Annotated in this window: 50 protein-coding genes and 1 other RNA gene (2 of these 51 cut by a window edge); 31 read left to right on the forward strand and 20 right to left on the reverse strand. The window is 65.9% G+C overall.

The genetic code is table 11. The annotated features are described in order from the left end of the window. From AXYL_RS08380 to AXYL_RS08430, 11 genes are all read right to left on the reverse strand, one after another. Positions 1-608, reverse strand: the beginning of a protein-coding gene (locus AXYL_RS08380; RefSeq protein ID WP_013392364.1) for an NfrA family protein. 1,720 nt of this gene lie to the left of the window's left edge; only the first 608 of its 2,328 coding nucleotides appear in the window; the start codon lies at positions 606-608; its stop codon lies off the left edge, out of view. Continuing rightward, positions 605-2,308 carry a glycosyl transferase family protein gene (locus AXYL_RS08385; protein WP_013392365.1) on the reverse strand — a complete coding sequence of 568 codons (1,704 nt, stop codon included), beginning with the start codon at positions 2,306-2,308 and terminating at the stop codon, positions 605-607. Before AXYL_RS08385 ends, AXYL_RS08380 begins: the two co-directional genes overlap by 4 nt. Before the next feature lie 12 nt (positions 2,309-2,320). After that, positions 2,321-4,534: a cellulose biosynthesis cyclic di-GMP-binding regulatory protein BcsB gene (locus AXYL_RS08390; protein ID WP_013392366.1), complete on the reverse strand. Its 2,214-nt coding sequence runs from the start codon at positions 4,532-4,534 to the stop codon at positions 2,321-2,323. Positions 4,535-4,563: 29 nt separating this feature from the next. Beyond that, positions 4,564-5,718 carry a non-hydrolyzing UDP-N-acetylglucosamine 2-epimerase gene (gene wecB / locus AXYL_RS08395; RefSeq protein ID WP_013392367.1) on the reverse strand — a complete coding sequence of 385 codons (1,155 nt, stop codon included), beginning with the start codon at positions 5,716-5,718 and terminating at the stop codon, positions 4,564-4,566. Between the two features lie 147 nt (positions 5,719-5,865). Next, on the reverse strand, positions 5,866-6,693 hold the full coding sequence (locus tag AXYL_RS08400) for an enoyl-CoA hydratase/isomerase family protein (protein ID WP_013392368.1): 828 nt from the start codon (positions 6,691-6,693) through the stop codon (positions 5,866-5,868). A gap of 62 nt (positions 6,694-6,755) precedes the next feature. Continuing rightward, positions 6,756-7,886: a CaiB/BaiF CoA transferase family protein gene (locus AXYL_RS08405; RefSeq protein ID WP_013392369.1), complete on the reverse strand. Its 1,131-nt coding sequence runs from the start codon at positions 7,884-7,886 to the stop codon at positions 6,756-6,758. 31 nt (positions 7,887-7,917) lie between these two features. Next, on the reverse strand, positions 7,918-8,655 hold the full coding sequence (locus AXYL_RS08410) for an IclR family transcriptional regulator (protein WP_013392370.1): 738 nt from the start codon (positions 8,653-8,655) through the stop codon (positions 7,918-7,920). 49 nt (positions 8,656-8,704) lie between these two features. Further along, a complete protein-coding gene (locus AXYL_RS08415; RefSeq protein ID WP_013392371.1) occupies positions 8,705-9,859 on the reverse strand; it encodes an acyl-CoA dehydrogenase family protein in 1,155 nt (384 codons plus the stop codon). Positions 9,860-9,904: 45 nt separating this feature from the next. Further along, positions 9,905-12,034 (reverse strand): acetate--CoA ligase family protein, encoded by a 2,130-nt coding sequence (locus tag AXYL_RS08420; RefSeq protein ID WP_013392372.1) that lies wholly within the window; start codon positions 12,032-12,034, stop codon positions 9,905-9,907. Next, the gene (locus AXYL_RS08425; protein ID WP_013392373.1) at positions 12,031-12,519 is read right to left on the reverse strand and encodes a MaoC/PaaZ C-terminal domain-containing protein; all 489 of its coding nucleotides are present in this window, start codon (positions 12,517-12,519) and stop codon (positions 12,031-12,033) included. The genes AXYL_RS08420 and AXYL_RS08425 overlap by 4 nt, the downstream gene beginning before the upstream one ends. A 31-nt stretch (positions 12,520-12,550) precedes the next feature. Beyond that, positions 12,551-13,303, reverse strand: a complete 753-nt coding sequence (locus AXYL_RS08430) for a beta-ketoacyl-ACP reductase (RefSeq protein WP_013392374.1) — start codon at positions 13,301-13,303, stop codon at positions 12,551-12,553. A gap of 227 nt (positions 13,304-13,530) precedes the next feature. Between AXYL_RS08430 and AXYL_RS08435 the strand changes: the two genes are divergently transcribed. The 7 genes from AXYL_RS08435 (at position 13,531) to AXYL_RS08465 (ending at position 20,800) form a co-directional block, all read left to right on the forward strand. After that, the gene (locus tag AXYL_RS08435) at positions 13,531-14,496 is read left to right on the forward strand and encodes a Bug family tripartite tricarboxylate transporter substrate binding protein (RefSeq protein WP_013392375.1); all 966 of its coding nucleotides are present in this window, start codon (positions 13,531-13,533) and stop codon (positions 14,494-14,496) included. Positions 14,497-14,578: 82 nt separating this feature from the next. Next, the gene (locus AXYL_RS08440; protein ID WP_013392376.1) at positions 14,579-15,562 is read left to right on the forward strand and encodes a Bug family tripartite tricarboxylate transporter substrate binding protein; all 984 of its coding nucleotides are present in this window, start codon (positions 14,579-14,581) and stop codon (positions 15,560-15,562) included. Positions 15,563-15,613: 51 nt separating this feature from the next. After that, entirely contained in the window at positions 15,614-16,474 is an 861-nt protein-coding gene (locus AXYL_RS08445) for a MaoC family dehydratase (RefSeq protein ID WP_013392377.1), read from the forward strand. Positions 16,475-16,492: 18 nt separating this feature from the next. After that, positions 16,493-18,022: an AMP-binding protein gene (locus tag AXYL_RS08450; RefSeq protein WP_013392378.1), complete on the forward strand. Its 1,530-nt coding sequence runs from the start codon at positions 16,493-16,495 to the stop codon at positions 18,020-18,022. A 30-nt stretch (positions 18,023-18,052) separates the two neighbouring features. Then, complete coding sequence (locus AXYL_RS08455) at positions 18,053-19,192, forward strand: acyl-CoA dehydrogenase family protein (protein ID WP_013392379.1); 1,140 nt, start codon at positions 18,053-18,055, stop codon at positions 19,190-19,192. 37 nt (positions 19,193-19,229) lie between these two features. Beyond that, positions 19,230-20,387, forward strand: coding sequence for an acetyl-CoA acetyltransferase (locus AXYL_RS08460; protein ID WP_013392380.1), 1,158 nt, complete (start codon positions 19,230-19,232; stop codon positions 20,385-20,387). Between the two features lie 2 nt (positions 20,388-20,389). After that, positions 20,390-20,800 (forward strand): Zn-ribbon domain-containing OB-fold protein, encoded by a 411-nt coding sequence (locus AXYL_RS08465; RefSeq protein WP_013392381.1) that lies wholly within the window; start codon positions 20,390-20,392, stop codon positions 20,798-20,800. A gap of 98 nt (positions 20,801-20,898) precedes the next feature. On the opposite strand, the gene ssrA is transcribed toward AXYL_RS08465, so the two are convergent. The 5 genes from ssrA to ompA form a co-directional block, all read right to left on the reverse strand. Continuing rightward, positions 20,899-21,288, reverse strand: a transfer-messenger RNA (tmRNA) gene (gene ssrA / locus AXYL_RS34150). 91 nt (positions 21,289-21,379) lie between these two features. After that, positions 21,380-22,558: an MFS transporter gene (locus AXYL_RS08470; protein WP_013392382.1), complete on the reverse strand. Its 1,179-nt coding sequence runs from the start codon at positions 22,556-22,558 to the stop codon at positions 21,380-21,382. A gap of 349 nt (positions 22,559-22,907) precedes the next feature. Beyond that, a complete protein-coding gene (locus AXYL_RS08475) occupies positions 22,908-23,582 on the reverse strand; it encodes an HAD-IA family hydrolase (protein ID WP_013392383.1) in 675 nt (224 codons plus the stop codon). Next, positions 23,579-24,307, reverse strand: a complete 729-nt coding sequence (gene ubiG / locus AXYL_RS08480) for a bifunctional 2-polyprenyl-6-hydroxyphenol methylase/3-demethylubiquinol 3-O-methyltransferase UbiG (protein ID WP_013392384.1) — start codon at positions 24,305-24,307, stop codon at positions 23,579-23,581. Before ubiG ends, AXYL_RS08475 begins: the two co-directional genes overlap by 4 nt. A 152-nt stretch (positions 24,308-24,459) precedes the next feature. Then, the gene (gene ompA, locus AXYL_RS08485) at positions 24,460-25,041 is read right to left on the reverse strand and encodes an outer membrane protein OmpA (protein WP_013392385.1); all 582 of its coding nucleotides are present in this window, start codon (positions 25,039-25,041) and stop codon (positions 24,460-24,462) included. A 414-nt stretch (positions 25,042-25,455) separates the two neighbouring features. Here ompA and gyrA point away from each other — a divergent pair, with 414 nt between their 5' ends. From gyrA to cysM, 15 genes are all read left to right on the forward strand, one after another. Next, positions 25,456-28,125, forward strand: coding sequence for a DNA gyrase subunit A (gene gyrA / locus AXYL_RS08490; RefSeq protein ID WP_013392386.1), 2,670 nt, complete (start codon positions 25,456-25,458; stop codon positions 28,123-28,125). Continuing rightward, complete coding sequence (serC, locus tag AXYL_RS08495; RefSeq protein WP_013392387.1) at positions 28,125-29,255, forward strand: 3-phosphoserine/phosphohydroxythreonine transaminase; 1,131 nt, start codon at positions 28,125-28,127, stop codon at positions 29,253-29,255. The genes gyrA and serC overlap by 1 nt, the downstream gene beginning before the upstream one ends. Next, the gene (pheA, locus tag AXYL_RS08500) at positions 29,248-30,333 is read left to right on the forward strand and encodes a prephenate dehydratase (protein ID WP_013392388.1); all 1,086 of its coding nucleotides are present in this window, start codon (positions 29,248-29,250) and stop codon (positions 30,331-30,333) included. Before serC ends, pheA begins: the two co-directional genes overlap by 8 nt. Positions 30,334-30,344: 11 nt before the next feature. After that, entirely contained in the window at positions 30,345-31,466 is a 1,122-nt protein-coding gene (gene hisC / locus AXYL_RS08505; protein WP_013392389.1) for a histidinol-phosphate transaminase, read from the forward strand. Then, a complete protein-coding gene (locus AXYL_RS08510) occupies positions 31,463-32,365 on the forward strand; it encodes a prephenate dehydrogenase (protein WP_013392390.1) in 903 nt (300 codons plus the stop codon). The genes hisC and AXYL_RS08510 overlap by 4 nt, the downstream gene beginning before the upstream one ends. A 5-nt stretch (positions 32,366-32,370) precedes the next feature. After that, positions 32,371-33,693, forward strand: a complete 1,323-nt coding sequence (aroA, locus tag AXYL_RS08515) for a 3-phosphoshikimate 1-carboxyvinyltransferase (protein ID WP_013392391.1) — start codon at positions 32,371-32,373, stop codon at positions 33,691-33,693. A 13-nt stretch (positions 33,694-33,706) separates the two neighbouring features. Next, positions 33,707-34,393: a (d)CMP kinase gene (gene cmk / locus AXYL_RS08520; RefSeq protein WP_013392392.1), complete on the forward strand. Its 687-nt coding sequence runs from the start codon at positions 33,707-33,709 to the stop codon at positions 34,391-34,393. 195 nt (positions 34,394-34,588) lie between these two features. Beyond that, complete coding sequence (gene rpsA / locus AXYL_RS08525; RefSeq protein ID WP_041655272.1) at positions 34,589-36,304, forward strand: 30S ribosomal protein S1; 1,716 nt, start codon at positions 34,589-34,591, stop codon at positions 36,302-36,304. 3 nt (positions 36,305-36,307) lie between these two features. Beyond that, complete coding sequence (locus AXYL_RS08530) at positions 36,308-36,667, forward strand: integration host factor subunit beta (protein WP_013392394.1); 360 nt, start codon at positions 36,308-36,310, stop codon at positions 36,665-36,667. A 139-nt stretch (positions 36,668-36,806) separates the two neighbouring features. Further along, a complete protein-coding gene (locus AXYL_RS08535; protein ID WP_013392395.1) occupies positions 36,807-37,121 on the forward strand; it encodes a lipopolysaccharide assembly LapA domain-containing protein in 315 nt (104 codons plus the stop codon). 54 nt (positions 37,122-37,175) lie between these two features. Beyond that, positions 37,176-38,390 carry a lipopolysaccharide assembly protein LapB gene (gene lapB / locus AXYL_RS08540; protein ID WP_013392396.1) on the forward strand — a complete coding sequence of 405 codons (1,215 nt, stop codon included), beginning with the start codon at positions 37,176-37,178 and terminating at the stop codon, positions 38,388-38,390. After that, positions 38,387-39,328: a D-glycero-beta-D-manno-heptose-7-phosphate kinase gene (rfaE1, locus tag AXYL_RS08545; RefSeq protein ID WP_013392397.1), complete on the forward strand. Its 942-nt coding sequence runs from the start codon at positions 38,387-38,389 to the stop codon at positions 39,326-39,328. The genes lapB and rfaE1 overlap by 4 nt, the downstream gene beginning before the upstream one ends. Continuing rightward, positions 39,325-40,314 carry an ADP-glyceromanno-heptose 6-epimerase gene (gene rfaD / locus AXYL_RS08550; RefSeq protein WP_013392398.1) on the forward strand — a complete coding sequence of 330 codons (990 nt, stop codon included), beginning with the start codon at positions 39,325-39,327 and terminating at the stop codon, positions 40,312-40,314. The genes rfaE1 and rfaD overlap by 4 nt, the downstream gene beginning before the upstream one ends. Positions 40,315-40,498: 184 nt before the next feature. Then, complete coding sequence (locus AXYL_RS08555) at positions 40,499-40,993, forward strand: ComEA family DNA-binding protein (RefSeq protein ID WP_013392399.1); 495 nt, start codon at positions 40,499-40,501, stop codon at positions 40,991-40,993. A gap of 82 nt (positions 40,994-41,075) precedes the next feature. Then, on the forward strand, positions 41,076-41,984 hold the full coding sequence (gene cysM / locus AXYL_RS08560; RefSeq protein WP_041655288.1) for a cysteine synthase CysM: 909 nt from the start codon (positions 41,076-41,078) through the stop codon (positions 41,982-41,984). 104 nt (positions 41,985-42,088) lie between these two features. Here cysM and AXYL_RS08565 read toward each other — a convergent pair whose 3' ends face one another. Both AXYL_RS08565 and AXYL_RS08570 read right to left on the reverse strand, forming a co-directional pair. Continuing rightward, the gene (locus AXYL_RS08565; protein WP_013392401.1) at positions 42,089-43,069 is read right to left on the reverse strand and encodes a Bug family tripartite tricarboxylate transporter substrate binding protein; all 981 of its coding nucleotides are present in this window, start codon (positions 43,067-43,069) and stop codon (positions 42,089-42,091) included. Next, positions 43,066-43,842, reverse strand: coding sequence for an IclR family transcriptional regulator (locus AXYL_RS08570; protein ID WP_013392402.1), 777 nt, complete (start codon positions 43,840-43,842; stop codon positions 43,066-43,068). Before AXYL_RS08570 ends, AXYL_RS08565 begins: the two co-directional genes overlap by 4 nt. A gap of 67 nt (positions 43,843-43,909) precedes the next feature. On the opposite strand from AXYL_RS08570, the gene AXYL_RS08575 reads away from it, so the two are divergent. After that, entirely contained in the window at positions 43,910-44,959 is a 1,050-nt protein-coding gene (locus AXYL_RS08575) for a cyclase family protein (RefSeq protein ID WP_013392403.1), read from the forward strand. 39 nt (positions 44,960-44,998) lie between these two features. Here AXYL_RS08575 and mltB read toward each other — a convergent pair whose 3' ends face one another. After that, on the reverse strand, positions 44,999-46,156 hold the full coding sequence (gene mltB, locus AXYL_RS08580) for a lytic murein transglycosylase B (protein WP_013392404.1): 1,158 nt from the start codon (positions 46,154-46,156) through the stop codon (positions 44,999-45,001). Between the two features lie 10 nt (positions 46,157-46,166). Between mltB and AXYL_RS08585 the strand changes: the two genes are divergently transcribed. The 6 genes from AXYL_RS08585 to aspT (AXYL_RS08610) all read left to right on the forward strand — a co-directional run bounded on the left by AXYL_RS08585 (position 46,167) and on the right by aspT (AXYL_RS08610) (position 54,393). Beyond that, positions 46,167-47,090 carry a histone deacetylase family protein gene (locus AXYL_RS08585; protein WP_080551048.1) on the forward strand — a complete coding sequence of 308 codons (924 nt, stop codon included), beginning with the start codon at positions 46,167-46,169 and terminating at the stop codon, positions 47,088-47,090. A gap of 71 nt (positions 47,091-47,161) precedes the next feature. Next, positions 47,162-47,911, forward strand: coding sequence for an electron transfer flavoprotein subunit beta/FixA family protein (locus AXYL_RS08590; RefSeq protein WP_013392406.1), 750 nt, complete (start codon positions 47,162-47,164; stop codon positions 47,909-47,911). Positions 47,912-47,913: 2 nt separating this feature from the next. Then, entirely contained in the window at positions 47,914-48,843 is a 930-nt protein-coding gene (locus tag AXYL_RS08595; protein WP_013392407.1) for an electron transfer flavoprotein subunit alpha/FixB family protein, read from the forward strand. Positions 48,844-49,038: 195 nt separating this feature from the next. After that, the gene (gene aspT, locus AXYL_RS08600; RefSeq protein ID WP_013392408.1) at positions 49,039-50,730 is read left to right on the forward strand and encodes an aspartate-alanine antiporter; all 1,692 of its coding nucleotides are present in this window, start codon (positions 49,039-49,041) and stop codon (positions 50,728-50,730) included. 104 nt (positions 50,731-50,834) lie between these two features. Next, positions 50,835-52,655 carry a bifunctional aspartate transaminase/aspartate 4-decarboxylase gene (locus AXYL_RS08605; RefSeq protein WP_013392409.1) on the forward strand — a complete coding sequence of 607 codons (1,821 nt, stop codon included), beginning with the start codon at positions 50,835-50,837 and terminating at the stop codon, positions 52,653-52,655. Positions 52,656-52,692: 37 nt separating this feature from the next. Next, positions 52,693-54,393, forward strand: a complete 1,701-nt coding sequence (gene aspT / locus AXYL_RS08610; protein ID WP_013392410.1) for an aspartate-alanine antiporter — start codon at positions 52,693-52,695, stop codon at positions 54,391-54,393. On the opposite strand, the gene AXYL_RS08615 is transcribed toward aspT (AXYL_RS08610), so the two are convergent. Further along, the gene (locus AXYL_RS08615) at positions 54,390-55,325 is read right to left on the reverse strand and encodes a LysR substrate-binding domain-containing protein (protein WP_013392411.1); all 936 of its coding nucleotides are present in this window, start codon (positions 55,323-55,325) and stop codon (positions 54,390-54,392) included. The genes aspT (AXYL_RS08610) and AXYL_RS08615 overlap by 4 nt on opposite strands. Positions 55,326-55,420: 95 nt before the next feature. Here AXYL_RS08615 and AXYL_RS08620 point away from each other — a divergent pair, with 95 nt between their 5' ends. Beyond that, the gene (locus AXYL_RS08620) at positions 55,421-56,626 is read left to right on the forward strand and encodes a CaiB/BaiF CoA transferase family protein (protein WP_013392412.1); all 1,206 of its coding nucleotides are present in this window, start codon (positions 55,421-55,423) and stop codon (positions 56,624-56,626) included. Beyond that, a protein-coding gene (locus AXYL_RS08625; protein WP_013392413.1) for an enoyl-CoA hydratase/isomerase family protein crosses the window boundary here: on the forward strand, positions 56,623-57,185 show its 5' portion. It continues 205 nt past the right edge of the window; the window shows 563 of its 768 coding nt (coding positions 1-563); it begins with the start codon at positions 56,623-56,625; the stop codon falls past the right edge of the window. Before AXYL_RS08620 ends, AXYL_RS08625 begins: the two co-directional genes overlap by 4 nt.

Raw genomic sequence — 57,185 nt, forward strand, 5'->3', positions numbered from 1 at the left:
AGCGATTCCACCCACAGCAAGGCCCATTCGCCCTGCCTGGGCACGGCGCGGAAGGCGCGCTCGGCGCCCGCGGCGGCGGCTGCGTAGTCCTGGCGTCCATAGTCCGCATAGGCGCGTGCCGCCACGGGGTAAGCGCGCTGGTACGGCGTCTGCGGCGCGGGCTTGCGGACGGGGGGCGACGCTTGCGCCTGAACCTGTGCCTGTGCCGGCGTTTGCGCCGCGGGTTGCGCGGGCGTTGCTGCCACGGCCGGCGGACGCTGCAGGTTGGCCTTGGCCAGGCGCAGCTCAGGCGTGCCCAAACCGTCGGCGATGGCCGCGTCGGCCGCGCGCGCGGCCTCCTGGCGCTTGCCCTGTTTTTCCAGGGCGTACACCAGCAGCAGACGCAGGCGGGCCACATCCGGCCGCAGGCGGATCGCGTTTTCCGCCATGACCTGGGCGGTTTCGTAATGGCCGGCGTCGTACTGCTTGTAGGCCTGGTCGGCCAGTTGGTAGGCGTCGCCTTCCAGCGGACGTTCGGCTGCGGCGCCAGGTTGCGCGGCGGCTTCGGGAGCCGCCGCCGTGCACAGCAGCATGGCGGTGAAAGCCAGCGAACGGGAAATAACGGTCATGGAGGAGAGGGCCTGTGCGATAGCGGGTCCGCGGGGTGCTCGGTTTGCGTCGGGGCGCCTTGCTGGAACGACAGCGCTTCATGCAAGGTCTTTTCGTCGAGCCAGCCCCGCTCCATCAGGATTTCGCCCAGCGGCCGCTTCTCGCGCGCCTGGATCTCCAGCGCCTGTTCCAGCATCTGGTGGTCGATCGCCTGCCAGGACAGCAGCAGGTCGCCCAGGCGCTGGCGTTGCTGCGCCAACTGGTCGGTGGACGGGAAGTCATGCATGGTCTTGTCCCAGGCCAGCCGCTTGCCTGTGATCAGGTGGCCGATGAACAGGCGCCAGGCCCGCGCCGCCGCCATGGCGTTGATGAAGTTGCCGACGATCATGCGCGGCATGGACAGCAGCGCATGTTCCCAGCCGTACATGCGGCCGACGAAGTATGCGCGCTGCACCACGCGCAGCAGCAGCGCCCCCGCGTTCAGCCACATCAGCGTCACCAGCCAGCCGCCAGGGCGGAAGTACGAGGGGTAGTAGACCTTCCACCAGCCGAAACGGTCGGCCAGGTAGAAGAGGAAGAAGTTGGCCAGCAGCAGATAGGCCAGGATCGCGATGAACGAGGTGAACAGGCCCTTGCGGTCGCGGAACAGCAGATACTTGGTCGCCAGCGATCCCGTCCATCCCACCTGCTGCCAGCCTTGCAGGCCGATGCCCAGCGTCCAGCGGGCCTTTTGCCGGTAAGCGGTGCGGAAGGTATTGGGGAAGTACTCGCGCACCCCCAGCGGCATCTTGATGGCCGAGACTTTCTCCCGCCCCAGGCCGAACCAGGCGCGGCGGCGGGTCACGTACTCGACCTCGAACTTGCCGAAGATCTGGCGCATGCCGCGCTGGGCCAGCCGCGCGCCGATGTCGTAATCCTCGGTCAGCGTGTCGGTATTGAAGGGCTGGTTGTTCGTCTCCGCCGCCAGCACCTCCAAGGCATGGCGCGAGAAGCAGGTGCCCACGCCTGCGGACGGCACCATCCTGGACAGGCTTTCGCGCACCACCAGGTCCTTGGTGTGCCACTCGGCGAATTCGTCCATGTAGGTGCCGGCGACCAGCTCGTGCCATTCCCGTTCCAGCGAGGTCACCGGCAACTGGATGAAGTCGATGCGCGGCAGCAGGTAGTTGTAGTACTTCAGTTCCAGCGGGTGCAGCACGTCTTCGCTGTCGTGCAGGATCACGCCGGCAAAGGGCTCGGGCTGCAGCGCGTTCTGCGCGAAGATGGCCTGCACGATCCAGTTCAGGCAGTCGGCCTTGCAGGTCGGTCCGTCGTGCGGCACTTCCACGCGTATCAGCTGGCGGTAGCGGCGCCGCATGCGCTCTACTTCCTTGATGGTGCGTTCGTCGTTCTGGTAGGTGCCGGCGAAGATCGTGTAGTTCTTGTATTCCAGCGTCGACACCATGTTTTCCAGCATGGGGGCGATCACGTCGTACTCCAGCCAGGCAGGCACCATGATCGCCAGCGGCTGTTCCTGCTTGGCGCGCAGCTGTTCCGCGGTCAGCGCCGCATACTGGCGCTTGACCGTCAGTCCGCGGCGCAGTTCGCGCAGCCAGAACCAGCCGTCGATGAACAGGTCATCCAGGCTGGACAGCAGGATGATGACGCCGACCACCGCCGTCACGATCTCCAGGCCGCGGTAGTAGTCGGCGATGAGGTAGGGCCAGTAAAGCGAGGACATGGCGTCTCCGGATTACTTGCTGTCCTTGTTCTTCCTGCGGCTGACGCGCAAGGCGGCGATCAGGATCAGGAGCAGGATCAACAGGCCCACGCTCAGGGCCGGCACGCTCCACGACAGGTAGTTGCGCCACTCGAAGAAGGCGCTCGCGCCCGCGCCCGGCGGCTGGCCGGCGGCGGGGTTGGCGCTGTCGATCCAGGCCAGCGGCCCCGCCGCGCCGATGATGGCGATGTTGCCGCGGTTCAGCACGAAGGGCGTCTGCGGCATGGCCGGGCGCTGGCCCAGCGTGTGCCACAGCAGGCCGTCCTGGCCCCCGGCGCGCACCACTTCGGCCGTGCTCAGGTTGTCCAGCCCGGAAATGTCCAGCCAGGGCGCGCTCTTGCCGTCCACCGTCAGCTGCTTGCGGTCCGTGACCTTGACCATGGGCTTGGCGCCGTCCACGGCGACTTCCATCGCGACGAATGGGCCGCCGGGCTTGGCCGTCTGGCCCGCCGGCGTGAGCGACAGCGCCGCGCGCGTGGCCGACAGGCCGCTGGCCGTGGCGATGCCGATGACGCGTTGCAGGCTGGCGGGCGCGTCGGCCAGATAGGTGTCGGGGACCAGCAGCTGAGGACTGCCGGCCAGCAGCGGCAGCAGCCCCACGAAGGTGCCATCGGGCTGCGCGCGGCCCGGCTTCACGTAGCTGGTGGGCAGCACGTTCACCGGATAGCCTTGCGGGATTTCGTTGCAATCCACCGATACCGGCTGGCGCTGGAAGGTGACGCGCACCGCGTTGTTCAGGCCCAGGGCGTAGCCGGGCACGCGCGCCGTGAGGCGCTCGGGATGGCCGTCGGCGTCCATCTGTTTGGCGGCCAGCAGAATGCCGTTCCAGAACACCGAGGCGACCGGGCGCGTGGCGGAGGCGCCGGGCGCGGCGGCCAGGTCCATGACCAGTTCGTCCGGCATGCTGCCGTCCGCGGAAACGGCGGCCAGCGCGAACGTGGCGTTCCAGTCGCCGCGCGCGACCACGTCGAAGCTGGCGGACGATCCGCCCAGCGCCGTCAGGCGCATGCCTTCCGTGGCCGAGGCTTGCGGCGGCTCGGCCGCCTTGACTTGCGCCTGGCGCGTAACCAGGATGCGGCGCCAGGCCGTGTCGAAGGCGCCCGCGCCCTGCGCGCCGGCATTGGCGGCCACCGCGATCACCGCCTGCCGGCCCAGCGGCGCCAGGCGGATCTCCTTGGATGGCAGGTCCTGGCCGGCCAGCGGCATGCGCCGCTGGCGCCATGCCTTGAAGGCCTCCGCGGCGTCGGCGTCCTGCGCCAATTGCGCCTGCAAGGCGTCCAGCGCCTCGCTGTAGCGGGCGCGCAGCGCGGCGTCCGCGATCACCACGTCGCCGCTGACCGCGGGGGCGCCCATGACCAGCAGCGCGCCGATCTCGGCGGGGCTGGCCAGCTTGTGCTTGTCATTGCCCGCCAGGGCCGCGAACGCAGGCACCTGCCCAAGTCCGTTCGGCGCCTGCAGGCCGTGGGTGTCGATCTCGTCGCCCACAGTTGGGAAGGCGTGCACCGCGACCCGCTTGCCGCTGCGCTCCATCGCCACGCCCATGCGCCAGGCGCTGTCGAACGCCTGCTGGTCGAGCTTGGCGCCCGCCACCATCAGCACGGGCTTGCCGGGCAGGGTGCTCCAGGCCTCGTCCAGGCTGCCGATGGCCGAGGCGTCGTAGCGGTAGCTCAGGCGTGTGCGCGGCGAAATCATCAGGGCGTTGGCGGTGGCGCGGTTGCTCTCGCACTGGCGCTGCGCGATCTCCGATTGCCAGTCCACCGCCAGGCGCACGAAGCCCGTGTCGCGCACGCGCTGCTCCACGTTCAGCTTGCGCGTGGCCGATCCCTCGCCGTCGGCGATGCGCTGCGCGGTCTGCGGCACGCCGTCCACCCACAGCACCATGCTGGCGCGGCCTGGTTCGCCCTTGATGTAGCGCGCGTCGAAGTCCAGCGTGGCATCGGCTATCGGCACGCCGCGGGGGACCGGCAGGTAGAACTCCTGGCGCGCGTCGCTATTGCTCAGCACCACGGGCTCGCGGATGCCCAGATCCTCCAGGCTGGTGTCGCGCGTGACCCAGTCGTCGCCCAGCAAGCGCCGCAAGGCGTCGCCCGCGGGACTGGCCATCGCTCCCAAGGGGAGCAGCAACCCGGCGGCGATCAGGGCGCGGCAAAGGGTGCGGGCGGCATGGGAATGCGGGGCATGGGGCATGGAGGCTCCGGTGGTGGGGACTGGGGCGGCTAGCGGGCCGCGGCAGGCGCCTGAGGCGAAAACTCGGTGACGGCGCGGCCGCAGAGCGCGTCGACGATGCGCTGGCTGGCGAGGCCGTCGCCATAGGGATTGATGCGGCGCGAGAAAGCGGCGTGCAGTTCCGGGTGGTCGAGCAGGCGGTTCACTTCGGCCAGGATGCGCTGCGTGTCGGTGCCGACCAGCGTCACGGTGCCGGCCTGCACGGCCTCCGGGCGCTCGGTGACGTCGCGCATCACCAGCACCGGCTTGCCCAGGTAGGGCGCTTCTTCCTGCACGCCGCCCGAGTCGGTCAGGATCAGGTAGGCGCGCTGCATGAACCAGACGAAGTCCAGGTAATCCAGCGGGGCGATCAGGTGCACGCGCGACAGGCCGTCCAGCTGCGCCATTACTACGTTGCGCACTTGCGGATTCAGGTGCACGGGATAGACGATCTGCAGATCCTCGCGCCGCGCCAGTTCGGCCAGGGCGGCGCAGATATGCCGGAAGCCGTCGCCGAAGCTTTCGCGCCGGTGCCCGGTGACCAGCAACAGGCGGCGCTGCGGATCCAGCCAGCCGTAGCGTGTCGCCAGTTGCTGCGCCAGCGCGCCCTCGGGGGCGAGCTTGCCGCAGGTCAGGGCCAGCGCGTCGATCACGGTATTGCCGGTGACGGTGATGCGCCCCGACAGGTTTTCGCGCAGCAGGTTGGCGCGCGATTGCGCCGTGGGCGCAAACAGCCAGTCGCCCACCGCATCGACCACGCGGCGGTTCATTTCCTCGGGGAAGGGCTTGGCCAGATCGCCGGTGCGCAGGCCGGCTTCGACGTGGCCGATGCGCGCACGGCGGTGGAAAGAGGCCAGCGCGCAGGCCGACGCGGTGCTGGTGTCGCCATGGACGAGCACGCAATCGGGCTGCTCCGCCTCCAGCACGCTGTCCACCCGGCTGATCAGCCGCGCGTACAGGCCGTTGAGCGTCTGGTTGGGCACCATGATGTCCAGGTCGTGCTGCGCCCGCAGATCGAACAAGGCCATCACCTGATCCAGCATCTCGCGATGCTGGCCCGTCACGCAGACGACGCTCTGGATCCGGGGTTCGCCTTGCAACGCGGCCACCAGGGGCGCCATCTTGATCGCTTCGGGACGGGTCCCGAATATGGAAAGGACTTTCATCGCAAGAACGGGCCCCCTACGCCGGTGGCATTTTCTTGCGTAGATTATGGATTGAAAGTAATCGTAATATGTGACGGTTTATTTCATAAGAGGGCGGTTGTCGGCGAATGTGGGGGCAATCTGTTGCTTTCGCGCGATGGCGATGGCCTATCCGGCCTCATTCGCCGGCCATTGGAAGCGCTGCGCCACCTTGTCCATGAAACGCCCTGCCGCCTCGCGGTGGTACTCGGTGGAACGGGCCACGCCCTGGCCGGCAGCCTCCAGGTCCAGCATCGCGTTCAGGTCGCTGTTGAGCGACGCGTTGAAGCCGCGCTTGGTGATCGCCAGCGCCGCCATGGGCAGTTCGGCCATGGACAGCGCGATCTGCCGCGCGCGCGCGTGGATCCGTTCCTGCGGCTGGATCTCGAACACGATGCCCATCTCCTTCGCTTCCTCGGCCTGGAATTCGCGGGTGGAGAAGGCCAGTTCCTTGGCGCGTTGCAGGCCCACCATGCGCGGCAGGGTGTACATGATCGCGCAGTCGGGGATAGCGCCCAGCCGCAGGAAGGACAGGCAAAAGCGCGCCCGCGGCGAGGCCAGGATCAGGTCGGCGGTCAGGGCCAGGCCCAGTCCGGCGCCATAGGCGGGGCCATCGACCGCCGCGATCACCGGCCGGTCCAGCGTGATCAGGCCTTCTATCGTCTGCAGCAGGCCGGCCATGCGTTGGTGCGCTTCTTCGGCGGAGCCGCCCGAGCCCATGGTGGAAATGTCGCCGCCCGAGCAGAAAGCGCCGCCGGCGCCGGCCAGGATCACGACGCGCACGCCGCGGTCACGCCGGATCTGGCCCACCAGATGGGCCAGCTCTTCGCGCATGACCATGTCCAGCGCGTTGCGCTGAGAAGGACGGTTCAGGGTGATGGTGGCGACGCCGCCTTCGACGGTATAGAGCAGGGTCTTGAATTCGCTAGAGATGACTTGCATCGTATCGGTCTCCATGTCTGCCTTCCAGGATGGCCAGGCCGCGCCATGCGGGCCTGGCCGCAAGTTGCCGCGGGCCGTCAGGCGATGGCGCCGCGCTCGCGCAATGCCTGGATCTCGGCTTGCGCCAGGCCCAGTTCCGCCAGCAATTCTTCCGTGTGCGCGCCGGGCGCGGGCACGGCGCCGGCCTGTCCCGGCGTGCGCGAAAGGCGCGGCGCGGGGGCGGGATGCACGATGCCGCCGGTTTCGATGAAGCTGCCGCGCGCCCGATGGTGGGGATGTTGTGGCGCTTCCTCGAAGTCGAGCACCGGCGCGAAGCAGGCGTCGGTGCCTTCGAGCAGCGCGCACCATTGCTCGCGGGTCTTGCCGGCAATGATGCCGGCCAGCTTGGCGCGCAGCGGCGGCCATTGCGCGCGCTCCCATTGCTGCTGGAAGTCCGGGTCGTCGATGCCGCAGCGCTCCAGCAGCAGGCGGTAGAACTGCGGCTCGATCGCGCCGATGGAAACGTACTTGCCATCCGCGCAGGCATAGCAGCCGTAGAAGTGGGCGCCGCCGTCCAGCATGTTGGCCTGGCGCTGGTTGACCCAGTCGCCGCTTTGCAATTTGCCGTGGTAGGCGCTGGCCAGCAGGGAGGCGCCGTCGCAGATGGCCGCGTCCACCACCTGGCCCCGGCCCGTGCGGCCAGCCTCGAGCAGGCCGCAAAGCACGCCGAAGGCCAGCATCATGGCGCCGCCGCCCATGTCGCCGACCAGATGCAGCGGCGGCGTTGGCGGCAGCCCGGCATGTCCCATGGCGTGCAGCGCGCCGGTGATGGCGATGTAGTTCAAATCATGGCCGGCCGCTTGCGCCAGCGGGCCGTCCTGGCCCCAGCCCGTCATGCGCCCGTACACCAGCCGCGGGTTGCGCGCGAGGCATTGCTCGGGTCCCAGGCCCAGCCTTTCCATGACGCCAGGCCGGAAGCCTTCCAGCAAGGCGTCCGCGCGGTCCAGCAGCCGCAGCACGATGTCGGTCGCGCCGGGTTGCTTGAGGTCCAGCGCGATCGTGCGGCGGCCCCGGTCGATGATGGTGCCGCCGCCGCCCAGGAACCCGGGCGTCAGCCGGTCGATGCGGATCACGTCCGCGCCCATGTCCGCCAACATCATGGCGCAGAAGGGGCCGGGCCCTATGCCCGCCATTTCCACCACCGTAAATCCGCTCAGGGGACCAGCCATGTCTATCGTCACTCCATGATGTATCGGGTGCTCAGGATTCGAAGAATTCGGCGCGCGCGTCCAGGATGATCTGGATGTACTGCTCCATGTTGGCGTCCATGCGGTGGGTCGGGCCGACGATGGAAAGGGCGGTCAGCTGCCCGCCCACGCGTCCCGCGATGCCGACCGCCGATACGCCTTCATTGCCTTCGTCGCGGCTGTTGAAGTAGTGCTTGGATAGCTGCGATTCGATCTGCGCGCGCAAGGTAGCGGGGTTGGTGATGGTGCTCGCCGTGACGTGTTCGAACGGCAGCGTATCGATGAGCGCATTGCGTTCCGCCGCATCCATCTCGCCCAGCAAGGCCTTGCCCAATGCCGCGGCCTGCAGGTCGAAGGTGGTGCCGGCCTTCACCACGTAGCGCAAGGCGCGCGGGCTCTCCTGGCTGGCGTAGATCTTCACCTTGTTGCCGTCGAGCAAGCCGCACATCGACGATTCACCGGACTGGCGCGTCAGGATCTCCAGCGCTTCGGAAGCGAAGGACTGCAGCGGGTCGGCCGCCGAGATGCCCTGGGCCACGTCGAGCAGCCTGCCCGTGGGGTGGAAGTAGCGCGATTTCGGCGTGCGCAGCAGGTAGCCCGCCTGGCGTAGCGTGTAGAGCAGGTCCGAGCAGCTGCTGTCGGCCAGATCGAGAAAGCGCGCCATTTCCGAGTTCGTCAGGGGACGGCGTTCCCGCGCATAGACTTCGAAGACTTGCAGTACACGCTGTGCGGTAGGAAGGATTTGCGGCATAGGATGTCGGAGTTGAGTGGGGAGCCGGCCCGGGCGGTTGCGTAGTCGGTCATTTCAACGCGGAAATGCCCAGTACGCTCTGCGCCATGAGCAGGGCCTGGATCTGGTTGGTGCCTTCGGCAATGCTCAGGTGGCGGGCGTCGCGGTAATGACGCTCGACGGGGAACAGCGTGGTGTAGCCCGCGCCGCCATGCACCTGCATGGACAGTTCGGCCACGCGCAGCACGGCGTCGGTGGCGTGGCGCTTGGCCATCGAACATAGCATCTGGCTGTCGGCGGCGTTGCGGTCCAGCGCGTCGGCGGCGCGCCAGCACAGCAGGCGCGAGGTTTCGACCAGCGTCATCATGTCGGCGATCATATGCTGCACCAGCTGGAAGCCGCCGATGGGCCGGCCGAACTGGACCCGGTCGCCGGCGTATTTTACCGCTGCCTCATAGGCCGCCTCGGCAATGCCCAGCGCCGAGAACGCCACCACGCAGCGGCCGATATTGAGGTATTTCTTGGCCAGCGCGAAGCCCTTGCCCTCGGTGCCGATCAGGTTGGCCGCGGGGATCTCCACGTCTTCGAACAGCAACTCGCCCAGCGGGCAGCTCAGCATGCCCATCTTGTGGATGGGGCTGGATGAGAAGCCCGGCATGGCGCGCTCGAACAGCAGGCAGGACACGCCGCGTTCGCCGCTTTGACGCTGGGTCTGCACGAACACCACGCCCAGTTCGCACACCGTGCCCAGGCTGATGTAGAGCTTGCGGCCATTGACGCGCCAGCCAGTGGCGGTTTCCACTGCGCGCGTTTCGACATTGGCGGCGTCGGAGCCGATGTTCGGTTCGCTGAGCGCGAAGCTGGCGATCGCCTCGCCCGAGAGGACGCGCGGCAGGTACTTTTCCTTGAGATAAGGCGAGCCGCCGTCGCTCAGCACCGAGGCGGCCAGATTGCTGGTGCTGACGATGCTGCGCAGCGACGGCCAGACGCGCGCCAGCTCGGCTATCAGCATGCCGTAGGTCGTCATCGGCAAGCCATAGCCGCCGTCCTTTTCCTGCAGCATGCCGCCCAACAGGCCGAAGTCGCGCATGGCGCGGACCATTTCCTGCGGCACCACGCGGGCTTCGGCCTCGTAGCGGTTGACGATGGGCGCGACTTCGGCCGTCAGGTAGCGGCGCAGCGAGTCGCGCAATTCGATCTGGGTGGAGTCCAGTGAGAAGTCCATGCGAGTCCTAGGCGGATAGGGTCGAAGAGAGAAATCCGGCGGCGGTCATGGCCGGCGCTGCATCAGGTCGGGCTCCGCGTCGGGGCGCAGACCGATCAGCGCGTCCAACGGCATCGCGCCTTGCCCTTCGGCGCCGACCCAGACCGGGTTTAGCTCCAATTCCTGCAAGGCGTCGCGGTGGCTCCAGGCGAAGTCCGAGACCCGCAGGATCAGGTCTTCCAGCGCGGCGAGATCGGCTGGCGGCTGGCCGCGCACCCCGTCCAGCACTTCGGCGTAGCGGATCTCGCGCAGCAGCGCGCGCGCATCGTCGCGCGACAGCGGCACCATGCGGTGGGCCACGTCGCGGATGGTCTCGACGAAGATGCCGCCCAGGCCGAAGGTCAGCACCAGGCCGAAGGCCGCGTCGCGATGCACGCCGACCAGCACCTCGCGGCCACCCGGCGGCAGCATGCGCTCCACCAGGATGCCGTCGATGATGGCGCCGGGATGATGGCGAGCGACCGACTCGTGGATGGCCGCGTAGGCCTCGCGCGCCGCGTCGGGGTTGGCGATGCCCAGCTTGACGCCGCCCGCTTCGGTCTTGTGCGCGATCTGGGCGCTGACCACTTTCATCACCACGGGAAAGCCCAGGCGCTCGGCCTCGCTGGCCGCCTGCTCGGCGCTGGCGACCACCCGCCCTTCAGGAATCGGCAGGCCGGCTTCGCGCAGCAAGGATTTGGCCGCGGCTTCGCTGAGCATGCGGGCCTGGCCGGCCGCGCCTTCCGCGTGGCGGGGCGCAGCAGCCGTCACGCCTTCGGCCCGCTGCCACGGTATGGCTTTGGACAGGGCCGCGATCGCGTCCGACAAGGACAGGAAGGGCAGCAGGCCGGCAGTTTCCAGCAACTGGAAGCCGCCGCCCAGGCGCCGGCTCATCCAGACCGGCACGATCAGGGTGTCGGTTTCGGCCGCCACCGTGGCGATGGCCTGCGCCATGCCGTCCGTGATGCTGCCGTAGTCCATGGGAATGGGGAACAGCACCGTGCCGACCGCCGGGTCGGCGCATATCGCGCGCAGGCAGGCGGCCGAGGCTTCGGGGTTGCGCAGGATGTCGGCGGTGGTGTCGACCGGATTGTCCATGCTGGCGAAATCCGGCAACAGCTTGCGCAAGGCGGCCTTGGTTTCAGGCGCGAACACCGCCATCGGCAGCCCGGCGGCGCCGGCAATGTCGGCGGCCAGCGCGGCGGTGCCGCCCGAGAAGGTATAGATGCACAGGCCCTTGCCGCTCTTGGCGGTGATGCGCGTCAGCAGGCGCGAGGCCGCCAGCAGCTGGTCCAGGTCGTCGACTTCAATCGCGCCGAACTGGCGGAACACGGCGCTGTTGACGGCGGCCGTGCCGGCCACCGATGCCGTATGCGACTGCGCGGCGCGCACGCCGGCTTCGGAACGTCCCACTTTCAGCACCACGACCGGCTTGTGGCGCGCGCGCGCCAGCTCCAGCGCGGCGGTCAGGCGCCTGCCGTTCTTCACGCCTTCCATCAGCAAGGCGATTACGCCGATCTTCGGATCGTTGGCCATGTGGGCGATGAAGTCCGGAATCTCCAGGTCGACCTCGTTGCCGGCGGAAAACCACAGGCCCACGCCCTGGCCATAGGACAGGCCCTGCAGCAGGTTGCGGCCCAGTCCGCCGCCCTGGGTCGCCAGACCGATCGAACCGCTGTTCAGATCGTCCTTGAAAGCGGGCGAGAAGGTCATGCCCAGGCGGTCGCGCACATTGACGAAGCCAGGACAGTTCGGTCCGTAGACGTGCAGGCCGGTGTCCTCGCACAGCTGGGCGATCTCGCGTTCCAGGCGCTGGCCTTCCTCGCCGGCTTCCGAGAAGCCGGAGGTCATGACCACCGCGAACGGAATGCCGCGCGCCGCGCATTGCCGCAGGGAATCCAGCACCAGCGACGCGTTGATCATGATCAGGGCCACGTCGATCTCGGCCTCGGGCAAGGCGCTGATGGACGGCCAGCAGGGCCGGCCGCCGATCTCCTGATAGGCCGGATTGACGGCATACACCTCGCCCGGCACCGACGAATGCAGCACCAGGTTGTCGTACAGGCGGCGTCCCTGGCTGGATTCGCGGGCGGAGGCGCCGACCACGGCGATATTGCGCGGATTGGTGAAACGGGTCAGGTCTGCGAACGGTTTCATGCCGCGTCCTCCATGGACCGCAGCACCATGGCGAAGTCGGCCTGGACCACCACCTCGCCGCGCTGATTGATGGCTTCGCGCCGGAACACCACTTTGTCCTTGCCGGGCCGGTATTGCCCGGCCTTCTCCGTTACCGTGACCCGCACGACGATGGTGTCGCCGATGAAGGTGGGCTTGGGAAAACGGCAGTTGATGTCGATCAGCGCCAGTACGTAGGGTTCCAGCTGGCGGTAGCCGCTGGACTGGGTGGTCAGTCCGGACAGCACGGACAACACCAGCAGGCCGTGGGCGATGCGCTGGCCGAAGGGCGTGGCGCTGGCGTATTCATGGTCGACGTGCAGACGGTTGAAGTCGCCCGACAGGCAGGCGAAGTTGACGATGTCGCTCTCGGTGATGGTGCGGCCGGCCGACTCGAAGCTGTGGCCGACTTCCAGCGGCTGCTGGATGGGACGCGGGGATTGGCAGGCAGGGCTTGCGCTTTGCATGGCTGATCGGATTCCGGAGTGGAGGGGCGTCTTACGAAGCGTAGCGGCCGCCAGTCACGTGCAGCAGCTCGCCCGTGATGAAGGAGGACCGCTCGGACGCCAGGAAGGCTACGGCGTTGGCGATGTCCTCGACCGCGCCCAGGCGCGGCACCGGCTGGCGCGCCAGCGCGTTGGCGCGCAGGGTCTCGTAGGTGGACAGGCCGCGCACCAGCGGCGTTTCGATCAGGCCCGGGGCGATGGCGTTGGCGGTGATGTTGAACTTGCCCTGTTCCAGCGCCAGCGCGCGGGTGAAGCCGATCAGGCCGGCCTTGGCGGCCGAGTAGTTGGTCTGGCCGGGGTTGCCCCAGTGCGCGCGCGAGGCGATGTTGATCACGCGGCCCCACTTCCTTTCCATCATGGAGGGCAGGGCGGCCTTGGTGCAGTAGTACGCGCCCTTGAGGATGGTGTCGACCACCGAATCCCAGTCCTCCACCGGCATCTTGAGCAGGTATTTGTCGCGGGTGAAGCCGGCGTTGTTGACCAGGATGTCGATGCCGCCGAACTTGTGTGCGGCCAGTTCGGCCATGGTCTGGACCTGCTCGGGATCGCAGACGTCGAGCACGGCGCCGATAGCGTCGTGGCCGGCCTGCTGCAGGCTGCCGACGGCCTGTTCCACCGATTCGGGGTTGATGTCGGTAATGACGATGCGGGCGCCTTCCTGTGCCAGGGCCAGCGCCGACGCATAGCCGATGCCGCGGCCGGAACCCGTGATAACAGCGACTTTACCGGTGAGTTGCAGGTCCATCTTTATTCCCCTTCTGTAGCTGATGGTGCAAGGCGCCCTAGGCCGAAATCCGACATCTCGGGTAATGCGCCAAGCAGGTTTGAGTTTATTCCGAGGTCCCGAACAAATATACACATCATCGGAAATGTTGACAATTGATATCGGCACATCGTTATACTGTTCGGCATGTCGGAATAAGTTGGCCCGGCATTCCCATATCTCTAAAAAAATCGGAAGGAGATCGACTCATGGCAATGTTGAAGGGATTGTTGGCCGCGGTACTGAGCCTGGCTGCCGTAGGCGCAGCCAGCGGGGCCGACGCTTATCCGGACAAGCCGGTGCGGGTGTACGTGGGCTTCGCGCCCGGCGGCGCCACCGACCTGCTCGCCCGTCTTTACGCCAAAAAGCTCGGCGAACGTTTCAACCAGACTTTCATCGTGGAAAACCGCCCGGGCGCCGGCGGCAATATCGCGATCCAGGCGCTGACGCAAGCCCCAGCCGATGGCTACACCATCGCGATGGCGGCCAACTACGTGGCGGCCAACGCCGCCATGAAACGCAATCCCTACGACTGGGAGCGCGACCTGATGCCCATAGGCATGGTGGCGTCCACGCCGAACATTCTGGTGGTGCCGCCCGGCTCCAACATCCAGGGCGTCGACGACCTGATCCGCAAGGCCAAGGCGGGCGGCAACAAGCTGACCTTCGCCTCGGCCGGCATGGGCTCGTCCATCCATCTGGCGGGTGAACTGTTCAAGGTCATGGCAGGGGTCGACATGACCCACGTGCCCTACAAGGGCGTGTCGCCGGCGGAGGTGGACCTGATGTCGGGCACGGTCGACATGATGTTCGGCAGCGTCTCCACCGCGATTCCGCTGGTGCAGTCCAAGAAGCTGAAGGCGCTGGCCGTGACCGGGCGCGAACGCATGAAGGCGATGCCGGACCTGCCCACCATCGAGGAGGCCGGACTCAAGGGCTACGACGTGGAAGCGGTGTACTTCATGGCCGCGCCCGGCAAGGTGCCGGCGCCGGTGCTGAAGACTCTGGCCGAAGCGGTGGCCGACATCAACAAGCAGCCCGATGTGCAGGAGTTCATGGACCGGATCTACGCCCGGCCCCTGACCGGCGGCCCCGAAGAGGCCCGCGCCTTCCTGAAGTCCGAAGTGAAGAAGTGGCAGGGCGTGGTCGACGCCACCGGCATGAAGGTGGATTGACGCGCGGTAACGGGTCCGCCCAGCGGATTCGCAACAGCGGGCGCCACAAGCCCGCGGCATATAGAACTATCAGGAGACATACATGAACACACGCAGGCGAAACACGCTGGCAGTGCTGGCCAGCCTGATGACAGCGATGGCCTTGCCGCAGACGTCGCGCGCGGCCGATGGCTACCCGAACAAACCGTTGCGCCTGATCGCGCCCAGTTCGCCGGGCGGGATCCTGGACATCACCAGCCGCATAGTCGGCAAGAAACTGTCCGAACGGCTGGGGCAGCCGGTGGTGGTGGAAAACATGGCGGGCGCGGCCGGCATCCTGGGCATGCAAGGCCTGCTGCGCGCCGAGCCCGACGGCTACACGATGGTCATGGGCAGCAGCGGACCCAACGCGGTCAATTACACGCTGTACAGCAAACTGCCTTACGCGATGTCCGACTTCGCTCCGGTGATCCGCATCATCACCATGCCGAATGCGCTGGTGGTCAATGCCAATGCGCCGGTCAAGACGCTGGCGGAGTTCCGCGACTATGCCCGCAAGAAGCAGGGCAACCTGTCCATGGCCGTTTCCATGATCGGCACGTCGGGCCACCTGGGCGGCGAACTGCTGAAGAACCGCCTGGATTTCACCGCGGTGACCGTGCCCTACAAGGGCGCGGCGCCGGCGACCAACGACCTGGTCGCGGGGCAGGTCGACTTCACGGTCGAGAACGTCATCACCGTGGCGCCGCTGGTCAAGGCCGGCAGGCTGCGGGCGCTGGCCGTCACCACCCGCGAGCGCAGCCAGATCCTGCCCGATGTGCCGACGCTGGCCGAGCAAGGCTATCCCGACGTCGACGTCGGCGCCTGGCTGGGCGTTCTGGTCGCGGCGCGCACGCCGCCGGCCGTGGTGGCGCGCCTGAACACGGAACTCAACGCGGTCCTGGCCGACGAGGAAGTGAAGAAGCAGCTGGCGCAGCAGGGCGGCATTCCGCTGGGCGGCACGTCGGCCGAATTCGACAGCTTCATCCGGTCGGAAAAGGACCGCTGGGAAAAAATCATCAAGGCCGCCGGCATCAAGGCGGAATGACCAACATGCCGGCGGCACGGCGCCGCCGGCATGCTCAGAGAGGCATGATTCATGGCAATCGATTATCAAAACCTGCGCAACTGGAAGTTCGAGGACCGCGTCGACCGCTATAGCGCGCGCGACTGCATGATCTATGCGCTGGGACTGGGTTACGGCAGCGATCCGGCCGATGAAGCCGAGCTGCGCTACGTGCATGAAGAAGGGACGGCCGTGGTGCCGACCTTCCTGGCCACCATCGGCGCGCCCAACGGCTGGGCGGCGGATCCGGCCACCGGCATAGACTGGCTCAAGATCCTGCACGGCGAGCACCGCATGACCTTCCATGCTCCGCTGGCCGCGGCCGGCTGCGTGCGCAGCCAGACCCGCGTCACGCGGGTGGTGGACAAGGGCGCCAGCAAGGGCGCGCTGGTGGTGACCGTGCGCGACATTTCCGACGCCGATAGCGGGGCGCCGCTGGCCACGGTGGAGCATGTGTCGTTCTGCCGCGCCGATGGCGGCTTCGGCCAGGGCGACGAAGCGCCCGAAGCCCTGCCGGCCACGCCGCAACGCGAACCCGACCAAGTCGTGCTGCTGTCCACGCTGCCGCAGCAGGCCTTGCTCTATCGTCTGAACGGCGATCTCAATCCGGTGCATGCGCTGCCTCATATGGCGCAAGCGGCCGGCTTTGACCGGCCTATCCTGCATGGCCTTTGCACCTACGGCATGGCGGCGCGTGCCCTGCTGCAGGCTTGCGCGTCCTCGACGCCACAACGCCTGGGCGCCATCGCCGCGCGCTTTTCGGCGCCGTTCTTCCCGGGCGAGACGCTGCGCGTGGAGATCTGGCGCGACGGCGACAACCTGCAATTCCGCGCACTGGCCCATGAGCGCGGCACCGTGGTGCTGAGCAACGGCGTCGCCAGCCTGGCGCATTGAGCAAACTGGAGAGTCCTCATGTCCGCACTTGAAGACCATGCCCGGCAGATGCCCGACCGCATCGCCTATCGCATGATTCCGTCGGGAACCACGGTGACCTGGCGCGAACTGGAGCAGCGCAGCCGCAAATGCGCGGCGGCCCTGCTGGACGCCGGCCTGCAGGCCGGCGATGTGATCGCGGTGTTCCTGGAAAACCATCCGCGCTTCTTCGAACTGCTGTGGGCCGCGCACCGTATCGGCCTGTACTACACCACCATCAGCCGCCATCTCAAACGCGACGAGGCGCGCTACATCATCGACAACTGCGATGCGCGCGTGCTGTTCTACTCCGGCCACACACAGGCCGAAACGGATGCGGACAGCCTGGATGCGCGCGGCGTGCTGCGCGTCTGCATGGACGGCGCGGACGCCAGCGCGATCCAGTACGAGGCTTGGGTCGGGCGTTATGCCGATGACGTGGCCCTGCCAGAAACCCCGGAAGGCACGGACTTCCTGTATTCGTCCGGCACCACCGGCCTGCCCAAGGGCATCAAGCGCCCGCTGTCCGTGGCCAACCGCTACTTCCGCGTCGGCGACGCGCCCAGCAGCGCCTGGAAGGCCTTCGACCGCGACACGGTCTATCTGTCCACCGCGCCGTTCTATCACGCGGCCCCGGTGCGCTGGAACATGGCGGCGCTGCGCGCAGGCGGCAGCTGCGTCATGATGGAAAAATTCGACGCGGCCGCGGCGCTTGAGGCGATTGCCACCTACGGCGTCACGCATTCGCAATGGGTGCCGACCATGTTCATCCGCCTGCTGCGCCTGCCGCAGGAAGCGCGTGCGCGCCACGACCTGTCCACGCTGCGCTACGCGGTGCATGCGGCCGCGCCGTGCCCGGCCGACGTCAAGGAAGCCATGATCGCGTGGTGGGGGCCGATCCTGTACGAGTACTACAGCGGCACCGAACTGGTGGGGCGCACCTCGCTGGGCTCCCATGAGTGGCTGGCGCACCGCGGCTCGGTCGGCCGGCCGGAGTTCGGCCAGGCGCACATCATGAGCGAGGATGGGTTGAACGAATTGCCCTTGGGCCAGCCCGGCGTCATCTATTTTTCGGGCGGCGGTTCCTTCGAATACCACAAGGATCCGGACAAGACGCGCGGCGCCTACAACGCGCGCGGCTGGGCCACCTATGGCGATATCGGCTACCTGGACCAGGACGGCTATCTGTACCTGACCGATCGCCTTTCCAACATGATCGTGTCGGGCGGGGTCAACATCTATCCCCAGGAAGCGGAGAACTTGCTGAGCACGCATCCGGCGGTGGCCGACGTGGCGGTGGTGGGCGTGCCGAACGCGGAGTTCGGCGAGGAGGTCAAGGCGGTCGTGCAATTGCGCGATCCCGCCGCTGCCAGCTCCGACCTGGCGCAGCAGCTGATCGCCTATTGCCGCGACCGGATCTCGCCCATCAAGTGCCCCAAGAGCGTGGACTTTTCCAGCGATATGCCGCGCACCGAGACCGGCAAGCTGCTCAAGCGCCTGGTCAAGCAGCGCTACTGGCCGCAAGCCTAGGCGGCCCACCATGACAGATCAGGAGATGGCATGAACCAGCGGCGCAAGCTTTTCTCGGCGGAGCACGAACTGTTCCGCGACACCGTGGCGCGCTTCATCGCGGATGAGATCACGCCCCACCACTACCAATGGGAACAGGAAGGCCTGGTGCCGCGCGACTTGTGGCGCAAGGCCGGCGCGGCCGGCATCCTGCTGCCCAGCACACCCGAGGAATACGGCGGGGGCGGCGGCGATTTCCTGCACACCATCATCGTGGTGGAGGAGATCGCCCGCGCGCTGGCCACCGGCGTCACCGGCTTCACCACCCATTCCGACATCGTCGCGCCCTATCTGCTGAACTTCGGCAGCGAGCGCCAGAAGCTGCGCGACCTGCCCGGCATGGCACAGGGCGACATCGTGGCGTCCATCGCGATGACCGAGCCGGGCGCGGGCAGCGACGTCAAGGCCATCCGCACCGCGGCGGCCAAGGCGCAGGGCGGCTACGTCATCAACGGCCAGAAGACCTTCATCACCAACGGCTTCCATGCCGACCGCGTGCTGGTGGTGGCCAAGACTGATCCCGCCGCGGGCGCGCGCGGCATCAGCCTGTTCTGGGTCGACGCCGCGACGCCGGGATTCACGCGCGGCCGTCTCCTGGACAAGGTCGGGCAAAAGGCACAGGACACGGCCGAACTCTTTTTCCAGGACATGTTCGTGCCGGACGAGGACATGCTGGGCGAACCGGGGCAGGGCTTCGGCTACCTGATGAAGGAACTGGTGCGCGAGCGCCTGATGATCGCGGTGCGCTGCGCCATGGCGCTGGAGAGCGCGCTGCAATGGACGGTGGACTACACCAAGGACAGGCGCGCCTTCGACAAAGCCTTGATCGACAACCAGCACATCCGTTTCAAGCTGGCCGACATCAAGACCCTGGCCGCCGCCACCCGTGCCTTCGTCGACGGCTGCGTGCAACAGTACCTGGACGGCGAACTCGACGCCGGCGGCGCGGCCATGGCCAAGCTGTGGGCTTCCGAGGCCACCAGCGCCATCGACGACCTGCTGCAGTTCCACGGCGGCTACGGCTACATGCGCGAATACCCCATCGCCCGCGCCTACACCGATGTGCGGCCCAACCGGATTTACGGCGGCGCCTCGGAGGTCATGCGCGAGCTGATCGCCCGCACGCTTTGAACCTTCTTCTTCGACTTCGACAGGAACAGATCCCTACATGAGCAAGCATCTATCGAAATCGGTCGCCATCGTCGGCGCCGCCGAATCCGACCTGGGGAAAGTGCCCGGGATGACCTCGCTGGACCTGCAGGCGCAGGCAGCGGCCCGCGCCTTGCGCGATGCCGGGCTGACGCTCAAGGACGTCGACGGCGTGTTCGCGCACGTGGACGACAAGTTCGCCGGACTGCATCTGGCGGAATACCTGGGCATACGGCCGCGCTATGTGGATTCGACCAGCGTGGGCGGCATGTCCAGCGTCATGCACATCCGCCACGCCATGGCCGCCATCGAGGCCGGCATGTGCGAGGTGGCGCTGGTGGCCTACGGCAGCACCCAGCTGTCGGACGGCACGCGCAAGGTGGGCGGCACGCCCGAGGACATGCGCCTGCCGCGCGGACAGTTCATCACGCCGTATGGGCAGCTGAGCCCCATCGGCTATTACGCGATGGTGGCGCAACTGCACATGCAGCGCTACGGCACCACTCACAAGGACCTGGCCGAAGTGGCGGTGGCGGCGCGCAAGTGGGCGCAACTCAACCCCAAGGCCTACCGTCGCGAGGACACCTCGATCGAGGAAGTCATGGCTTCCAAAATGATTGCCGATCCCTTGCGCCAGCGCGATTGCTGCCTGGTAACCGACGCCGGCGGCGCCGTTATCATCACCTCCGCCGCCCGTGCCCGCGAGCTCAAGCGGCCGCCGGTCTACGTGATGGGCATCGCCGAGTCCTTCTCGCACCATTACACGCCCTTCAATACGGCGGACTGGCTGGACACCAATGTGGCGCAGACGGCGGATGCCGCGCTCGCCATGGCCGGCGTCACGCGCGCCGATATCGACGTGGTGCAGATCTACGATCACTTCACCATCGGCGTGATCCAGTCCCTGGAAGAGCTGGGTTTCTGCAAGCGCGGGGAGGGCGGGGCCTTCGTGGCGGACGGACGCCTGGCGCCGGGGGGCGATTTCCCCATCAATACCTCGGGCGGCGGCCTGTCCTATAACCACCCCGGCCAGTTCGGCATGCTGCTGCTGCTCGAGGCCGTGCATCAACTGCGCAAGGAATGCGGGGAACGCCAATTGCCTAAGGCCGAACTGGCCCTGGTGCATGCGCCCGGCCTGGTTTTTTCCTGCAACACCACCCTGATCCTCGGAGTCTGACCATGGACCAAGTTCAACGCCCGCTGCCGCAACCGACCCGGATCACCCAGCCCTACTGGGATGCGGCGAAGGAAAACCGCCTGGTCGTCCAGCAATGCGGCTGCTGCAAGACGCGCCAATTCTATCCGCGCGAATTCTGCACGGCCTGCCTGTCCGACAGCATCGAGTGGATCGAGTCCGCTGGCCAGGGAACCGTCTACACCTACACCATCAACCGGCGCCCGAGCAACGCGGCCCTGAGCGAAAAAGTGCCTTATGTCGTCGCCATGATCGACCTGGACGAAGGCGTGCGCATGATGGCCAACATTATCGACAGTCCGCCCGAGGCGGTCAGGATAGGCAGCCGGGTGCGGGTGTGTTTCGAGCGGGTGTCGGATGAGATCACCTTGCCGCAGTTCAGGCTGGAAGCCTGATTGCGCGGCGCGGGAACCGGGTGATTTGCCTTCCGCACAAAGAAAAAACCGGTCCGACTGGAAAGTCGGACCGGTTTTAGTCTTGCGTCTGCGGTATTTGGTGGAGCCGGGGGGAATTGAACCCCCGTCCGCAAGCCCTCTGCAATCAGTTCTACATGCGTAGTCGATTTATTTAGTTTTAACCTTGGACTTAGCCAACCGACAGGCCGGACCAAAGCGATTCACGTAATTTAAATTTGAACCGTGTGACCCCAGTTCAAACCGATTCCTTGTGAATGTCGCTGCTGCGGTTCGAGGGTTACCCCCCTAGGAAGTTGCCTTCCTCCGCCTGACCCAAGGACAGATCAGTGCAGCGGCTCACCGCTTAAGCGGCGAGAGCGAAACGCTCGTCGTTGGCGTTTGTAGTGTTTCCAGTGGTTTAACGAGCGTACTGGTGCTCGGCATGCCCTGAGTTGTTTCGCGACCCACGTCGAATCCGGATCGGCCCCAAGAACATCTATTGTACTGGTAAATGCCATAGCCTGCTGTCCCGCCCGCGCAGCCTTGCCCCGGCGTGGCGCGGACGATACAGGCGGCCGTTCAGGCCGCGTTGGCGCAGACCGCCTTGGGCTCGTGGCGCGGGCGCGAGGCTGCCATCAGCGCCAAGGCCAGGATCACGGAAATGGCGACGATGACGGCCGCGGCCCAGCCCAGCGAGGCCAGTCCGTAGTTGTCGATGACATGTCCGCCGACCACGGCGCCCAGGCCGATCCCGGTGTTGGCGCCCGAGATGTTCAGGGAGGCGGCAAAAGCCGGCGCTTCCGGCGCGGATTTCATCAGGCGCACGTGGCAGACGATGAAGAGCGCGGCTTGCGCGATGCCCCAGACGCCCAGCGCCACGGCCAGCAGACCATGCGACTGCATCACGGGGGCGATCGCCGCCAGTCCTGCCGCCATCAGCGCCGAAAAGAGCGCGGTCGCGCCCAGCGGGCTGCGGTCCACCATACGGCCGCCCAGGGTATTGCCGACCAGGCCGACGGCGCCAAATGCCATCATCGTCCAGCCCACGATCTGGCCGTTGAAGCCGGCCAGCCGCTCCAGCATGTCCGCCAGATAGGTGTAGGCAGTGAACATGCCGGTGAAGACCAGCAGCGACAACAACACGTGGCCCACCACGATGGGATTGCGCAGGATACGCAACTGCGTGACGAGTTTGACGCTGTCGGCGCGGATGCGGGTGCTGGGGAAGGCGAACAACAATAGCAGCGCCTTGGCGAACGCCACCGCCGAGAGCAGGCCGAAGGCGGCGCGCCAGCCGAATGCGTCCGAGATCAGCACGCCGATGGGGATGCCGAACACCGTGGCCGCGACGATGCCGAAGGCGACCATGGAGATGGCCCGGCCGGCGCGCGCCGGGCCGACCAGTTCCACCGCCGTGGCGCTGGCCAGCGACCAGAACACGGGCAGGGCCAGGGCAGGGAAGAGGCGCGCCACGGCCATGACCCAGATGTTCGGCGCGGCGGCCGCCAGGGCGTTGGACAGGCCGAACAGCACCAGCACGCCGATGAACAGCCGCTTGCGCTCGACGTTGGCCATCAGCGCCGTGAGCAGCGGGCCGGTCGCCGCCACCGTGAAGGCGAACAGCGAAACCAGCAGGCCGGCCTGGGAAACGGTGACGTTCAGATCGCGGGCCAGGCCGGGCAGCAGCCCGATGATCAGGAATTCTGTCGTCAGGATGGTGAAACCGGCTGCGGAAAGTAACAGGATGGGCAATAGCATAGGCATTCCTCTGGCGCGGCGCTGGAGGGCGGCGCGCGGGCGGCGTTGTAGGCGGTCTAAAAAAGGTCAGGGGTGCGCCGGCTTCTATGCCGGGCAACTGCATCGGGGTCGAAGGACGCCGGTGCGTGGGATCAATGGTGGCGGGCGGCAGTGTCCGCAACCTCCGGCAATAGCCGGAAAAGGCAATCGGGAAGCACCCGCATGCCTTGCATGAGTCACACTTTAAGTGACTTTGGTTTCAGGATAAAGGCCTTGGTCTGGGAAAGATTGTTCGGCAAACTCAACTAATTTTCGCGAACCATCATCAGGCCGGAAACGGGCCGCGCGGCGGCGGCCCGGCCGAGCGGAATCAGCGCAGGTCGCTGGGCAACAGCGGCTGGATGGCGGACCAGAGTTCCGCGGGGGAATTGGCGCAGGTTTCCGCTTCCCAGGTCGTGATGTTGTCGTCTTCGCCGACGTAGCCGTATGCGGCGGCCACGGCCGGCATGCCTGCCGCGTGCGCGGCCTGGATGTCGCGCAGGTCGTCGCCGACATAGACGCAACGGTCGACGGAAAAACCTGCTTCGCGCGCGGCGTGCTGCAGCGGCAGCGGGTGCGGTTTGGCGTGCGCCGTGGTGTCGCCGCAGACCAGGACCGCGCTGTCGCGCGTCAGGTCCAGGTATTCGACGATGGGCAGGGTCAGGTAGGTGACCTTGTTGGTCACGATGCCCCAGGACAGCCCGCGGTCGCGGATATCGGCGAGCAACGCTTCGATGCCGGGAAACAGCTTGCTGTGGACGGTGGAGCCGGCGGCGTAGTCTTCCAGGAACTGCAGGCGGGTCGGCTCGTAATCGGCGTCGCCCGGCTTGAGGTCCAGCGCCACGCGCAGCAGGCCGCGCGCGCCCTGGGACGCGACGGGCCGCAGGGCCTCGTACGGCATGGGTTCCAGACCCTTGCGGGTACGCTGGCGGTTGGCCGCGGCGGCCAGATCGGGGGCAGTGTCGGCCAGCGTGCCGTCGAAGTCGAACAGGATCAGGGCGCTCATTTGCGGGTAGCCATCAGGTAATTGACCGAGGTGTCGGACGACAGGGTGTAGATCTGGGTGATCGGGTTGTATTCCATGCCGCGCATGCTCACCGGTTCCAGCCTGGCGCCGCGCGCCGCCGCCGACAGCTCGCTGGGCTTGATGAACTGGTCATAGCTGTGCGTGCCGCGCGGCAACAGGCGCAAGACGTACTCGGCGCCCACGATGGCGAACAGGAAGGACTTGGGATTGCGGTTCAAGGTCGAAAAGAACACCCAGCCGCCCGGTTTGACCAGCGTGGAGCACGCGCGCACGATCGAAGCCGGATCCGGCACATGTTCCAGCATTTCCATGCAGGTCACCACGTCATACTGACCGGGTTGCTCCGCGGCAAGTTCCTCCACGGGAACCTTGCGGTACTCCACCTTCACGCCGGATTCCAGGCCGTGCAGGCGTGCCACCTTCAGGGACTTGTCGGCCAGATCGATGCCAGTGACCTCGGCGCCACTGTGCGCCATGGCTTCGGACAGGATGCCGCCGCCGCAGCCCACGTCCAGGACCTTTTTGCCCGCCAGGCTGCCGGCGCATTCCTGGATCCATTCCAGCCGCAGCGGATTGATCGCGTGCAGGGGCTTGAACTCGCTTTCGGGATCCCACCAGCGGCTGGCCAGGGCGCCGAACTTGTCCAGTTCGGCCTGGTCGGCGTTGATCGCGGGGCGGGCAGTGTCGTGCGTTTGCGTGGTCATGGGCAGGTCCAGCGTAAGGCGACTCTATATATATAGAGGGGGTCCGTCGCGCTAGGCGAGGGAAGGGCGCAGCCTTGCACCGCTTTGGTGCGTGGCCGGCGAAAAAAAGGGCCTCGCTATGCGAGGCCCTCTTATTGTAGCTAGTCCAGCAATTACTTGCGGCTACCCACGATTTCGATCTCAACGCGACGGTTTTGGGCGCGGCCTTCCTTCGTCTTGTTGGAAGCGATCGGGTTCAGCTCACCCTTGCCTTCCGTGTAGATACGGTTCGGGTCGATACCCTTGCTGACCAGGTAGGTCTTGACCGAAGCGGCGCGGCGCTCGGACAGCTTCTGGTTGTAGGCTTCCGTACCGATCGAGTCGGTGTGGCCCACAGCAATGATGGTTTCGAGGTCGATACCGCGAGCTTGCTGGGCGACTTGGTCCAGCAGCTGACGGCCTTCGGGCTTCAGCGTCGACTTGTCGAAGTCGAAGAACGTGTCAGCGTTGAACACGACCTTGGCCGCCATCGGGGCCGGCTTCGCCTTCTGTTGTGCAACCGGAACGCCGTCGCAACCGGGGATACCGGTGGCCGGGGTCCAGAATGCATCGCGCCAGCACAGTTCGTTCGTGCCGTTCTTCCAAACGTCACCGAACGGGTTGCGCCAGTTGTCCACGGTTTGCGCGGAAGCTACACCAGAGGCCGTGACGGCGGCGAAGGCGAGCGCCAGAGCGAATTTGGAGGGTTTGTTCATGTTTCTCCTCGTTGAGCTTGAAGCTGGATAAGTGACTCGCAGCGAACCCCCGCCGCATATCAGGAAAACGGGGCCAGTATAGCAACGCCAAGAGCTGGTTCAAAGGAATAGCTACTGGGTTTCCTGCGTGCTGGAAACAATCTTAAGGCATTTGGGGGGCTTTGGCTTCCCTGGAGAGGCGCATTGGCGCTGGATATGACGTTTTCGGCGCTCCTTCGGTTTTCCATGTTGGTTTTTGACAACAGGGCCGCAGGACGCGGGCTGACGCGCGGCCGGTCGCGGCCCCATGTCCGCCGCTCCGGACCGCCGAGGCGCTGCTTGGGGAGGCGCTTCTGACCGCTCGGGGAATCGGATGATAGAATTTCCTGTTTACCCGGCCCGGGTTCCTCCTTACACGATTCTGTCGTTATATATATGGATTCCTTTGCCAAGGAGACGCTTCCGGTATCGCTGGAAGAAGAGATGCGCCGCAGTTACCTCGATTACGCGATGAGCGTGATCGTCGGTCGGGCGCTACCGGATGTGCGGGACGGCCTCAAGCCCGTCCACCGGCGCGTGCTCTACGCGATGCACGAACTGAACAACGACTGGAACCGCGCCTATAAGAAGTCGGCGCGTATCGTCGGGGACGTCATCGGTAAATACCACCCCCACGGCGACCAGTCCGTCTACGACACCATCGTCCGCATGGCGCAGGATTTCTCCATGCGCTATATGCTGGTCGACGGCCAGGGCAACTTCGGCTCGATCGACGGCGATAACGCCGCGGCGATGCGTTACACCGAAATCCGCCTGGCCAAGATCGCCCACGAATTGCTGGCCGACATCGACCAGGAAACGGTGGACTTTGGCCCCAATTACGACGGCAGCGAACAAGAACCGCTGCTGTTGCCGTCGCGCCTGCCCAACCTGCTGGTCAACGGCAGCTCGGGCATCGCGGTGGGCATGGCCACCAACATTCCGCCCCACAACCTCCAGGAAGTGGTCGACGGCTGCCTGTACTGCCTGCGCAATCCGGGCTGCTCGGTCGATGAGCTCATGGAGCTCATCCCGGCCCCCGATTTCCCCACCGGCGGCATCATTTACGGCATGTCCGGCGTGCGGGAAGGCTACCGCACCGGTCGCGGCCGCGTCATCATGCGCGCCAAGACCCACTTCGAAGACATGGAGAAGGGCAACCGCCAGGCCATCGTGGTCGACGCGATCCCCTACCAGGTCAACAAGAAGACGCTGCAGGAACGCATCGCCGAGCTCGTCAACGACAAGAAGATCGAAGGCATCTCGGACATCCGCGACGAGTCCGACAAGGACGGGATGCGCCTGGTCATCGAACTCAAGCGCGGCGAGGTTCCCGAGGTCGTCCTGAACAACCTCTACAAGAACACGCAGCTGCAAGACACCTTCGGGATGAACCTGGTGGCGCTGGTCGACGGCCAGCCCCGCCTGCTCAACCTGAAGCAGATGATCGACTACTTCCTGCAGCATCGCCGCGAAGTGGTCACGCGCCGCACGGTATTCCAGCTGCGCAAGGCCCGCGAACGCGGCCACGTGCTGGAAGGCCTGGCGGTCGCGCTCGCCAACATCGACGACTTCATCGCCATCATCAAGGCGGCGCCGACCCCCCCGGTCGCGCGCCAGGAACTGATGGCCAAGTCGTGGGATTCCTCGCTGGTGCGCGAAATGCTGTCGCGCGCCGACGGCGACACGCCGGGAGGCCGCGCGGCCTTCCGTCCGGACGACCTGGGCACCGAGTTCGGCCTCCAGGGCGACGGTATGTACCGCCTGAGCGACACGCAGGCCCAGGAAATCCTGAACATGCGCCTGCAACGCCTGACCGGGCTGGAGCAGGACAAGATCGTCGGCGAATACAAGGACATCATGTCCACCATCGCCGACCTGCTGGACATCCTGGCGCGCCCCGAGCGCATCACCACGATCATCTCCGACGAGCTGCAGGCCATCAAGGCGGAATTCTCGACCGGCGTGAAGGATACGCGCCGCTCGGACATCGAGCTGAACGCCACCGAGCTCGACACCGAAGACCTGATCACGCCGACCGACATGGTCGTGACGCTGTCGCACGGCGGCTACATCAAGAGCCAGCCGCTGTCCGAGTACCGTTCGCAAAAGCGCGGCGGACGTGGCAAGCAGGCCACGGCCATGAAGGAAAACGACTGGATCGACCAGTTGTTCATCGCCAACACGCACGACTTCCTGCTGTGCTTCTCCAACCGCGGCCGCGTGTACTGGCTGAAGGTCTGGGAAGTGCCGCAAGGCACGCGCAACTCGCGCGGCAAGCCCATCGTCAACATGTTCCCGTTGACTGAAGGCGAGAAGATCACCGTGGTGCTGCCGGTCAAGGAATTCAGCGAAGACCACTACGTCTTCATGGCGACCTCGCGCGGCACGGTCAAGAAGACTCCGCTGTCCGACTTCTCCAATCCGCGCAAGGCCGGCATCATTGCCGTGGACCTGGACGATGGCGATTACCTGATCGGCGCCGACCTGACCGACGGCAAGCATGACGTCATGCTGTTCTCGGACGCCGGCAAGGCCGTGCGTTTCGACGAGAACGATGTGCGTCCGATGGGCCGCAATGCCCGCGGCGTGCGCGGCATGATGCTGGAAGACACCCAGACCGTCATCGCGTTGCTGGTGGCTGGCGACGAAACGCAAAGCGTGCTGACCGCCACCGAAAACGGCTACGGCAAGCGTACGCCGATCACCGAGTACACGCGCCACGGCCGCGGCACCAAGGGCATGATCGCCATCCAGACCAGCTCGCGCAACGGCAAGGTCGTGGGCGCAGTGCTGGTCATGCCTTCGGACGAGATCATGCTGATCACGACCGGCGGCGTGCTGGTGCGCACCCGCGTCTCGGAAATCCGCGAAATGGGCCGCGCCACGCAAGGCGTTACGCTCATCAACGTCGATGACGGCAGTTCGTTGTCCGGCGTGCGCCGCGTCGTCGAAAGCGATGCGGACGATGATGGCGACCTGGGCGAAGACGGCCAGGAAGCGGATGGCGGCGACGACAACGGCGCTGCGGACTCGACGGATTCGACGGAACCTACGGAGCAATAATGGCCCGCCCCTGGAACTTCTCGGCAGGCCCCTCGGCCTTGCCCGAGGTGGTGCTGCAGCAAGCCGCTGCGGAAATGCTGGACTGGCACGGCAGCGGCATGTCCGTGATGGAAATGAGCCATCGCGGCAAGCATTTCGTGCAGATCTGCGATGAAGCCGAGTCCGATCTGCGCGACTTGCTGGGCCTGCCGGCGGACTACGCCGTGATGTTCATGCAAGGCGGCGGTTCCGGGGAAAACGCCATCGTCCCCATGAATCTCATGGGGCGCCGCGGCACGCCGGCAGCCGACTTCGTCGTGACGGGCCATTGGTCCAAGCGTTCGTACAAGGAAGCCGGCCGCTATGGCAGTACCCATGTGGCGGCAAGCAGCGAGCAGGCCATCCAGTTGGATGGCCGCGAGCAGGCGCCGCTGACCTGGGTGCCGCCGGTCGATACCTGGCAGGTGCGCCCGGATTCGGCCTATCTGCATCTTTGCAGCAATGAAACCATCGGCGGCGTCGAGTTCATGGACTGGCCCGACACCGCCGCGCTGGGCGCGCCCGACGTACCGTTGGTCGTCGACGCGTCCTCGCATTTCCTGTCGCGTTCGATGGACGTGACGCGCACCGGCATGATGTATGCCGGCGCGCAGAAGAACGCCGGTCCGGCGGGCGTGACCATGGTCATCGCGCGCCGCGACCTGATCGGCCACGCCTTGCCGATCTGCCCGTCCGCGTTCGACTACGCCAATGTGGCCGCCGAGCATTCGCGCTACAACACGCCGCCGACCTTCGCTATCTACGTCGCCGGCCTGGTGTTCAAGTGGGTCAAGGCCAATGGCGGCGTGGCCGGCATGGAAGCGGCGAACAAGGCCAAGGCCGATCTGCTGTACGGCTACCTGGACAGCACCAGCTTCTATCGCAATCCCATCCACGCACCCGTGCGCTCGCGCATGAACGTGCCGTTCGTGCTGCGCGACGAATCGCTCAACGACGCCTTCCTGCAAGGCGCGGACGCGGCCGGCCTGACCCAGCTCAAGGGCCACAAGAGCGTGGGCGGCATGCGCGCCTCCATTTATAACGCCGTGCCCCTGGCAGGGGTGTCGGCGCTGGTCGAGTACCTCAAGGAATTCGAGCGTCGCTATGGATGACGATCTGCAGCGCAAGCTGCTCCCCCTGCGTCAGCGCATCGACGCCTTGGACGCCCAGATCCTCGACCTCCTGACGCAGCGCGCGAGCGCCGCGCTGGAAGTGGGCGAGGCCAAGCACGCCGCGAACGCCGATGGCCCCGTGCTGCGCCCCGAGCGCGAAGCCGATGTCATCCGCCGTTTGCAGCAGGCCAATCCCGGTCCGTTTCCGAACGCTGGCGTGGCTGCGGTCTGGACCGAAATCATCTCGGCCTGTCGCGGCCTGGAGCGCGGCATGACGGTCGCTTTCCTGGGGCCTCAAGGTTCGTTCTCCGAGCAGGCGGCGCGAGAGCATTTCGGGCAGGCCGTGCAGAAACTGCCGTGCGCCTCGTTTGACGAGGTTTTCCGCGCCGTCGAGGCAGGACAGGCGGACGTGGGCATGGTGCCGGTCGAGAACTCCACCGAAGGCGCGGTCAACCGCAGCCTGGATCTGCTGCTCAACACGCCCCTGAAGATCCTGGGCGAGCGTTCGCTGGTGATACGCCATTGCCTGATGTCGCAGTCCGGCAGCATGGACGGCATCAAGACGATATCCGCGCATCCGCAAGCGCTGGCCCAGTGCCAGGGCTGGCTCACGCGCAACTATCCCGACGTGGCCCGGGTGGCCGCGTCCAGCAATTCCGAGGCCGCGCGCGCGGCGGCGTCCGACCCGAGCATCGCGGCGATCGCCGGCGAGGTGGCGGCGCCCGCCTGGAGCCTGCAGATCGTCGCTGCGGGCATCCAGGACGATCCGCACAATCGCACGCGCTTCCTGGCGATCGGCAACATCGAGCCGCTGGTCAGCGGCAAGGACAAGACCAGCCTGATCCTGGCAGTGCCGAACCGTGCGGGCGCCGTTTACGAAATGCTGGCGCCGCTGGCGGCCAACGGCGTCTCCATGACGCGCTTCGAGTCGCGGCCCGCGCGCACCGGGCAGTGGGAATACTATTTCTATGTGGACGTGCTGGGTCACCGCAATGATCCGAACGTCGAACGCGCCCTTGCTGCCTTGCAGGCGCAGGTTGCCTACCTGAAAGTGCTGGGTTCCTACCCGGCGCCGTGAGCCTCTCCGACATGACCACCGCACCCAAGCCCCTTGTTGCTCCCGCGCACGTCAGCGCCATCGCGCCTTACCAGGCCGGCAAGCCTATCGAAGAACTGGCCCGCGAATTCGGGCTGGATCCTGCCGGCATCGTCAAGCTGGCGTCCAATGAAAACCCGCTGGGCATGCCCAAGTCGGCGCGCGAGGCCATGCTGGCCGCGGCCGAGTCGCTGGCGCGCTATCCCGATCCCAACGGCTTTGATCTGAAGGCGGCATTGGCCGAGCGCTACGGCGTGCCGATGAGCTGGGTCACGTTGGGCAACGGTTCCAACGACATCTTGGAAATCGCGGCGCTGGCGCTGCTGGAGCCGGGCGTGTCGGCGGTGTACGCGCAGCATTCGTTCGCGGTGTATCGCCTGGCGACCCAGGCGCGCGGCGCGCGCCACATCGTGGTGCCGGCCAAGGACTACGGCCATGACCTGGACGCGATGTTCGACGCCATCGCCGACGATACGCGGCTGCTGTTCATCGCCAACCCGAACAATCCGACCGGTACCTTCGTGCCGGGCGACCAGATCGCGGCCTTCCTGGAGCGTGTCCAGGCCGCCCACGGCGACCGCGTGACGGTGGTGTTGGACGAGGCTTACAACGAGTACCTCGATCCCGAGTTCCGCTTCGACAGCACGGCGCTGGTGCGCCGCTATCCGAATCTGATCGTGTCGCGCACGTTCTCCAAGGCCTACGGCCTGGCGGGCCTGCGGGTGGGCTTCGCCGTGGCGCAACCCGTCCTGACGGATCTGCTGAACCGCGTGCGCCAGCCGTTCAACGTCAATACGCTGGCGCAGGCCGCGGCCATCGCCGCGCTGCGCGACGCGGCCTACCTGGAAGAGGCCTACGCCTCGAACAAGGCGGGCAAGGCGCAACTGTGCGCCGCGTTTGAACGTCTGAAGCTGCGCTACGTCCCCAGCTACGGCAACTTTGTGCTGGTGCACGTGGGCGACGCTCCGCGCATCAACCTGGAACTGCTCAAGCGCGGTGTGATCGTGCGCCCGGTGGCCGGCGACGGCTTGCCGGAGTGGCTGCGGGTGTCCATCGGGCTGCCGCAGGAAAACGACCGATTCATTGACGCGCTGACCGCCATCCTTTCCGCATGAACGACGCGTCACCGAAATCCGATCAGGGGGCCGCTGGCCCCCTGATTCCTGTATTGGCCGTCGTAGGCGTGGGCCTGATCGGCGGCTCCTTCGCCGCGGCCTTGCGCCGGGCCGGCCAGGTTGGCCGGGTGCTGGGGGTGGGGCGCAACGCGCAATCCCTGGCCCGCGCCGTTGAATTGGGGCTGATCGACGAGGCCGCTTCCGTCGAGGAAGCCGCGGCTCGTGCCGACCTGATCCTGCTGGCGACGCCGGTGGGCGGGCTGGCCGACGCGTTGTCGCGCATGCGCGCGCACCTGCGTCCCGGCACCGTGCTGACCGATGGCGGCAGCACCAAGGTGGAAGTGGTTGCGGCCGCGCGCGCCGCCCTGGGTGACCGGGCCGCGCAGTTCGTGCCTGGCCATCCCATCGCCGGCGCCGAGCGCACCGGGCCGGAGGCGGCCGATGCCGACCTGTACCGCAAGCGCACCGTCATTCTGACCCCCCTGGCCGAGAACGGCGCGGCCTCGCTGGACCTGGTGCGCCGCGCGTGGCAGGCTTGCGGGGCGGGCGTGATCGACATGGACGCCGACGCCCATGACCGGGTGCTGGCCTCGGTCAGCCATCTGCCGCATTTGCTGTCGGCGGCGTACATGGAACAGGTGGCCGAGGCCTCCGACGCCGCCACGCGCCTGGATCTCGCGGGCAGCGGCTTTCGCGACTTCACGCGCATCGCCGCGGGTTCGCCCGAGATGTGGCGCGACATCTTTCTGTCCAACCGCGACGCGATGCTGGCCGAACTGGCCGACGTGCGCGCGGTGCTGGATCGTGCCGAACGCGCCATTGCCGACGGCGATGGCGCGGCTTTGCTGAAGCTGCTGGACACGGCGGCCCGCGCCCGCCGCAACTGGCGCAAGGAGTAGCTGACATGGGTGCTTTGCCTTATCTCGATCTGCCGCGCGTGCGGCAAGCGCGGGGCGTGATTGCCCTGCCAGGTTCCAAAAGTATTTCCAACCGTGTGCTGCTGCTGTCCGCCATCGCTGAAGGCAGCACGGTCATCACTGGGTTGCTGGACTCCGACGACACCCGCGTCATGCTCGGCGCCTTGCGCCAACTGGGCGTGCAGGTGTCGGAACTGGACGCGGGCAGCGTCACGGTGCAGGGCGTGCGCCGCTTTCCCGTGGAAAGCGCTGACCTGTTCATGGGCAATGCCGGCACCGCGATCCGGCCGCTGACTGCCGCGCTGGCGCTGATGGGCGGCGACTACCGCCTGTCGGGCGTGCCGCGCATGCACGAACGTCCCATCGGCGATCTGGTCGACGCGCTCAAGGGCCTGGGCGCCAGCATCGATTATCTGGGCCAGCCTGGTTATCCGCCGCTGCGCATCGGCCGCGGCGAGATCGCGGCGGACGCGGTCACGCGCGTGCAGGGTTCGGTGTCCAGCCAGTTCCTCACGGCCTTGTTGATGGCCGCGCCGCTGCAGGCCGGCCGCAGCGGCAAGCCCGTCACGATCGAAGTGCTGGGCGAACTCATTTCCAAGCCCTACATCGAGATCACGTTGAACCTGATGGCGCGCTTCGGCGTGCAGGTGCGGCGCGACGGCTGGAGCCGCTTCGTCATCGACGGCGGGGCGGCCTACCGCAGCCCCGGGCAGATTGCGGTCGAAGGCGATGCCTCCACGGCTTCCTATTTTTTGGCGCTGGGCGCGATCGGCGGTGGGCCGCTGCGCGTGACCGGCGTGGGCGCTGACAGCATCCAGGGCGACGTCGCCTTTGCTGCCACCCTGGCCGACATGGGCGCCTCGGTGAGCTACGGCCCCGATTGGATCGAAGTGTCGGGCGCGCGCGTGGCCCAGGGCGAACGCCTGAAAGCCTTCGACACCGATTTCAACCTGATCCCGGACGCCGCCATGACCGCGGCTGCCCTGGCGCTGTACGCCGACGGCCCGTGCCGCCTGCGCAATATCGGCAGCTGGCGGGTCAAGGAAACCGACCGCATCCACGCCATGCAGACCGAGCTGGAAAAGCTGGGTGCCCAGGTGGAATCGGGGCCGGATTGGCTGCGCGTGACGCCGCCGGCGCAGGATGCCTGGCGCGATGCGCACATCGGCACCTGGGACGACCACCGCATGGCCATGTGCTTCTCGCTGGCGGCTTTCGGGCCGGCGGCGGTTCGTATCCTCGATCCGGGTTGCGTCAGCAAGACCTTCCCGGGTTACTTTGATGTTTACGCGGGCCTGGTTGCGGCCTAGCGAAGAATTGCCCATGACTTCGATTTCCCCTGAAACTGCTTCTGTCCCCGTCATCACCATCGACGGCCCCACCGCATCCGGCAAGGGCACGGTGGCCCACCGCGTCGCCAAGGCCCTGGGCTGGGACGTGCTGGACAGCGGCGCGCTCTATCGCCTGACGGCCCTGGCGGCGCTCAACCGCGGCTTGTCCGCCGAAGACGAGCCCGCCGTGGCGCGCGTGGCCGAAACCCTGGATGTGCGTTTCGAGGGCCCCCATGTCTACCTCGAAGGCGCGGACGTGGGCCACGAGATCCGCCGTGAGGAAGTCGGCAATTTCGCCTCGCGCGTGGCCGCCTTCCCGGGCGTGCGGCAGGCGCTGCTCGAGCGCCAGCGCGCTTTCCGGGTGGCGCCGGGCCTGGTTGCGGACGGGCGCGATATGGGTACGGTGGTGTTTCCCGATGCGCCCCTGAAGGTGTTTCTGGTCGCCGATGTGGTCGCGCGGGCGCAGAGGCGCTGTAAGCAGTTGATCGAAAAGGGAATTTCTGCTAATCTTGATGACCTCCTACGGGATATGCGCGAGCGGGACGCCCGCGATATGGGGCGAACTACAGCGCCCTTGGCTCCCGCAGCGGATGCACACGTGCTGGATTCGTCTGATTTGACGATTGCGGAAACGGTGCAGGCAATACTGGATTTCTGGAAGAAGGCCGCTGCGGATTGAGCGATCGGTCCCGGACTTTCCCCAAGAATCCTCCGTAGTTTTCTGTTTTTTATCGGCCCTGTTCACGCCAGGCGCAACCCCCACGGGCCACCCCGCAAGGGCGAACCGGCAAACAGGCATTTTGACTCCACTGTGGCGGGCAATCCGCTGCGGTGTGTTTTTAACGGCCATTTCGGCCTAATGGATTTCAACCCCATGTCTTCCGTTTCCACTACCGTCGCCACCGGCGGCGAAAGCTTCGCCGACCTTTTCGCACAGAGCCTCAAGAGCCAGGACATGAAGTCCGGCGAGGTCATCAGCGCCGAAGTCGTCCGCGTCGACCACAACTTTGTCGTCGTCAACGCCGGCCTGAAGTCCGAAGCGCTGATCCCCCTGGAAGAGTTCCTGAACGACCAGGGCGAGCTCGAAGTGCAACCCGGCGATTTCGTCTCGGTGGCCATCGATTCCCTGGAAAACGGCTACGGCGACACCATCCTGTCGCGTGACCGCGCCAAGCGCCTGTCGGCCTGGCTGCAGCTGGAAAAGGCCCTGGAAAACGGCGAGCTGGTTACCGGCACCATCACCGGCAAGGTGAAGGGCGGCCTGACCGTCATGACCAACGGCATCCGCGCGTTCCTGCCGGGTTCGCTGGTGGACCTGCGTCCGGTCAAGGACACCACCCCGTACGAAGGCAAGACCCTCGAATTCAAGGTCATCAAGCTCGACCGCAAGCGCAACAACGTCGTTCTGTCGCGTCGCCAAGTGCTGGAAGCCAGCATGGGCGAAGAGCGCCAGAAGCTGCTCGAAACCCTGCACGAAGGTGCTGTGGTCAAGGGCGTGGTCAAGAACATCACCGACTACGGCGCGTTCGTGGACCTGGGCGGCATCGACGGCCTGCTGCACATCACCGACATGGCCTGGCGCCGTGTGCGTCACCCCTCCGAAGTCCTGCAAGTGGGTCAGGAAGTCGAAGCCAAGGTGCTCAAGTTCGACCAGGAAAAGAGCCGCGTCTCCCTGGGCGTCAAGCAGCTGGGCGAAGATCCGTGGGTGGGCCTGGCTCGCCGCTACCCGCAAGGCACCCGCCTGTTCGGCAAGGTCACGAACCTGACCGACTACGGCGCGTTCGTTGAAGTCGAAGCCGGCATCGAAGGCCTGGTGCACGTCTCCGAAATGGACTGGACCAACAAGAACGTCGATCCGCGCAAGGTCGTGACCCTGGGCGAAGAAGTCGAAGTCATGGTCCTGGAAATCGACGAAGACCGTCGTCGCATCTCGCTGGGCATGAAGCAGTGCCGCCAGAACCCGTGGGAAGAGTTCGCCACCAACTTCAAGCGTGGTGACAAGGTCCGCGGCGCCATCAAGTCGATCACCGACTTCGGCGTGTTCGTCGGCCTGCCCGGCGGCATCGATGGCCTGGTTCACCTGTCCGACCTGTCGTGGACGGAAACCGGCGAAGAAGCCGTGCGCAACTTCAAGAAGGGCGACGAGATCGAAGCCGTGGTTCTGGGCATCGATACCGACAAGGAACGCATCTCGCTGGGCATCAAGCAGCTGGAAGGCGATCCCTTCAACAACTTCGTTGCCACCTTCGACAAGGGCGCCGTTGTTCCGGGCACCATCAAGTCGGTCGAAGCCAAGGGCGCTGTCGTCACGCTGTCCGTGGACGTTGAAGGCTACCTGCGCGCTTCCGAGATCTCCTCGGGCCGCGTCGAAGATGCCACCACCGTTCTGAACGCTGGCGAAAACATCGAAGCCATGATCGTCAACATCGACCGCAAGACGCGTTCGATCCAGCTGTCGATCAAGGCCCGCGACAACGCCGAAACCGCCGAAACGATCCAGCGCATGTCCGACGCCAGCGCTTCGTCCGGCACCACCAACCTCGGCGCGCTGCTGAAGGCCAAGCTGGACCAACAGCGCAACGACGGTTAATTCGTGACCAAGTCGGAGCTGATCGCCGCCTTGGCGGCCCGCTATCCTCAGCTGGCCGCCCGCGACACCGATTACGCGGTCAAGACCGTGCTCGACGCAATGACCCAGGCCCTGGCCTCGGGTCAGCGCATCGAGATCCGCGGTTTTGGCAGCTTCTCGTTGTCGCAGCGGTCTCCCCGCATCGGTCGCAATCCGAAATCCGGCGAACAGGTGCTGGTGCCTGGCAAACAGGTGCCGCACTTTAAGGCGGGCAAGGAATTGCGCGAGCGGGTGGACTTGGCCGGCGGCAATGACGAGGACGCTCAATCCTCTGGATCGAGTGAACCGATGCCGTCGATGGTGAGTCTGCACGCCATGCATTGACGGCACGGCAGTAAGGCCGCCTTCGGGCGGATCGGACCGAGAACCTGGCCCCTTGAGAAATCAAGGGGCTTTGTTTTTTGGCGCCAGGCGGGATCCGTCGCTTACAATTGATAGTCTTGAATTCTTTGGAGCATGCGCCATGCGCTACCTAGTCTGGGCCCTGCGATTGCTCGTGTTTGTTGCAGTATTGATGTTCGCGTTGAAAAACACGGACCCGGTCGCCGTGAAGTTCTACGCCGATTACGTGGTGCAGGACGTTCCGCTCATCGTCGTGATGCTGGTCGTGTTCGTGCTGGGCGCCTTGTTCGGCCTGCTGCTGACCGTGCCCGCCGCCATGCGCCGCCGCCGCGAAGCCATGCGCCTGCGCCGCGAACTGGACCGCGTTCAGGCCGCCGTGGCCGGTACCACGCCTGCGGTGCCGCCGGAGGCCGTGGCCCCGATGTCGCCGCTGTAACGCGCGCCGGCCCCGTATCCCTTTCCGCACTGAATTACCGCAAGAGCCCGCATAGTGGATTTTGAACCTTGGTGGTTGATTTTCGTGCCGGTATTGTTCGCGCTGGGCTGGCTGGCCGCGCGCTTCGATATCCGGCAAATGCTGCGGGAAACCCGCAGCCTGCCCGACTCCTATTTCCGCGGGCTGAATTTCCTGCTCAATGAAGAGCCGGACCGCGCCATCGACGCCTTCGTCGAAGTGGCCAAGCTGGATCCGGAAACCACCGAGCTGCACTTTGCGCTGGGCAGCCTATTCCGTCGCCGGGGCGAAATGGAGCGCGCCATCCGCGTGCACCAGAGCCTCTTGAACCGGTCCGACCTGCCCGCCGCCGAGCGCGAGCATGCGCAGCACGAATTGGCGCAGGACTTCCTCAAGGCGGGCATGCTGGACCGCGCCGAAAGCGGCTTCGAGCAGCTCAAGGACACTCGCTACGCCTTGCCCGCGCTACGCTCGCTGATCCGCATCTATGAATCCGAGCACGACTGGCCGCGCGCCATCGAGGCCGTGAAGACGCTGCAGGGCCTGGTCGACGAGCCGGTGCCGCAGATCGTGCACTACTACTGCGAACAGGCCCAGACCGCGCTGTCGGCCAAGCCGGCCGATATCGACGCGGCCCACAAGGCGCTGGACGCCGCAGACCATGCCTTGTCGGCCATCGACCCTGCTTCCAGCAAGGGCGCCATGGTGCGCACCGCGATGCTGCGCGCGCGCCTGGCCCTGATCGAACAGGACCCCAAGCGCGAACGTCTGTACCTGGAGTCAATCATGACCGACGCTCCGGAGTACGCCGGCCTGGTGGCCGAGCAGGTCCTGGCCAACTACCGCGCGGCCAACCAGGAGGAAGCCGGGCTGGACGTGCTGCAGAAGCAGTACGCGCGCCACGCTTCGCTGGACCTGTTCAACGTGCTGTTCCGCGAACTGCGCGTCCAGCAGGGCGCGGCGCCTTCATGGGCCTTTGCCCGCAACGCATTGCGCAGCCATCCGTCGCTGCTGGGTCTGGACCGCCTGCTGGAGGCCGAGCTGGCCAATCCGGAAGGCGGCGCCGAGCAGGCGCCGGTGCCGGGCGCCGACCTGACGCTGTTGCGCAGCCTGATACACAAGCATACGCAGCGGCTGGACCGCTACGCATGCCGCAGTTGCGGTTTTCAAGCGCGTCGCTTTTACTGGCAATGTCCCGGCTGCAATGCCTGGGAAACCTATGCGCCGCGCCGTCTGGAAGAACTTGAATGAACTCTTTTCCCGCCGAAGCCATTTCGCATAGCCGCGTCCTCGTGGTGGGCGATGTGATGCTGGACCGGTACTGGTTCGGCGAAGTCGAACGCATCTCGCCGGAAGCGCCGGTTCCCGTGGTGCGCGTGGCGCGTCGCGAAGACCGCCTGGGCGGAGCCGCCAACGTGGCCCGCAACGTGGCGGCCCTGGGCGGCCATGTCACGCTGGTGGGCGTGCTGGGCGAAGACGAGGCCGGCGACAGCGTCCGGCGCCTGTCGGCGGAAGCCGGCATACAAGCCGAACTGGTCGCCGATCCGTCCCTGCACACCACCTTGAAAATGCGCGTGCTGGGCCGCCAGCAGCAGCTGCTGCGGGTGGACTTCGAACAGCATCCGGCGCAGGCCGCGCTGGATAATGTCGATGCGGCTTTCGCCCGCCACCTGGCCAACCACGACATCGTCGTGCTGTCCGACTACGCCAAGGGCGTGCTGACGCGGGTCGAGTCGCTGATCGCCCTGGCCCGCAACGCGGGCGTGCCGGTGCTGGTGGACCCCAAGGGCCATGACTACGCCCGCTACCGCGGCGCTACCCTGGTCACGCCCAACCGCTCGGAAATGCAGGAGGCCGTGGGCCGCTGGAATGCCGAGGCAGAGCTTACCGATCGCGCGCAGCGCCTGCGCGCCGACCTGGATCTGGAAGCCTTGCTCGTGACGCGGTCCGAGCAGGGCATGACTTTGTTTACCGCAGCGGGACGCGACCACATCGATGCGCAAGCGCACGAAGTGTTCGACGTGTCAGGCGCGGGCGATACCGTGCTGGCCACGCTGGCCGTGTCGCGCGCCATCGATCTGCCCTGGGTCGAGGCGATGGGCTGGGCCAACAAGGCCGGCGGCATCGCCGTGGGCAAGCTCGGCACGTCCATCGTCACCGCCGCGGAATTGGCAGGAGAATCCTCATGATCGTCGTTACCGGAGCCGCGGGCTTCATAGGCAGCAACCTGGTGCGCGGGCTCAACCGCCGCGGCATCCAGGACATCATCGCGGTCGATGACCTGACCGAAGGCGACAAGTTCGTCAACCTGGTCGATTGCCAGATCGCCGACTACATGGACAAGGACGACTTCCGGCGCCGCGTCCTCGACGGCAGCCTGCGCGAAGTCCGCGCCGTGCTGCATCAAGGCGCGTGCTCGGACACGACCGAGCGCAACGGCCGCTACATGCTCGACAACAACTACCGCGTCACGCTGGAGTTGTTCGAGTTCTGCCAGGAGCGCCGCATTCCGTTCCTGTACGCCTCCTCGGCGGCGGTCTATGGTGGTTCGTCCATCTACGTGGAAGATCCCGCCAACGAAGGCCCGCTGAACGTCTACGGCTATTCCAAGCTGCTGTTCGACCAGGTCCTGCGCCAGCGCATGGACAGCCTAACCGCACAGGTCGTGGGCCTGCGCTACTTCAACGTCTACGGTCCGCACGAACAGCACAAGGGCCGCATGGCTTCGGTGGCGTTCCACAACATGAACCAGTTCCTGGAGCATGGGCATGTGCGCCTGTTCGCCGGTTGGGACGGCTATGTCGATGGCGGCCAGAGCCGCGACTTCATCTCGGTCGAGGACGTGGTTGCCGTCAATCTGCATTTCCTGGATCACCCGGAACAGTCCGGCATCTTCAACTGCGGCACGGGCCGGGCGCAGCCCTTCAACGACGTGGCGGCCGGCGTGGTCAATGCGCTGCGCGCCGAGCGCGGCGAAGCCGAACTGACGCTGGCGCAGCTGGTCGAGCTGGATCTGATCCGCTACATCCCCTTCCCGGACGACCTGAAGGGGCGCTACCAGAGCTACACGCAGGCCGACGTCACGCGTCTGCGCGCGGCGGGATTCCAGGCGCCCATGCGCGATGTGCGGACTGGCGTCACCGAATACGTTCGCTATTGGCGCGCCCGGAAGTAAAGGCCCGCGGCGCCGCAGCAGCGGCGTCTCCGCATGAAAACCACCGCTCGCGGTGGTTTTTTTACGCCTGGCGGTTTGCCGGGGCGGATGTTTCCGTTCACTGCGCCGCCGCGGGCGGGAAGGGCGCCGGCATGATCTGGACGTGGCGTGACAGCCGTTGCGCCAGACTCCAGGGAGACCTTCCATGAATCCATTTCTTCAATCCGCCGCAGCCCGGCCCGCGCCCCGTGCGCGGTGGCGCAGGCAGCGCTCGCCCGCCGGTTCCGGCGCCCGGCCGCGCCCCTTGCGGCAGGTCCTGGGCGCTTTGCTGGTGACGGCCGGCCTGGGTTTTGCCGCGCCGCTGGCGCACGCGCTCGACGTCAATCAGGCCAATGCCCAGCAGCTCGAGGGCGTGCGCGGCATAGGCCCGCGCATGGCTGAGATCATCGTGAAGGAGCGCGAGCGGGGCGGCAAGTTCGAGTCGCTGAACGACCTGGCTGAACGCGTGCGCGGCATCGGTCCGAAAAAGGCCCAGGCCCTGCAAGAGGCCGGCCTGCTGGTGGGCGGCGCCGGGGCTCAGGCCGGGCCGGGCGAGGCAGCGGCCAAGCCGGCGCAGGTCAGGGCGGCAGCGCCCAAGCCCGAAGCCAAGCCCGAAGCCAGGCCGCCATCCTCCCAGCCCGCGGCCCGCGCCCGGCCCTGACTGCGCCGGTCGGCGCGGGTAGCCCTGGCGGGAGCGCGGCCTTTGGCGCCGCGCGCCGCCGGGCAAGGTTATGATCGTCCGCATGACTACTACCTATCCCACTATCGAGCAAACCGTCGGCAACACGCCGCTGGTGCGCCTGCAGCGCATTCCCGGGGCCGCGGGCGCTGCCCGAGGCAATGTCATCCTGGCCAAGCTGGAGGGTAACAACCCCGCCGGCTCCGTGAAGGACCGTCCGGCCCTGTCGATGATCGCGCGCGCCGAAGAGCGCGGCGACATCAAGCCGGGCGACACCCTCATCGAGGCGACCAGCGGCAATACCGGCATCGCGCTGGCCATGGCGGCCGCCATGCGCGGCTACCGCATGATCCTGATCATGCCGGACAACCTGTCGGTGGAACGGCGCGCGGCCATGACGGCCTATGGCGCCGAGCTGATCCTGACGCCGGCGGACAAGGGCGGCATGGAATATGCCCGCGACCTGGCTTCCGCCATGCAGGCGGACGGCCGCGGGCTGGTGCTGGACCAGTTCGCCAATCCCGACAACCCGCGCGCTCACATCGAGACCACCGGGCCGGAAATCTGGAACCAGACAGAAGGGCGCGTCACCCACTTCGTGAGCGCCATGGGCACCACGGGCACCATCATGGGCGTGTCGACCTATCTGAAGTCGCGCAACCCGGCGGTGCAGGTAGTGGGCGCGCAGCCTGCCGAAGGATCGTCGATCCCGGGCATACGCAAGTGGCCCGAAGCCTATCTGCCCAAGATCTTCGACCGCAGCCGGGTCGACGCCTACGAATCCATCGAACAGGCGGAAGCCGAACAGATGGCGCGCCGGCTGGCGGCGGAAGAGGGCATCTTCGGCGGGATTTCCTCCGCGGGTGCGCTGGTTGCGGCCCTGCGCGTGGCCGAACGCGTCAACGATGCCACCATCGTGTTCATCGTGTGCGACCGCGGCGACCGCTATCTGTCCACGGGCGTTTTCAACTGAACGCCCGGCTGTAGCCGAACTCAACAAAACCGCCATGCCGGGGCAGCCCGACATGGCGGTTTTTCATTAGAAGGGCGCGGCGGGCGCCCCGGTCTTTTGCCTGCTTACTCGGGCTGGATGCCGGCGTCCTGCATCACTTTGATCCAGCGCTGGCTTTCCGCGAGGTTGAAGGCTTCCGCTTCCTGGGAGCTCATGGCGCTGGGCAGGGTGCCCTGCGATTTCAGCGCTTCCACCACCTTGGGCGATTGCGACGCTTCGATCATGGCCTTGTTCAGCTTGGCGATGATGGGTTGCGGCGTATCCTTGGGCGCCCACATGCCGTACCAGGTGACGATGTCGAAACCGGGCAGGACGCTCTCCGCGATGGTCGGCACATCGGGCAGCTCAGCCAGGCGCGTCTTGGTCGTGACGGCGATCGGGCGGATCTTGCCGCTCTGGATGAGGGGCAAGGCCGGTGCCAGCGGCGCGTACATCAGGTCCACGTGGCCGCCCGCGACGTCGGTCAGGGCCGGGCTGCTGCCGCGGTAGCCGACGTGGGTGATCTTGGCCTTGGTGGAGGTATTGATCAGCTCGCCCGCCAGGTGCGGCAAGGTGGCGACGCCGGGGGAAGCGAAGGTCAGCGAGCCGGGCTGCGCCTGGGCCTGCTTGATCAGTTCGCCGAAGGTCTTGAATTTGGAATTGGGCGGGACGACGGCCACCATCGGCACCGTGCCCAGCACGCCCACCATCTGGAAGTCCTTGATCGGGTCAAAGCTCAGATTCTTGAATTGGGCCGGGTAGATGCCCTGCACCGACGGGTTCATCAGCAAGGTGTAGCCGTCGGCAGGCGCCTTGGCCACCTGGGCGGTACCGATGGTGCCGCTGGCCCCCGCGCGGGTTTCGATCACCAGCGGCTGGCCCAGGATCTCTCCCATCTGCACCGCGATCACGCGGCCGACCACGTCCGTCGGCCCGCCCGCCGCCCACGGCATGATCACGCGGATGGGCTTGTCGGGATAAGCCGCCTGCGCGTAGGCGTTTGCTGCCGGCAACGCTGCCGTGGCGATCGCCGAGCATGCCGCGGCGAGGAAAGTGCGTTTGTTCATCTACTGTCTACTCCTACAAAGGTGAGATTGGCCGAGGGCAGCGCCGCCTGCAGCATCGCCTTGACCTCGGTCAGCTGTTTCCCCGTGGTGGCTTCGTTCTTCAGCATCCGGCTCAGCGGGCCGGCCACCACGATGGCAAAGGGTTGTTCGTATGCCCGGAATCCGAGCGAAATGGACATCACGTCCTCGACGTTTTCGCCCACCGAGCGCTGCCAGCCGCGCGCCACGCCCGCTTCCAGGTCGCGGTCGAAGGCTTCCCGGCTGGTGAGCGTGCTGTCCGTGTAGGCGGCAAATCCGCTGTAGGCCTTGAACCACTTCTGCCGTTCGTCCTGGGACAGCACCGACAGCAGCGCCTTGCCCGAGCTGGTCGCGTGCACCGCCTTGAAGCCGCCGGGCTGATGCGAGAAGCGGATCGTCTGCTTGGATTCCGCGACGATCAGGTACACGACCTTGTCGTCGGCCAGCTTGGCCAGCAAGGCCGTCTCGCCCGTCAGGTCCCGCACCCGGGCCAGCACCGGCTCGATCACCGCGTTGAGCGGGTCGCTATGGCAGATCAGGGTGGCCACGTGGATCAGCTTCTGGGTCGGGTAGTAGCCATGCTTCTTGCCGATTTCATAGAGATAGCCGCGCGCCACCATGGTCTTCAGGAGACCGTGGCAGCTGGAGAGCGGAATTTCCATCTGGGCAGCGATTTCGCTGTACAGCAAGGGCTTCTGCGCCTCGGCGAAGAGGTTCAGCACATCCAGCACACGGCCTGCAGTTTTCACATCCATGATGTTAGTATCCTATACGTGATAAATTTATGTCAAACAGCATTCAATCGACCAGGAGTTGCAAGGCATGAGATGGAACAACCGTCCCGAGGGATCGAACTGGGGAGATTTCGGGCCTGACGACCAGCGAGGTTGCCTGAATTACATCACCCCCGCGAACGTGCTGAGCGGCATGCGGGAAGTCCGCGAAGGACTGAGCTTCTGCCTGTCGCTGCCGCTGGATTACCCGGGCGGCAATGGCGTGAACGTGCGTCGTCATCCGCCCAAGCTGCGGCCTACCGAGAGGGATGGCGACCAGTACCTGAACTTTCCGTTGGGACGCCTGCGTCCCGGCTGCGTCGACGTGCTCAGCGACGACATTGTCGAAATGAGCTTGCAGTACTCGACGCAATGGGATTCGCTGGCCCACGTCGGCGCGCTGTTTGACGCCAATGGCGACGGCCTGCCCGAGCGTGTCTACTACAACGGCTATCGGCCCAACGAGCATGTTGTGGGCCCGGTGGACTACGACGTGGACAATGGCTATGCCAAGACCGACCTGGGGCAGGGGCCGGCCTCCAACGCCAAAAAGCTGGACATCACACAGCTGGCCGAATCGTGCCTGCAGACGCGCGGGGTAATGGTCGATCTGGCGCGCCACTACGGGCGAGAGCAGAAGTCGGTCGGCTATGACGACCTGATGCGCATTCTGGAAGCGGACCGGATCGAGATCGAGCAGGGCGATATCGTGCTGTTCCATACGGAATTCGGCGACGCCCTGCTGGAAAAGAACCGCGAGCCCGACCCCCACACGCTGCACGAAATCTGCGCCGGCCTGGACGGCAGCGACGAGAAGCTGCTGCAGTGGATCACCGACTCGAAGGTGGCGGCCATGGCGTCAGACAACCATGCGCTGGAAATCTATCCCACGCAGAAGCCCAATGCCTGCTGCGCCGCATTGCCCTTGCACCACCACTGCATCTTCAAGCTGGGCCTGCCGATAGGCGAGATGTGGTATCTCGGGGCGCTGGCGCGTTGGCTGACGGCCAACGGCCGCAGCCGCTTCCTGCTGACGGCGCCGCCGCTGAACCTGCCTGGCGCCGTGGGTTCGCCCGTGACGCCGGTCGCGACGGTGTAAAGCGGGCCACGGCGTCGGACGCCGCGGCCCAGGGGGCTGTCAGCGGCCCACGCGGGCTTCGATCTCGCTCGCCAGATCCGCCACCGAGGTCGCGTAGAAGTAGCTGCGGTTGTACTTGGTGAGCGCGAAGAAGTTGGGCGTGCCGACGCGGTATTGCGCCGTGCCGCGGGCTTCCTCGACCAGATCGACCACGCCCAGCGGCTGGCTGCCCCAGCCGGCGGCCGAGGCGCCCGGCTGCAGGCGGGCGCCCGCCGCCGTGAGCGTGCCCCAGCTCTGCTTGGGTTCCAGCCCGCCGTCGACCAGCGGTGCAGGATCCGTGGGCAACACCACCGGGGCAAACACCGGCAGGCCGCGCTGCCAGCCGTGCTGCGACAGGAAGCTGCCCACGGACATGATCGCGTCGCGCGTGTTGTTGCTCAGGTCGATATGGCCGTTGTCGTCGCCGTCCACCGCGTAATGCATGACGCTGGTGGGCATGAACTGGGGCATGCCTATGGCGCCGGCGTAGGAGCCGCGCGTTTCCAGGTCCAGTTTGTCCTTCATGACCAGGGTCAGGAAATCCGCCAACTGGCCGCGGAACATGGTGGCGCGCTCGGGCTTGGCCGGGTCCGGATAGTCGAAGGCCAGCGTGGTCAGCGCGTCCAGCACGCGGAAATTGCCCATATTGCGGCCATACAGCGTTTCCACGCCGATGATCGAGGCGATCACGGGCGCCGGGACGCCGAAGCGCTGCGCTGCCTGGTTGAGCAGGTCGCGGTTCTCGTTGTAGAACTCCACGCCCCAGCCGATGCGCTTGGGTTCGACGAAGCGCGAGCGATAGGTCAGCCAGCTGCGCCAGATTTTCTTGCCCGGCGGCGACGGCGCGATCAGGCGCGCGACGGTGGCGTTGTAGCGCGAACCGGCCAGCGCGGCGACCATGGGGTCCAGCGGCAATTGGCGTTCGGTGGCCAGGTTTTCGACAAAGGAACGGACTTCAGGCCGCAGCGCGCCATTGGCGCCCAGCGCGGCGGGACCGTCGTCCGCCAGTTCAGAACCAGGTGTCGGCGCGCTGGGTCCGATGCGAATGGGGGCCGGGGTTGATTCGGCGGCCGGCTGGCCGGCGGCGGTGTTGGTGGTGGCAGAGGGAGCGGTGGTGGAGCAGCCCGCCAGCAGGGCGGAAAGCGTTCCGAGTTGCAGTAAACGCCGACAGATGAACATAATCTTCCTTATGGAGACCATGTATCTTACCCACCCGGCATGCCGCTTGCATGAAATGGGCAGTTGGCATCCCGAAAGCCCCCAGAGGCTGGACGCCATTTCAGACCAGTTGCTTGCCAGCGGATTGATGCCCTACCTGGATGACCGCCAGGCGCCGCAGGCATCCCGCCATGACATATTGCGGGTGCACACTGTCCAGTATCTGAACAGTTTGCGCGAACATTTGCCGGAGCAAGGGTATTTCCCTATCGATCCGGATACCCTGATGAATCCCCACACCTACGAGGCTGCCCTCTACGCGGCGGGCGCGGGCGTGGCGGCGGTGGATGCCGTGATGGGGGGGGAAGCCCGTACGGCGTTCTGCGCGGTGCGGCCTCCCGGGCATCACGCCTGCCGTTCCCAGGCCATGGGATTCTGCTTTCTGAACAACGTCGCCATTGCAGCGCAACATGCACTGGACTTCCACGGCCTGTCGCGTGTGGCCATCGTCGATTTCGATGTGCACCACGGCAATGGCACCGAAGACATCTTCGCTGGCGACGATCGGGTGCTGATGTGCAGCTTCTTCCAGCATCCCTTTTTTCCAAACAGCGGCACCGAGAATCCCGCCTCGAACATGCTGAACGTGCCGGTGGCCGCCTATACCGGAGGGGCCGCGGTCAAGACTATCGTGACGGATACCTGGCTGCCTGCGCTGGAGGCGCACCGCCCCGAACTGATTCTGGTGTCGGCGGGTTTCGACGCGCACCGCGAGGACGACATGGGCCAGATGGGCCTGGTCGAGGCCGACTACGCCTGGATAACCGAACAGCTCGTGGAGGTGGCCGAGCGCCACTGCCAGGGGCGGATCGTCAGCACGCTCGAGGGCGGTTACAACCTGTCAGCCCTGGGCCGCAGCGTGGTTGCGCATATACGAGCGCTTGCGAAGCTGTAGAATCAAGAAAAAATTGTGCAATGCGATCCCGGCGCATGCCGGGTAATTATTTTCCATTTGGAGGCAGCGGGATGAAGGTATTGGTACCTGTCAAGCGCGTCGTTGACTACAACGTCAAGGTGCGCGTCAAGTCTGATCAAACCGGCGTGGATATCGCCAATGTGAAGATGTCCATGAACCCCTTTGACGAAATTGCCGTCGAGGAAGCGACCCGCCTGAAGGAGAAGGGCGCGGTGGCCGAGGTCGTGGCGGTTTCTTGCGGCGTTGCGCAATGCCAGGAAACGCTGCGCACGGCCATGGCCATCGGCGCCGACCGCGGCGTGCTGGTCCAGACCGATGCCGAACTGCAGCCGCTGGCCGTGGCCAAGCTGTTGAAGGCGCTGGTCGACAAGGAACAGCCGCAGCTGGTGATCCTGGGCAAGCAAGCCATCGACGACGACGCCAACCAGACCGGCCAGATGCTGGCCGCGCTGCTGGACTGGCCGCAAGCCACGTTCGCCAGCAAGGTCGAGCTGGCCGACGGCAAGGTGACGGTCACGCGCGAAGTCGACGGCGGCCTGGAAACGCTGACCTTGAAGCTGCCGGCCATCGTCACCACCGACCTGCGCCTGAACGAGCCGCGCTACGTCACGCTGCCCAACATCATGAAGGCCAAGAAGAAGCAACTGGACACCGTCACGCCGGAAGAGCTGGGTGTGGACGCCGCGCCGCGCCTGAAGACGCTGAAGGTCAGCGAGCCGCCCGCCCGCAAGGCCGGCATCAAGGTGGCCGATGTCGCGGCCCTGGTGGACAAACTCAAGAACGAAGCGAAGGTGGTCTGAACATGACGACGCTGGTTATTGCCGAACACGATAACGCCCAGCTCAAGGGCGCAACCCTGAACGCCGTCGCCGCCGCCGCCAAGATCGGAGGCGACGTGCACGTGCTGGTCGCCGGCGCCAACGCGCGCGCCGTGGCCGACCAGGCCGCCGCCGCCGCAGGCGTCTCCAAGGTCCTGCTGGCCGACGCGCCGCAACTGGCCGACGGCCTGGCCGAGAACGTCGCCGCCCAGGTGCTGGCGGTGGCCTCGGGCTACAGCCACATCCTGTTCCCGGCGACCGCCTCGGGCAAGAACGTGGCCCCGCGCGTGGCTGCCAAGTTGGACGTGGCACAGATCTCCGACATCATCGGCGTGGAATCCGCCGACACCTTCCAGCGCCCGATCTACGCCGGCAACGCGATTGCCACGGTGCAGTCGGCCGACGCCGTCAAGGTCATCACTGTGCGCACCACCGGCTTTGACGCCGTGGCCGCGCAGGGCGGTTCCGCCGCGGTGGAGGAAATCGCCGCCGTCGCCGATTCGGGGCTGTCCACCTTCGTGGGCCGCGAAGTCGCCAAGAGCGACCGTCCGGAGCTGGCCGGCGCGCGCGTCGTCGTCTCCGGCGGCCGCGGCCTGGGCAGCGCCGAGAACTTCAAGATCCTGGATCCGCTGGCCGACAAGCTGGGCGCGGCACTCGGCGCCTCGCGCGCCGCGGTCGACGCAGGCTATGCGCCTAACGACTGGCAAGTCGGTCAAACCGGCAAGATCGTCGCGCCGCAGCTGTATGTGGCGGTTGGTATCTCGGGTGCCATCCAGCACTTGGCCGGCATGAAGGATTCGAAGGTCATCGTGGCCATCAACAAGGATCCGGAAGCGCCGATCTTCGGCGTGGCCGATTATGGCCTGGTGGGCGATCTGTTCCAGGTCGTGCCTGAACTGACCGGCGCGCTGTAAGTCTTATCGCGCTGCAGTATTGAAGGCCCGCCAGCTTCGCGCTGGCGGGCTTTTTTATTTTTGACGCCAGGACCACACATCATTTGATTTCAATATCCCAAATCTTTTGATTTCTCGAAAGATTCTGATAATGTGTTCCGCGCGCAGCTAGATTCGCGCAAGTGCTCGACCTGTACAGAACGAAGGAGATTCGGGATGGAATGGTTCTTTGACACTCTGCGAAAATATCCGGAACTTGCGATATTCCTTACCCTGGGTGTTGGGTACTGGATAGGCGCCAAGAAGATCTTCGGATTCAATCTGGGAGCCGTGACCGGCACGCTGCTGGTCGGCGTGCTGGTGGGACAGCTCAATATCACGATCGCTCCCGTCCTCAAGCAGGTCTTCTTCCTGCTCTTCCTGTTCGGTCTGGGTTACGGCGTCGGACCGCAGTTCTTCCGAGGGATGAAAAGCGATGGCCTTCCCCAGGTCATCTTTGCCGTCATTATTTGCGTGATCTGCCTGTTGGTGACATGGGCGACAGCCGTAGGCTTCGGCTTCGATGCCGGCACCGGCGCGGGCCTGTTGTCAGGGGCCCAAACCATTTCCGCGGTCATGGGCGTGGCGACGGACACCATCAACGGTTTGGGCATAGACGCAGCCACCAAAAAGAAATGGATCGACAGCATTCCTGTCGCCTACGCGGTCTGCTACATCTTCGGCACGGTCGGAAGCGCCTGGATCCTGGCATCCCTGGGCCCGAAGCTGATGCGCGTGGACATCGTGAAGGAGTGCCAGGAATACGAAGCCAAGATGTCCGGCGGCGCCGACTCGATGGAATTGTCGGGCTATCGCAAGTTCATTGCGCGCGCCTACAAGCTGGACCGCGAGGAATTTGTCGGCAAGACGGTGGGAGATCTGGAGTCCCGCTTCGTCGAGGCTCGAGTGTTCGTGGAACGCATCCGGCGCGGCGACCAGATCATCGACAGCGATGCCAAGACGGTGCTGCAGCAGGGCGACATACTGGGCGTGACCGGCAGGCATGACGCGCTGGTCACCCAGGCCGCTGGCATCATCGGCACCGAGGTCGAGGACCGCGACCTGATCAGCATGCCCGCCGAGGTCGTCGAGGTCGTGCTGACCAACAAGAACATCGCCGGCAAGACCATCAAGGAAATCGCGGACAGCGAAGCAGGCCGCGAACTGGGACGCGGCGTGTTCCTGCGCAAGGTCGTGCGCGGCGGCCACGACATGCCGGTCAACTGGGGCCTGAAGCTGGACCGCGGCGATCGCCTGTTCGTACTGGGCGCCAAGCGCGACGTTGAGCGCGTGGTCGGCCGGCTGGGCTACGTGGACCGCGCCACCAGCCAGACCGACATGGTCTTCGTCGGTTTCGGCATCCTGCTCGGCGGCCTGTTCGGCTCGCTGGTGCTGACCGTGGGCGGCGTTCCCGTCACCTTGTCGACCTCCGGCGGCGCGCTGATTTCCGGCCTGATCTTCGGCTATCTGCGCTCGGTGCATCCGACCTTCGGCCGGGTGCCGGAACCGGTGCACTGGTTCCTGACATCGGTGGGGCTGACGACGTTCGTTGCGGTCGTGGGCATATCTTCAGGGCCGGGATTCGTGCTGGGCTTCCAGCAATTGGGCGCCAAGCTCTTCATCGCGGGCATCATCGCCACCAGCGTTCCGATGATCGTGGGCGTGTACATTGCGCGGTACGTATTCAAGTTCCATCCCGCCATTGCGTTGGGAGTCTGCGCCGGAGCCCGGACCACCACCGCGGCCATCGGCCAGATCACCGAAACGGCGAAGAGCCAGGTGCCCGCACTGGGCTACACGGTTCCCTACGCCATCGGCAATACCCTGCTCATCATCTGGGGGATTGTCATCGTCATGCTCATGTCCTAGCAGAACGCCCCGCAAGCCCCGCGCTTGTGGGGCGTTTTGCAAGCGCGCCGGCCCGGCCGGCGACGCTCAGCGCCTGTCACCACGCAAACCAGGAGTACTGAACAATGGCTTCCACCGCGCCTCTCACCGTCAGCCTGGCCTCGGCCTTGAAAACTACCCGTTCGCGCCAACGCGACCTCGAACAGCTTTCTCCGTTTGAACTGAAGGACTACCTGATCACGCTGGCCAAGGACAACCAGCACACCGCCGCCATCACCATGTTGAACGCCGGCCGCGGCAATCCGAACTGGATCGCCACCGAACCGCGCGACGCCTTCTTCCTGATGGGCCAGTTCGCCATGAAGGAAGCCCGCCGCGTGCGCGACGAGTCCATTCTGGCGGGCATGCCGGCCAGGAAGGGCTGCGCCGATCGGATGCGCAAATTCCTGTCCAAGCACAAAGGCATGGACGGCTACGATTTCCTGGTCGGCGTGCTGGAGTACGGCGTCAAGGTCAAGGGCTTCGATCCCGACGCATGGGTCCATGAATTGACCGACAGCATCATCGGCGACAACTATCCCGTGCCGCCGCGCGCGCTGGTCCATCTTGAACAGATCGTGCACGATTACCTGATCAAGGAAATGTGCGACGGCCGTCCGCCCAAGGGCAAGTTCGACCTGTTCCCGGTCGAAGGCGGCACGGCGGCCATGTGCTACATCTTTGATTCGCTGATGCAGAACGGCCTGCTGAAGCAAGGCGACACCATCGCGCTGTTCCTGCCCACCTTCACGCCCTACATCGAGATCTCGCATCTGGAGCGCTTCCAGTTCAAGATCGTCCCGATCAACGCCAGCAGCCTGCGGGCCGACGGCACCCATGATTGGCACTATCCGGCGTCTGAAATCGCCAAGCTGGAAAATCCCAAGATCAAGCTGGCGGTCACGGTCAACCCCAGCAACCCGCCGTCGGTGGCGTTCAGTCCGGTCGAGATGAAGCAGATCGTGCGCCTCATCCGCAAGAACCCGGACCTGGTGCTGGTGACGGACGACGTGTATGGCACGTTCGTACCGAACTTCCGCTCTCTGATGGCTGAAGTACCGCACAACACCATATGCGTGTATTCGTTCTCCAAGAACTTCGGCTGCACGGGATGGCGCCTGGGCGTGATCGCGACCCATGAAAAGAACACCATGGACCGCCGCATCGCCGAACTGCCGGCGTCCTGGAAGCAGCGCCTGAACAAGCGCTACGGCGCCATGACGATGGAGCCCGAAAAGCTCAAGTTCATCGACCGGCTGGTGGCCGACAGCCGCAATGTCGCGCTGAACCATACGGCGGGCCTGTCCCTGCCGCAGCAGGTGCAGATGGGCTTTTTCGCGTTGTCGCATCTGATGGACCTGAAGGACTCGTACAAGCACCTGACGATGAAGATCGTGCGCGCGCGGCGCGATGCGCTGTGGCGCGGCCTGGGCATCCCCATGCCGCCCGAAGATCCGATGCGCGCCTGGTACTACGTCGAGCTGGATTTCATGGTCTGGGCCAAGATCACGTATGGCGAGGCGTTCTGCAAGTACATGATGTCCAACTATGAGCCGGTCGACTTCCTGTTCCGCCTGGCCGAGAAGTCCGGCGTGGTGCTGATGGACGGCGGCGGCTTCGGCGGCCCGCCGTGGTCGATCCGTGTCTCGCTGGCGAATCTGGACGATGGCGACTACGCCAAGATCGGCAAGCACATGGTCGAAGCCGCGACCGAATACGTCGAGGCGTGGAAGGCCGGCGAGCTGGTGCGTTCGGGCCCGACGGCCGGCAAGGGCCAGACCACGAAGGCGCCCGCAGCCAAGCGCAAGGCGGGCAAGACCGCGGTCGCCAAAAAAGCCGTCAAGAAAGCGGTGAAGAAGGCCGACGTGGCGGTGAAGTCCGTCAAGAAGGCGGCCGCGCGCAAGTAGGCAGGCCAGGCAGCAACCTCCAGGGCGACATGACGACATGACTTGCACCGTCGGGTTTTTCAATAGCGTTCCCATCGCAGTGCTGTTCGTGACGGTGGGCTTGGGATACCTGATCGGCAAGCTCAAAGTCGGGCCGATCCAGCTGGGCGGCGTGTGCGGAACACTCATCGTCGCCCTGCTGATCGGCCAGACGGGTTGCCAGATGCGCGGCGACCTGAAGGAAGTCGCGTTCGCCCTGTTCATCTTCGCAATGGGATATTCGGGCGGGCCGCAGTTCTTCGCCAACCTGAACCGCTCCAGCCTGCGCTACATCGCGCTGCCCCTCATTGAAGCCTTGCTGGTGCTGACCATCGTGCTGTCGGCAGTGCCGCTGTTCGGCCTGGACGCGGGGACGGCGGCGGGCCTTGCGGCGGGCGCGGCCACCGAATCAGCCGTGGTCGGGACCGCTGCCGAGGCGCTCAAGCACCTGGGCCTGGCGGACGCCGAGGTCCAGCGCATGGAAGCCAATATTGCCACGGCCTATACGCTGACCTACCTGGTGGGTCTGATCAGCATTGTGTTCTTCACCAGCCAGATCGCGCCGGCGCTGTTGCGCATGAATCTGCGCGAGGCCTCCAAGGCGTTGGAGGAAAAGCTGGGCGTCGCCGGGGGCGAGGGCGAGGACGCGAACATGCCCACCTTGCCGCGGCTCGTGGGACGCTCGCACGTGGTCAAGGACGCCGATGGCAAAAGCGTGGCCGAAGTGGAGTCCGCGCTGGGCGGGCGCACGGTCATCAGCCGCATCCTGCGCAATGGCGAGGCGGTGGACGCCACGCCCGAGGACATGTTGGCCACGGGCGATATCGTGGTGGTGCTGGGCTTGCGCCGCTTCGCGCTGCGTGCGGGTTCCGTCATCGGACCCGAAATCCAGTTGCCGGAAGCGCATGCCGACGATCTGCAACTCAGCGAGCTGGCCGTCATCGTCAACAAGAAGACGGTCAACGGCCATACCGTCGGGGAACTGGCGAAGCGGCCGAACGCCCGCCGGGCGCGCGGCGTCTTCCTGCAATCCATTGTGCGCTCGGGCCACTCCTTGCCGATCACGCTATCCACGGTGGTGCAGTATGGCGACCTGGTCACGCTGGTCGGCGCCGAGCCCGAATTGTCGGAAGCCGGTGCGGCCCTGGGCAACGAACTGCGGCGCAGCGGCGTGACCGACCTGGTGTTTCTGGCTTTCGGCATCCTCGCGGGCCTGATGATAGGCAGCCTGAGCGCACGGCTCTGGGGCATACCCGTGTCGCTGGGCAGCGGCGGCGGGGCGCTGGTCAGTGGCCTGGTCTGCGGCTGGATCAACGCCAAGCGGCCGGCGATAGGGCATATGCCGGACCATGCCGTGCAGTTGTTGAAGGACCTGGGGCTGGCGGTGTTCGTGGCCTGCGTCGGACTGTCGGCGGGACCCGAGGCCATTGCCTTGATCCGTGAACATGGCGCGGTGCTGCCGCTTATCGGCCTGCTGGTTTCGTTGGGGCCGGCCTGCCTGTCGCTTTGGCTGGGCCACAAGATCCTGAAGATCGAAGGGCCCCTGCTGGTCGGCGCCATCGCCGGCCAGCATGTCAGCACCCCGGCCATTAGCGCCATCCTGACGTCCAGCGGCAGTTCCGTGCCGCTGCTGGGCTACACGGTGACCTACGCCATCGCCAACGTGCTGTTGCCGGTGCTGGGGCCGATCATCGTGTCGCTGGCGCATCATTTGGCCTAGCGCGAGCCTTGTTGTAGCAGCGCGCATCCCTGCCAGGTCTGATCGTCGATCAGGCGCTTTATTTCGTCCTTGCACAGATCGATGACCCGGCTTACCGCCGGCGTGGGAGGCAGACTCTCGCTGGCGCAGAGCACCAGTTCACGCGACAGGGTTTCGTCCAGCGCGTGCGCCACGATCGATCCGTCCGCGATTTCAGGTTGGGCTGCCGAGGACGGCAGTATCGTGGCTGCCATTCCGCTGCGCACCGCCGGAACAAGGATCGCCGACGTGCTCGCTTCGGCGAACAGATTGCAGGTCAGGCCTGCCGTCAGGAAGGCATGGTCGAGGCGCGCGCGCAGGGTATTGGGCAGGCTGGGCAGGACGAGCGGCAAGGCGGCGAAGTCCGCAATGGCCAGGGTACGGCGCGGCAGCGTCACGCTGGCGTGGGCCAGCAAGAACAGGTTTTCCCGCAGCAGCGGCGTGCGCAGCAGGCCCTGGATAGGCTGCTGGTCCGGCGACAGGGAAAAATCGATGCGCCCCTGCAGAACCAGCTTGGTCAGGTCCGCGCTGGGCACGTCGACGATTTCCAGCACCACCGAGGGCAGTTCCGCCTTGGCGCGGCGCATCAGCGGCAGGGCCAGCATGCGGGCGGTGCTGGAGGCCAGCCCGATCGATACCGTGCCGGTGACCTGATCCGTGGTCTTGGAGAGCAGGCTGCGGGTGCTGTCGACCTGACGCAGAATGGTTTGCGCATGCCGGTACAGCAGCAGGCCTTCGGCGGTGGGCTGCGCGCCCTTGACGCCGCGCACCAGCAACGAGACGCCCAGGCTTTCCTCCAGCAGCGCCATCTGTTGGCTCAGCGCCGGCTGCGCGACGTGCAGGCTTGCCGCTGCGCGGGTCATGTTGCGCATTTCAACGACACGGACAAAGTACTTGAGTTGGCGCAGATTCATTGAATAAGAGAATCTTATGGATAGATCGGAAAATAGTATTTTCGGCGCTCTCGAGGTGCTGCCTAGAATGGGCTTCGCATCAAGGGAGAACGAAAATGAGTCTGCCGTTGGCAGGGTTGAAAGTGCTGGATCTGACCCGAGCGCTCTCCGGACCGTTCTGCACAATGATTCTCGGAGACCTGGGCGCTGAAGTCGTCAAGGTGGAGCCCATGCCGGCGGGCGAAATGGCGCGGCAATGGGGCCCCTTCGAAGAAGATATAAGTGTTTATTATCTTAGTGCCAATCGTAGCAAGCAAGGTATAGGCGTGGACTTCCGCAAGCCGGAGGGACTGGCGCTGCTGCGCAGAATGGCCCTGGCGTCCGACATCGTGGTCGAGAACTTCAAGGTCGGAACCATGGATGCGATGGGCCTGGGTTACGAGGCGCTGGCGCAGGAACAGCCGGGGCTGATCATGGCGTCGATCTCCGGTTTCGGCAGCAAGGGGCCGGCGCGGGACTGGGCTGGCTTTGACCAGGTCGCGCAAGGCTACTCCGGCTTCATGAGCCTGACGGGCTCGCCGGAGTCGGGGCCGATGCGAGTGGGCGTGGCCGTCGGCGACCTGACCGCAGGCATGTGGCTGGCGATAGGGATCCTGTCCGCCGTCGCGCAGCGTTCGTCGACCGGACGTGGGCAGCATGTGGAAACGTCGCTGCTGGCTGGACTCATGGCATTACTCAGCGTCCAGGGCCAGCGCTACCTCAGCAAGGGGGAAATCCCCGAACCCTGCGGCAACGTGCATCCGGTCATCGCGCCCTACGGTACCTTCGAGACCGCGGACGGGCCGCTCAATCTGGCGCCGGCGACCCAGGCGATGTGGGTCAAGCTCTGCGGCATTCTCGGGCTCCCCCATCTGGTGTCCGACGAGCGCTTCCTAACGAACGCGGAGCGCATGCAGCACCGCTATGCGTTGAAGCAGGAGCTGGAGGCTGGCCTCCAGCGCAAGACGCGCATGGAGTGGACTGCGCTGATGATCGAAGGCGGCATTCCCGCCGGACCCATCAATACCCTGGAAGACGTGTTCGCCGATGCGCAGGTGCAGGCATGTGGACTGGTGCGCACCCTGGACCACCCGCTGCTGGGCGAACTGCGGCAGGTGGACCTGCCCCTGGGCCTGAGCGCCGCGAGCACGGCAAGCCGCCGCGCCCCGCCTGTCTTCGGCCAGCACACGCGTGAAGTGTTCGCGCGCTACGGGATGGCAGATGCCGAGATCGATCGCCTGTTGGCGGACGGGGTGGCGCATCAGGCGGAGGTCTACGCATGACGGCGCCTTCCGATACACCCAGCTTGTCCATTGACGGACACGTTGCCACCGTCCGCCTGCGCAGGCCTGGCCATGCCAACCGGCTCGGTCCCCAGGACCTGGCTGTTCTCAGGGAGCATTTGGATCGGGTCAATGCGGACGACGCGGTCAGGGTGCTGCGCTTCCAGTCCGAGGGCAAGTATTTCTGCAGCGGCTATGACATTTCGTCCCTGGCGTCGGACCAGGCGCCCAGCTCTCTTTATTTTGGCCAGACCATGGACCTGATCGAGGCGGCGCGGCCAGTGACGATAGCGGCGGTCCAGGGCGGGGCCTATGGCGGCGGCACCGACCTGTGCCTGGCCTGCGATTTCCGCATCGGCACGCCGCAGGCGGATATGTTCATGCCGGCCACGCGGCTGGGCCTGCATTTCTACGCTGGCGGCATGTCGCGTTATGTGGCGCGGCTTGGCCTGGATCAGGCCAAGCGGCTGTTCCTGACCGCGGAAAAGCTCCAGGCCGACGAAATGCTGCGCATCGGATTCCTGACCGAACTGGTGCCCGAGGAGACGCTGGCGGCGCG

This window comes from Achromobacter xylosoxidans A8, assembly GCF_000165835.1.
GTDB lineage: Bacteria > Pseudomonadota > Gammaproteobacteria > Burkholderiales > Burkholderiaceae_B > Achromobacter > Achromobacter xylosoxidans_B.

Bases quoted from the DNA above. Each gene is read 5' to 3' on its own strand.
- AXYL_RS08385 (WP_013392365.1), bottom strand. From the start codon at position 2,308: ATGTCCTCGCTTTACTGGCCCTACCTCATCGCCGACTACTACCGCGGC.
- AXYL_RS08390 (WP_013392366.1), bottom strand. From the start codon at position 4,534: ATGCCCCATGCCCCGCATTCCCATGCCGCCCGCACCCTTTGCCGCGCC.
- wecB (WP_013392367.1), bottom strand. From the start codon at position 5,718: ATGAAAGTCCTTTCCATATTCGGGACCCGTCCCGAAGCGATCAAGATG.
- AXYL_RS08400 (WP_013392368.1), bottom strand. From the start codon at position 6,693: ATGGAGACCGATACGATGCAAGTCATCTCTAGCGAATTCAAGACCCTG.
- AXYL_RS08405 (WP_013392369.1), bottom strand. From the start codon at position 7,886: ATGGCTGGTCCCCTGAGCGGATTTACGGTGGTGGAAATGGCGGGCATA.
- AXYL_RS08410 (WP_013392370.1), bottom strand. From the start codon at position 8,655: ATGCCGCAAATCCTTCCTACCGCACAGCGTGTACTGCAAGTCTTCGAA.
- AXYL_RS08415 (WP_013392371.1), bottom strand. From the start codon at position 9,859: ATGGACTTCTCACTGGACTCCACCCAGATCGAATTGCGCGACTCGCTG.
- AXYL_RS08420 (WP_013392372.1), bottom strand. From the start codon at position 12,034: ATGAAACCGTTCGCAGACCTGACCCGTTTCACCAATCCGCGCAATATC.
- AXYL_RS08425 (WP_013392373.1), bottom strand. From the start codon at position 12,519: ATGCAAAGCGCAAGCCCTGCCTGCCAATCCCCGCGTCCCATCCAGCAG.
- AXYL_RS08430 (WP_013392374.1), bottom strand. From the start codon at position 13,303: ATGGACCTGCAACTCACCGGTAAAGTCGCTGTTATCACGGGTTCCGGC.
- AXYL_RS08435 (WP_013392375.1), top strand. From the start codon at position 13,531: ATGGCAATGTTGAAGGGATTGTTGGCCGCGGTACTGAGCCTGGCTGCC.
- AXYL_RS08440 (WP_013392376.1), top strand. From the start codon at position 14,579: ATGAACACACGCAGGCGAAACACGCTGGCAGTGCTGGCCAGCCTGATG.
- AXYL_RS08445 (WP_013392377.1), top strand. From the start codon at position 15,614: ATGGCAATCGATTATCAAAACCTGCGCAACTGGAAGTTCGAGGACCGC.
- AXYL_RS08450 (WP_013392378.1), top strand. From the start codon at position 16,493: ATGTCCGCACTTGAAGACCATGCCCGGCAGATGCCCGACCGCATCGCC.
- AXYL_RS08455 (WP_013392379.1), top strand. From the start codon at position 18,053: ATGAACCAGCGGCGCAAGCTTTTCTCGGCGGAGCACGAACTGTTCCGC.
- AXYL_RS08460 (WP_013392380.1), top strand. From the start codon at position 19,230: ATGAGCAAGCATCTATCGAAATCGGTCGCCATCGTCGGCGCCGCCGAA.
- AXYL_RS08465 (WP_013392381.1), top strand. From the start codon at position 20,390: ATGGACCAAGTTCAACGCCCGCTGCCGCAACCGACCCGGATCACCCAG.
- AXYL_RS08470 (WP_013392382.1), bottom strand. From the start codon at position 22,558: ATGCTATTGCCCATCCTGTTACTTTCCGCAGCCGGTTTCACCATCCTG.
- AXYL_RS08475 (WP_013392383.1), bottom strand. From the start codon at position 23,582: ATGAGCGCCCTGATCCTGTTCGACTTCGACGGCACGCTGGCCGACACT.
- ubiG (WP_013392384.1), bottom strand. From the start codon at position 24,307: ATGACCACGCAAACGCACGACACTGCCCGCCCCGCGATCAACGCCGAC.
- ompA (WP_013392385.1), bottom strand. From the start codon at position 25,041: ATGAACAAACCCTCCAAATTCGCTCTGGCGCTCGCCTTCGCCGCCGTC.
- gyrA (WP_013392386.1), top strand. From the start codon at position 25,456: ATGGATTCCTTTGCCAAGGAGACGCTTCCGGTATCGCTGGAAGAAGAG.
- serC (WP_013392387.1), top strand. From the start codon at position 28,125: ATGGCCCGCCCCTGGAACTTCTCGGCAGGCCCCTCGGCCTTGCCCGAG.
- pheA (WP_013392388.1), top strand. From the start codon at position 29,248: ATGGATGACGATCTGCAGCGCAAGCTGCTCCCCCTGCGTCAGCGCATC.
- hisC (WP_013392389.1), top strand. From the start codon at position 30,345: ATGACCACCGCACCCAAGCCCCTTGTTGCTCCCGCGCACGTCAGCGCC.
- AXYL_RS08510 (WP_013392390.1), top strand. From the start codon at position 31,463: ATGAACGACGCGTCACCGAAATCCGATCAGGGGGCCGCTGGCCCCCTG.
- aroA (WP_013392391.1), top strand. From the start codon at position 32,371: ATGGGTGCTTTGCCTTATCTCGATCTGCCGCGCGTGCGGCAAGCGCGG.
- cmk (WP_013392392.1), top strand. From the start codon at position 33,707: ATGACTTCGATTTCCCCTGAAACTGCTTCTGTCCCCGTCATCACCATC.
- rpsA (WP_041655272.1), top strand. From the start codon at position 34,589: ATGTCTTCCGTTTCCACTACCGTCGCCACCGGCGGCGAAAGCTTCGCC.
- AXYL_RS08535 (WP_013392395.1), top strand. From the start codon at position 36,807: ATGCGCTACCTAGTCTGGGCCCTGCGATTGCTCGTGTTTGTTGCAGTA.
- rfaE1 (WP_013392397.1), top strand. From the start codon at position 38,387: ATGAACTCTTTTCCCGCCGAAGCCATTTCGCATAGCCGCGTCCTCGTG.
- rfaD (WP_013392398.1), top strand. From the start codon at position 39,325: ATGATCGTCGTTACCGGAGCCGCGGGCTTCATAGGCAGCAACCTGGTG.
- AXYL_RS08555 (WP_013392399.1), top strand. From the start codon at position 40,499: ATGAATCCATTTCTTCAATCCGCCGCAGCCCGGCCCGCGCCCCGTGCG.
- cysM (WP_041655288.1), top strand. From the start codon at position 41,076: ATGACTACTACCTATCCCACTATCGAGCAAACCGTCGGCAACACGCCG.
- AXYL_RS08565 (WP_013392401.1), bottom strand. From the start codon at position 43,069: ATGAACAAACGCACTTTCCTCGCCGCGGCATGCTCGGCGATCGCCACG.
- AXYL_RS08570 (WP_013392402.1), bottom strand. From the start codon at position 43,842: ATGGATGTGAAAACTGCAGGCCGTGTGCTGGATGTGCTGAACCTCTTC.
- AXYL_RS08575 (WP_013392403.1), top strand. From the start codon at position 43,910: ATGAGATGGAACAACCGTCCCGAGGGATCGAACTGGGGAGATTTCGGG.
- mltB (WP_013392404.1), bottom strand. From the start codon at position 46,156: ATGTTCATCTGTCGGCGTTTACTGCAACTCGGAACGCTTTCCGCCCTG.
- AXYL_RS08585 (WP_080551048.1), top strand. From the start codon at position 46,167: ATGGAGACCATGTATCTTACCCACCCGGCATGCCGCTTGCATGAAATG.
- AXYL_RS08590 (WP_013392406.1), top strand. From the start codon at position 47,162: ATGAAGGTATTGGTACCTGTCAAGCGCGTCGTTGACTACAACGTCAAG.
- AXYL_RS08595 (WP_013392407.1), top strand. From the start codon at position 47,914: ATGACGACGCTGGTTATTGCCGAACACGATAACGCCCAGCTCAAGGGC.
- aspT (WP_013392408.1), top strand. From the start codon at position 49,039: ATGGAATGGTTCTTTGACACTCTGCGAAAATATCCGGAACTTGCGATA.
- AXYL_RS08605 (WP_013392409.1), top strand. From the start codon at position 50,835: ATGGCTTCCACCGCGCCTCTCACCGTCAGCCTGGCCTCGGCCTTGAAA.
- aspT (WP_013392410.1), top strand. From the start codon at position 52,693: ATGACTTGCACCGTCGGGTTTTTCAATAGCGTTCCCATCGCAGTGCTG.
- AXYL_RS08615 (WP_013392411.1), bottom strand. From the start codon at position 55,325: ATGAATCTGCGCCAACTCAAGTACTTTGTCCGTGTCGTTGAAATGCGC.
- AXYL_RS08620 (WP_013392412.1), top strand. From the start codon at position 55,421: ATGAGTCTGCCGTTGGCAGGGTTGAAAGTGCTGGATCTGACCCGAGCG.